The 55,376-nt window shown below is 64.1% G+C and carries 54 protein-coding genes and 1 pseudogene (1 of these 55 running past the window's edge); 28 read left to right on the top strand and 27 right to left on the bottom strand.

Features of this window, described 5'->3' with window-relative positions; all coding sequences use genetic code 11:
• On the top strand, positions 1 to 537 hold the 3' portion of the coding sequence (locus tag ACTJLD_RS29085) for a TetR/AcrR family transcriptional regulator (protein WP_124545615.1). 165 nt of this gene lie to the left of the window's left edge; only the last 537 of its 702 coding nucleotides appear in the window; the start codon falls outside the window, past its left edge; its stop codon occupies positions 535 to 537.
• 58 nt (positions 538 to 595) lie between these two features.
• Here the strand turns inward: ACTJLD_RS29085 and ACTJLD_RS29080 are convergent, their stop codons facing one another.
• Positions 596 to 1,648 carry a PDZ domain-containing protein gene (locus tag ACTJLD_RS29080; RefSeq protein ID WP_440660330.1) on the bottom strand — a complete coding sequence of 351 codons (1,053 nt, stop codon included), beginning with the start codon at positions 1,646 to 1,648 and terminating at the stop codon, positions 596 to 598.
• Positions 1,533 to 2,126 carry a flavin reductase family protein gene (locus ACTJLD_RS29075; protein ID WP_440660233.1) on the bottom strand — a complete coding sequence of 198 codons (594 nt, stop codon included), beginning with the start codon at positions 2,124 to 2,126 and terminating at the stop codon, positions 1,533 to 1,535. Before ACTJLD_RS29075 ends, ACTJLD_RS29080 begins: the two co-directional genes overlap by 116 nt.
• Before the next feature lie 211 nt (positions 2,127 to 2,337).
• Between ACTJLD_RS29075 and ACTJLD_RS29070 the strand changes: the two genes are divergently transcribed.
• A complete protein-coding gene (locus tag ACTJLD_RS29070) occupies positions 2,338 to 2,925 on the top strand; it encodes a DUF6886 family protein (RefSeq protein WP_200058982.1) in 588 nt (195 codons plus the stop codon).
• Between the two features lie 160 nt (positions 2,926 to 3,085).
• Here ACTJLD_RS29070 and ACTJLD_RS29065 read toward each other — a convergent pair whose 3' ends face one another.
• A complete protein-coding gene (locus tag ACTJLD_RS29065; RefSeq protein ID WP_440660231.1) occupies positions 3,086 to 3,415 on the bottom strand; it encodes a VOC family protein in 330 nt (109 codons plus the stop codon).
• Positions 3,416 to 3,597: 182 nt separating this feature from the next.
• The gene (locus ACTJLD_RS29060) at positions 3,598 to 3,861 is read right to left on the bottom strand and encodes a hypothetical protein (RefSeq protein ID WP_440660229.1); all 264 of its coding nucleotides are present in this window, start codon (positions 3,859 to 3,861) and stop codon (positions 3,598 to 3,600) included.
• 153 nt (positions 3,862 to 4,014) lie between these two features.
• Here ACTJLD_RS29060 and ACTJLD_RS29055 point away from each other — a divergent pair, with 153 nt between their 5' ends.
• Complete coding sequence (locus ACTJLD_RS29055) at positions 4,015 to 5,580, top strand: methyl-accepting chemotaxis protein (RefSeq protein WP_060198720.1); 1,566 nt, start codon at positions 4,015 to 4,017, stop codon at positions 5,578 to 5,580.
• A 476-nt stretch (positions 5,581 to 6,056) separates the two neighbouring features.
• Positions 6,057 to 6,587 carry an OsmC family protein gene (locus ACTJLD_RS29050; RefSeq protein WP_021160217.1) on the top strand — a complete coding sequence of 177 codons (531 nt, stop codon included), beginning with the start codon at positions 6,057 to 6,059 and terminating at the stop codon, positions 6,585 to 6,587.
• 222 nt (positions 6,588 to 6,809) lie between these two features.
• Here ACTJLD_RS29050 and ACTJLD_RS29045 read toward each other — a convergent pair whose 3' ends face one another.
• The 3 genes from ACTJLD_RS29045 to ACTJLD_RS29035 are packed head-to-tail and all read right to left on the bottom strand — an operon-like array spanning position 6,810 to position 9,501.
• Positions 6,810 to 7,646, bottom strand: a complete 837-nt coding sequence (locus ACTJLD_RS29045; RefSeq protein ID WP_060170181.1) for an ABC transporter ATP-binding protein — start codon at positions 7,644 to 7,646, stop codon at positions 6,810 to 6,812.
• Positions 7,643 to 8,497: an ABC transporter permease gene (locus ACTJLD_RS29040; RefSeq protein ID WP_060357823.1), complete on the bottom strand. Its 855-nt coding sequence runs from the start codon at positions 8,495 to 8,497 to the stop codon at positions 7,643 to 7,645. Before ACTJLD_RS29040 ends, ACTJLD_RS29045 begins: the two co-directional genes overlap by 4 nt.
• Before the next feature lie 11 nt (positions 8,498 to 8,508).
• The gene (locus ACTJLD_RS29035) at positions 8,509 to 9,501 is read right to left on the bottom strand and encodes an aliphatic sulfonate ABC transporter substrate-binding protein (RefSeq protein WP_440660226.1); all 993 of its coding nucleotides are present in this window, start codon (positions 9,499 to 9,501) and stop codon (positions 8,509 to 8,511) included.
• 347 nt (positions 9,502 to 9,848) lie between these two features.
• Here ACTJLD_RS29035 and ACTJLD_RS29030 point away from each other — a divergent pair, with 347 nt between their 5' ends.
• Positions 9,849 to 11,276 carry an MFS transporter gene (locus ACTJLD_RS29030; protein ID WP_226151968.1) on the top strand — a complete coding sequence of 476 codons (1,428 nt, stop codon included), beginning with the start codon at positions 9,849 to 9,851 and terminating at the stop codon, positions 11,274 to 11,276.
• A gap of 265 nt (positions 11,277 to 11,541) precedes the next feature.
• Here the strand turns inward: ACTJLD_RS29030 and ACTJLD_RS29025 are convergent, their stop codons facing one another.
• Positions 11,542 to 12,945, bottom strand: a complete 1,404-nt coding sequence (locus ACTJLD_RS29025) for an LLM class flavin-dependent oxidoreductase (RefSeq protein WP_440660224.1) — start codon at positions 12,943 to 12,945, stop codon at positions 11,542 to 11,544.
• On the bottom strand, positions 12,942 to 14,207 hold the full coding sequence (locus ACTJLD_RS29020; RefSeq protein WP_440660223.1) for an acyl-CoA dehydrogenase family protein: 1,266 nt from the start codon (positions 14,205 to 14,207) through the stop codon (positions 12,942 to 12,944). Before ACTJLD_RS29020 ends, ACTJLD_RS29025 begins: the two co-directional genes overlap by 4 nt.
• Positions 14,208 to 14,500: 293 nt before the next feature.
• On the opposite strand from ACTJLD_RS29020, the gene ACTJLD_RS29015 reads away from it, so the two are divergent.
• From ACTJLD_RS29015 to ACTJLD_RS29005, 3 genes are all read left to right on the top strand, one after another.
• Positions 14,501 to 15,739 (top strand): SfnB family sulfur acquisition oxidoreductase, encoded by a 1,239-nt coding sequence (locus tag ACTJLD_RS29015; protein ID WP_034196241.1) that lies wholly within the window; start codon positions 14,501 to 14,503, stop codon positions 15,737 to 15,739.
• A gap of 200 nt (positions 15,740 to 15,939) precedes the next feature.
• Positions 15,940 to 16,584: an HD domain-containing protein gene (locus tag ACTJLD_RS29010; protein WP_440660221.1), complete on the top strand. Its 645-nt coding sequence runs from the start codon at positions 15,940 to 15,942 to the stop codon at positions 16,582 to 16,584.
• A complete protein-coding gene (locus ACTJLD_RS29005) occupies positions 16,568 to 16,930 on the top strand; it encodes a glutathione S-transferase family protein (RefSeq protein WP_440660219.1) in 363 nt (120 codons plus the stop codon). Before ACTJLD_RS29010 ends, ACTJLD_RS29005 begins: the two co-directional genes overlap by 17 nt.
• A gap of 24 nt (positions 16,931 to 16,954) precedes the next feature.
• Here ACTJLD_RS29005 and ACTJLD_RS29000 read toward each other — a convergent pair.
• A pseudogene (locus ACTJLD_RS29000) lies at positions 16,955 to 17,299 on the bottom strand (alpha/beta fold hydrolase); the annotation flags it as partial.
• A 145-nt stretch (positions 17,300 to 17,444) separates the two neighbouring features.
• Here ACTJLD_RS29000 and ACTJLD_RS28995 point away from each other — a divergent pair.
• From ACTJLD_RS28995 to ACTJLD_RS28985, 3 genes are all read left to right on the top strand, one after another.
• On the top strand, positions 17,445 to 18,362 hold the full coding sequence (locus ACTJLD_RS28995) for an acetoacetate decarboxylase family protein (protein ID WP_119336670.1): 918 nt from the start codon (positions 17,445 to 17,447) through the stop codon (positions 18,360 to 18,362).
• Between the two features lie 57 nt (positions 18,363 to 18,419).
• Positions 18,420 to 19,664, top strand: coding sequence for a saccharopine dehydrogenase family protein (locus ACTJLD_RS28990; protein WP_440660217.1), 1,245 nt, complete (start codon positions 18,420 to 18,422; stop codon positions 19,662 to 19,664).
• A gap of 127 nt (positions 19,665 to 19,791) precedes the next feature.
• Positions 19,792 to 20,301 carry a MerR family transcriptional regulator gene (locus ACTJLD_RS28985; protein ID WP_371141320.1) on the top strand — a complete coding sequence of 170 codons (510 nt, stop codon included), beginning with the start codon at positions 19,792 to 19,794 and terminating at the stop codon, positions 20,299 to 20,301.
• Between the two features lie 3 nt (positions 20,302 to 20,304).
• Here the strand turns inward: ACTJLD_RS28985 and ACTJLD_RS28980 are convergent, their stop codons facing one another.
• Positions 20,305 to 21,030 (bottom strand): TetR/AcrR family transcriptional regulator, encoded by a 726-nt coding sequence (locus tag ACTJLD_RS28980; protein ID WP_247873522.1) that lies wholly within the window; start codon positions 21,028 to 21,030, stop codon positions 20,305 to 20,307.
• Positions 21,031 to 21,075: 45 nt separating this feature from the next.
• Here ACTJLD_RS28980 and ACTJLD_RS28975 point away from each other — a divergent pair, with 45 nt between their 5' ends.
• A complete protein-coding gene (locus ACTJLD_RS28975; RefSeq protein WP_440660216.1) occupies positions 21,076 to 22,551 on the top strand; it encodes a coniferyl aldehyde dehydrogenase in 1,476 nt (491 codons plus the stop codon).
• 20 nt (positions 22,552 to 22,571) lie between these two features.
• Here the strand turns inward: ACTJLD_RS28975 and ACTJLD_RS28970 are convergent, their stop codons facing one another.
• Positions 22,572 to 23,450, bottom strand: coding sequence for a LysR substrate-binding domain-containing protein (locus tag ACTJLD_RS28970; RefSeq protein ID WP_060311526.1), 879 nt, complete (start codon positions 23,448 to 23,450; stop codon positions 22,572 to 22,574).
• 132 nt (positions 23,451 to 23,582) lie between these two features.
• Here ACTJLD_RS28970 and ACTJLD_RS28965 point away from each other — a divergent pair, with 132 nt between their 5' ends.
• The gene (locus ACTJLD_RS28965) at positions 23,583 to 24,215 is read left to right on the top strand and encodes an FMN-dependent NADH-azoreductase (protein WP_440660214.1); all 633 of its coding nucleotides are present in this window, start codon (positions 23,583 to 23,585) and stop codon (positions 24,213 to 24,215) included.
• Between the two features lie 85 nt (positions 24,216 to 24,300).
• Here ACTJLD_RS28965 and ACTJLD_RS28960 read toward each other — a convergent pair whose 3' ends face one another.
• Positions 24,301 to 24,918 carry a LysE family translocator gene (locus ACTJLD_RS28960; RefSeq protein ID WP_124535862.1) on the bottom strand — a complete coding sequence of 206 codons (618 nt, stop codon included), beginning with the start codon at positions 24,916 to 24,918 and terminating at the stop codon, positions 24,301 to 24,303.
• A 67-nt stretch (positions 24,919 to 24,985) separates the two neighbouring features.
• Here ACTJLD_RS28960 and ACTJLD_RS28955 point away from each other — a divergent pair, with 67 nt between their 5' ends.
• Complete coding sequence (locus ACTJLD_RS28955) at positions 24,986 to 25,909, top strand: LysR family transcriptional regulator (RefSeq protein WP_440660212.1); 924 nt, start codon at positions 24,986 to 24,988, stop codon at positions 25,907 to 25,909.
• Positions 25,910 to 26,030: 121 nt separating this feature from the next.
• Here the strand turns inward: ACTJLD_RS28955 and ACTJLD_RS28950 are convergent, their stop codons facing one another.
• A complete protein-coding gene (locus tag ACTJLD_RS28950; protein WP_440660210.1) occupies positions 26,031 to 27,005 on the bottom strand; it encodes a LysR family transcriptional regulator in 975 nt (324 codons plus the stop codon).
• Between ACTJLD_RS28950 and ACTJLD_RS28945 the strand changes: the two genes are divergently transcribed.
• Positions 27,000 to 28,406 (top strand): MFS transporter, encoded by a 1,407-nt coding sequence (locus ACTJLD_RS28945; RefSeq protein ID WP_440660209.1) that lies wholly within the window; start codon positions 27,000 to 27,002, stop codon positions 28,404 to 28,406. The genes ACTJLD_RS28950 and ACTJLD_RS28945 overlap by 6 nt on opposite strands.
• Here the strand turns inward: ACTJLD_RS28945 and ACTJLD_RS28940 are convergent.
• Entirely contained in the window at positions 28,400 to 29,008 is a 609-nt protein-coding gene (locus ACTJLD_RS28940) for a short chain dehydrogenase (protein ID WP_321842480.1), read from the bottom strand. The genes ACTJLD_RS28945 and ACTJLD_RS28940 overlap by 7 nt on opposite strands.
• 106 nt (positions 29,009 to 29,114) lie before the next feature.
• On the opposite strand from ACTJLD_RS28940, the gene ACTJLD_RS28935 reads away from it, so the two are divergent.
• Positions 29,115 to 29,999 carry a LysR family transcriptional regulator gene (locus ACTJLD_RS28935; RefSeq protein WP_440660207.1) on the top strand — a complete coding sequence of 295 codons (885 nt, stop codon included), beginning with the start codon at positions 29,115 to 29,117 and terminating at the stop codon, positions 29,997 to 29,999.
• A gap of 175 nt (positions 30,000 to 30,174) precedes the next feature.
• Here the strand turns inward: ACTJLD_RS28935 and ACTJLD_RS28930 are convergent, their stop codons facing one another.
• Positions 30,175 to 30,801: an NADPH-dependent F420 reductase gene (locus ACTJLD_RS28930; RefSeq protein ID WP_440660205.1), complete on the bottom strand. Its 627-nt coding sequence runs from the start codon at positions 30,799 to 30,801 to the stop codon at positions 30,175 to 30,177.
• An 81-nt stretch (positions 30,802 to 30,882) separates the two neighbouring features.
• On the opposite strand from ACTJLD_RS28930, the gene ACTJLD_RS28925 reads away from it, so the two are divergent.
• Entirely contained in the window at positions 30,883 to 31,263 is a 381-nt protein-coding gene (locus ACTJLD_RS28925; protein ID WP_034196196.1) for a winged helix-turn-helix transcriptional regulator, read from the top strand.
• Between the two features lie 112 nt (positions 31,264 to 31,375).
• Here ACTJLD_RS28925 and ACTJLD_RS28920 read toward each other — a convergent pair whose 3' ends face one another.
• A complete protein-coding gene (locus ACTJLD_RS28920) occupies positions 31,376 to 33,064 on the bottom strand; it encodes an ABC transporter substrate-binding protein (RefSeq protein ID WP_440660203.1) in 1,689 nt (562 codons plus the stop codon).
• Between the two features lie 268 nt (positions 33,065 to 33,332).
• Between ACTJLD_RS28920 and ACTJLD_RS28915 the strand changes: the two genes are divergently transcribed.
• The gene (locus tag ACTJLD_RS28915) at positions 33,333 to 34,370 is read left to right on the top strand and encodes an MDR family NADP-dependent oxidoreductase (protein ID WP_059693539.1); all 1,038 of its coding nucleotides are present in this window, start codon (positions 33,333 to 33,335) and stop codon (positions 34,368 to 34,370) included.
• 180 nt (positions 34,371 to 34,550) lie between these two features.
• Here the strand turns inward: ACTJLD_RS28915 and ACTJLD_RS28910 are convergent, their stop codons facing one another.
• Positions 34,551 to 35,456, bottom strand: coding sequence for a LysR family transcriptional regulator (locus ACTJLD_RS28910; protein ID WP_440660201.1), 906 nt, complete (start codon positions 35,454 to 35,456; stop codon positions 34,551 to 34,553).
• Between the two features lie 118 nt (positions 35,457 to 35,574).
• On the opposite strand from ACTJLD_RS28910, the gene ACTJLD_RS28905 reads away from it, so the two are divergent.
• The 3 genes from ACTJLD_RS28905 (at position 35,575) to ACTJLD_RS28895 (ending at position 37,689) form a co-directional block, all read left to right on the top strand.
• Positions 35,575 to 36,165, top strand: a complete 591-nt coding sequence (locus ACTJLD_RS28905) for a flavodoxin family protein (protein WP_060311538.1) — start codon at positions 35,575 to 35,577, stop codon at positions 36,163 to 36,165.
• Positions 36,166 to 36,247: 82 nt separating this feature from the next.
• A complete protein-coding gene (locus ACTJLD_RS28900; protein WP_119336681.1) occupies positions 36,248 to 37,303 on the top strand; it encodes an aldo/keto reductase in 1,056 nt (351 codons plus the stop codon).
• Between the two features lie 95 nt (positions 37,304 to 37,398).
• Positions 37,399 to 37,689 (top strand): DUF1330 domain-containing protein, encoded by a 291-nt coding sequence (locus ACTJLD_RS28895; RefSeq protein WP_027792058.1) that lies wholly within the window; start codon positions 37,399 to 37,401, stop codon positions 37,687 to 37,689.
• 96 nt (positions 37,690 to 37,785) lie between these two features.
• Here ACTJLD_RS28895 and ACTJLD_RS28890 read toward each other — a convergent pair whose 3' ends face one another.
• Positions 37,786 to 38,814 (bottom strand): NADPH:quinone reductase, encoded by a 1,029-nt coding sequence (locus ACTJLD_RS28890; RefSeq protein ID WP_440660200.1) that lies wholly within the window; start codon positions 38,812 to 38,814, stop codon positions 37,786 to 37,788.
• A 143-nt stretch (positions 38,815 to 38,957) separates the two neighbouring features.
• Between ACTJLD_RS28890 and ACTJLD_RS28885 the strand changes: the two genes are divergently transcribed.
• Positions 38,958 to 39,311, top strand: a complete 354-nt coding sequence (locus ACTJLD_RS28885; protein ID WP_440660328.1) for a winged helix-turn-helix transcriptional regulator — start codon at positions 38,958 to 38,960, stop codon at positions 39,309 to 39,311.
• A gap of 118 nt (positions 39,312 to 39,429) precedes the next feature.
• The gene (locus ACTJLD_RS28880) at positions 39,430 to 39,852 is read left to right on the top strand and encodes a hypothetical protein (RefSeq protein WP_060170228.1); all 423 of its coding nucleotides are present in this window, start codon (positions 39,430 to 39,432) and stop codon (positions 39,850 to 39,852) included.
• Between the two features lie 242 nt (positions 39,853 to 40,094).
• Here the strand turns inward: ACTJLD_RS28880 and ACTJLD_RS28875 are convergent, their stop codons facing one another.
• A complete protein-coding gene (locus tag ACTJLD_RS28875; protein WP_060349641.1) occupies positions 40,095 to 41,162 on the bottom strand; it encodes a hypothetical protein in 1,068 nt (355 codons plus the stop codon).
• 603 nt (positions 41,163 to 41,765) lie between these two features.
• Positions 41,766 to 42,035, bottom strand: a complete 270-nt coding sequence (locus tag ACTJLD_RS28870; protein WP_440660327.1) for a GNAT family N-acetyltransferase — start codon at positions 42,033 to 42,035, stop codon at positions 41,766 to 41,768.
• Positions 42,036 to 43,406: 1,371 nt separating this feature from the next.
• On the opposite strand from ACTJLD_RS28870, the gene ACTJLD_RS28865 reads away from it, so the two are divergent.
• Together ACTJLD_RS28865 and ACTJLD_RS28860 are read left to right on the top strand one after the other, a co-directional pair.
• Positions 43,407 to 44,573, top strand: coding sequence for a porin (locus tag ACTJLD_RS28865; protein WP_059693529.1), 1,167 nt, complete (start codon positions 43,407 to 43,409; stop codon positions 44,571 to 44,573).
• A gap of 662 nt (positions 44,574 to 45,235) precedes the next feature.
• Positions 45,236 to 47,749 (top strand): EAL domain-containing protein, encoded by a 2,514-nt coding sequence (locus ACTJLD_RS28860; protein WP_226255673.1) that lies wholly within the window; start codon positions 45,236 to 45,238, stop codon positions 47,747 to 47,749.
• Between the two features lie 20 nt (positions 47,750 to 47,769).
• Here ACTJLD_RS28860 and ACTJLD_RS28855 read toward each other — a convergent pair whose 3' ends face one another.
• From ACTJLD_RS28855 to ACTJLD_RS28835, 5 genes are all read right to left on the bottom strand, one after another.
• Entirely contained in the window at positions 47,770 to 48,810 is a 1,041-nt protein-coding gene (locus ACTJLD_RS28855; protein WP_440660197.1) for a YncE family protein, read from the bottom strand.
• A gap of 158 nt (positions 48,811 to 48,968) precedes the next feature.
• Positions 48,969 to 49,586 carry an HAD-IA family hydrolase gene (locus tag ACTJLD_RS28850; RefSeq protein WP_059693523.1) on the bottom strand — a complete coding sequence of 206 codons (618 nt, stop codon included), beginning with the start codon at positions 49,584 to 49,586 and terminating at the stop codon, positions 48,969 to 48,971.
• A gap of 176 nt (positions 49,587 to 49,762) precedes the next feature.
• Positions 49,763 to 50,332, bottom strand: coding sequence for a nucleotidyltransferase family protein (locus tag ACTJLD_RS28845; RefSeq protein WP_081066056.1), 570 nt, complete (start codon positions 50,330 to 50,332; stop codon positions 49,763 to 49,765).
• A 114-nt stretch (positions 50,333 to 50,446) separates the two neighbouring features.
• Positions 50,447 to 51,073: a tyrosine-type recombinase/integrase gene (locus tag ACTJLD_RS28840; RefSeq protein ID WP_301824952.1), complete on the bottom strand. Its 627-nt coding sequence runs from the start codon at positions 51,071 to 51,073 to the stop codon at positions 50,447 to 50,449.
• Between the two features lie 150 nt (positions 51,074 to 51,223).
• Positions 51,224 to 52,132 (bottom strand): LysR family transcriptional regulator, encoded by a 909-nt coding sequence (locus ACTJLD_RS28835; protein ID WP_119336692.1) that lies wholly within the window; start codon positions 52,130 to 52,132, stop codon positions 51,224 to 51,226.
• Positions 52,133 to 52,279: 147 nt separating this feature from the next.
• Here ACTJLD_RS28835 and ACTJLD_RS28830 point away from each other — a divergent pair, with 147 nt between their 5' ends.
• The 3 genes from ACTJLD_RS28830 (at position 52,280) to ACTJLD_RS28820 (ending at position 55,138) form a co-directional block, all read left to right on the top strand.
• Positions 52,280 to 53,734, top strand: a complete 1,455-nt coding sequence (locus ACTJLD_RS28830) for an amidase (RefSeq protein WP_060349607.1) — start codon at positions 52,280 to 52,282, stop codon at positions 53,732 to 53,734.
• 87 nt (positions 53,735 to 53,821) lie between these two features.
• Positions 53,822 to 53,989, top strand: coding sequence for a hypothetical protein (locus ACTJLD_RS28825; protein ID WP_185625810.1), 168 nt, complete (start codon positions 53,822 to 53,824; stop codon positions 53,987 to 53,989).
• Between the two features lie 198 nt (positions 53,990 to 54,187).
• On the top strand, positions 54,188 to 55,138 hold the full coding sequence (locus ACTJLD_RS28820) for a universal stress protein (protein WP_440660195.1): 951 nt from the start codon (positions 54,188 to 54,190) through the stop codon (positions 55,136 to 55,138).
• Positions 55,139 to 55,150: 12 nt separating this feature from the next.
• Here the strand turns inward: ACTJLD_RS28820 and ACTJLD_RS28815 are convergent.
• Positions 55,151 to 55,376: hemerythrin domain-containing protein (locus ACTJLD_RS28815; protein WP_440660194.1), on the bottom strand; the 226-nt coding region annotated here is incomplete at its 5' end.

Here is a 55,376-nt window from a genome sequence, read left to right as displayed (position 1 = left end):
GCTGCATCGGAAATCGCGACACATCACGGCGTGGCCGCATTGACGCTCGATGCGGTGGCCGAGCGCGCCGGCGTGACGAAGGGCGCGTTGCAGTATCACTTCGCGAACAAGCAGGGGCTGCTGGATGCGCTGTTCGGTCAGGCGACCGAGCGGTTCGCCGCGCAGATGGCCGAGCGGGTGGCGGCGGATGCCGGCGGCGCCGGTGCGGCGGCGCGGGCCTACATGCACGCGGTGCTCGACGAGTCGCAGCCGGTCGCGAGTACGGATGTGCTGCGCGTGCTCGTCGCGTCGATGATTACCGACCAGGACACGCGCGAACGATGGTCGGTGCCGATGCGGGAATGGACGCGCCCCGACCCGGTGCCGCTCGAGCAGGCCGCGACGCTGATGATCTGCCGGCTCGCCGCCGACGGGCTATGGATTTCGCAGTTGCTCGACAGCGTCGAGATCTCCGCCGAATTGCGCGCGGAGATCGAGCGGCAACTCGACGCGATGAGCCATGGCGCGTTTCCGAAGGGGCGCGACGGGGCCGCGTGACGCGTGACGCGTGCGCCGCGGCGTCAGGCCGCGTTCGCGCGCCGGCCCGGCGGCGCGCTCAGAATTGCGCCTGCAGCGTGACCGCCCTGGCATCGCGCCAGACGGTCAGCGGCACCACCGTGCCCTTGGCGGTCGCATGCACGGCGTCGGCCAGATCGGCCATCGTCTTGAGCGGGCGATCGCCGAACCGGATCAGCACATCGTAGTTCTTCAGGCCGGCGCGATCGGCGACGGTGCCGGGCAGCACACCGAGGATCTGCATCGCGCCGCCGGGGAGCTTCATGCCCGCCTGCACCCGCTCGTCGAGGTCGACGAAATGCACGCCGAAGCCCATCGGGCGGCCTCTCAGCTCTTCCGGCACCAGACGGCGGTCGTTCGGAATGCTGGCGAGAAAGCGCGACAGGTACGCGGCCGGAATCCGGATCCTGAAGACCTTGTCGGTCGCGTCGTAGTCCGAGAGGCTGAGCACGAGGTCGGTCCCGCTGATCTCGTAGGTCTTCAGGTTGAGGCGGTCCAGCAGGATGAAGATGCCGCCGTTGACGGGCCAGGTCTTGCCGCCATCGGCTGCCGTGTTCCAGTATCCGGTGTCGTTGTAGCCACCGCCGTTCAGCGTCGGAATCACGACGGGGAGGTCCGGCTGCCGGTAGCGGGTGCCGAATTTCCCGTAGTCGCGCACGGTATTGAAATTCCACTTCTGCTTCGTATGGAAGGCGACGGCCAGCCCCAGTACGGAATCGACGCCTTGCGGAGACTGGACCAGCGTCAGTTGCGCGTCGACGATGCCCTGGTCGGCCGATAAACCCGAATCGCTGATGGTCAATACCGGGGAATCGTAGCGGGTGTAATCCGGGAAACGCTCGGACAGCCACGTATAAACAGGCGGCGCGGCCTTTTCCTGCGCCCGTGCCGCCTGCGCGGCGAACAACGACATTGCCAGCAGGCCGGCAAATACAAAACCACGTTTCATTTCGGAATGCCCTCTTTTTGGTTTTCTGTTATCTGTTATCTGAATGGAGATGGCGTGGAGCCGCCACGGAATTCCATATCTGTTTTCCGGCAAGGGTATCAGTTTTAAGCGTGCGGGTTGAAGTATGCCGCTTCCATTCGGAATGGACATGGATGCGCAGCGCCTTCACCTCGACGGCGATCAAGGCATCTGCTTCCTTGCCGATCTGATGGGTGCGAACCACGCCTGCTTCGATCTGGATCGGGCATTCAGCGGCTCGCATTGGAGCAACGCATTCACTCGCTTTCGCCGTAAGGCCGGCGCACTTGAACTTGTCACGTTCGAACCTGTAGCCCATCGTCCTCTTCGCATCGGGCATGGCTTCCGCCCCGGACGTTGCTGCGATGGCCTCGACGTTCGTCCACAACGACGCATCCGGCAAATTGAGTACCAACTCCTTGCATCGTTGCAGATTGCGACTGCATTGACCCGTTTCGCTCAGGCCGATCAGTAACGTATCGGACAGTGCCCAATAGGATGAGATAGGGCTAAGATTCGTGGTTCCGTCCTGACTCAGGCTGGAAACGAGCGCAACAGGTGTGCCGAAGTACAAAACAGGAAGGCCGATGCTGCGGGTTTCCATGATATTCGGAGAGGAATTTCGACACGCCATTTTCACTGTGATCGGGACCACGTCGTTTCAGTGCTGCATGAAACGTCAATGACCGGCAGGCATCTTCCAGGGACGCAGCGCCTGGTAGTCGTCGGGTTCCTGATGGGGGCAGCGGCGGCCAACTCGCTGGCCCTGATGGTCAGCAAGATCGTGACGTTCGAGCAGCTCGGGGGCATGCGACATGACAATCCGTCTTTTTCATTTCAGCGACGATTCGACGATCGTGAAATTTCATCCGAGGCCCGTGCGTGTTGCGGTTGAGCGCCCGGCCGGACAGGAATGGTTGAATGGGCCATTGGTATGGTCGACGGATGAGGCGCACGAACTGCTGTACCTGTTTCCCAGGGAGTGTCCGCGCATTGTCGTCTGGCCGACACCGTCCACGAGCATCGAGGATCGGGCTGCATGGTTCGGTGGAACGTCGTTTCGCGCGATCGCGCATATCGAGCATGCGTGGCTCGACCGTTTCAAGACAGCCCGCATCTATCGCTACCATCTGCCTGTGGAACCGTTCGAGGATATCGGCGATGTCGGGATGCATGTTTCGCGTACGCCAGTCGTTCCCACCCGGGTTGATGCGCTGGATGATCTGGTGGGCGAACTGGCGTCGAGAGGTATTGCGTTACGGGTCGTGGACAGGCTCACGCCATTGAAAGGCGTCTGGCAAACGACGCTGCATGCCAGCGGCATCAGATTGCGAAATGCGCAGGACTGGGGGAAACCGGAGGGGACCCACTCGCAGCCAGGGCGGACGGTTACCGTTACGTAGCGGCGGCAACGGTCGACCGTGGAGCCCGGTGCGGTTCGCGTGGCACGTGCATCGACGGGGGCGAGAGAGCGCACGGCGCTTCTCGAACCCCTTTTCGCTCATGCGGTGACGTAAGGCGCCACGCTTCGGATGCCTATCCGGCAGGCAATCCCGGCGGTGCCTAGGCGTGACACATGCATAGCTCGAACTCGTGTCCGTCGGGGCTGCTCAGGACGATGCTTTTCATCGATTCAATCTTCAATCCGTCCATGACCACGGAAGCACCGTTTTCCAATGCCCGCTGCACGAACTCGTGAAGAGCCTCTTCCTCGAATTCGAAGACCGGAACCGAACCGCTGCCGTTGAATTCGTCGCCAAAGTCGTTTAGCAGAAGACCTAGCCGGTTTTCACCGATCATGAATTCCGTCCACTTTCCGGACTGCTTGTGCGGCTCGTGTCCGAGTAATCGTCGCCAAAACGAGATGGATGTCTCCATGTCGATGACTTTCAAATATACCGTCCGAAGCTTCATGGCGAACCTTTGAAATTGATCAGGGCCGAATGTATCGGGGACGCCGACAGGTTTCTCATCGTAGCACCTGGCAACAATCTTTTGAGGGCTTCGGTCAGCCGCCGGAACGCGCCCCGATATACATTCGCGTGGCTCAACTTCCATTCCCATAGAGGACACAGTCAGATTCGCCAGCGTGCACTTTCGGCGTGGTTATTCAGATTTGCCGCGAGTAAGCGGATTGAAATACGCCGGTCATTCCAGAGTGCGGAATAGCGCGCTTTTCTCCATTGTTGCCCGCTATCCGGACACGCGATCGCGCGGCCGGCAACCCAGAACATCGGCGTCGTTTCCGTGGCCAGGGCGCGGACGCGCTGGCCGCCGTCCGCCGCGTGGCGCGTGACTGAAGCCGGCGTGGCGAGACCGACACCTGTCGCAATCGTCAAGATTCGCGTCGCGTGCGGATAAAACCTCCCCGCTCCACCCGCCGTTAACCCGTTCGCAGCCCATGCGCCGCGTGTTGCGACACGGCGCGCGTCTTTCGTGATCCGGAATCCACATCCGCCGCTGGCCGCGCCCGGCCGGCGCAAGGGAACGTCATGCGAAAACAACTCACTATCCGTGGTGGTCTCGTCGCGACCATCGCGGGCTATACCGTGCTGCTCGTGCTGGTGGTCGGCGCATGCATCGCGGCCCTCTATATGGGCAACGGTTCGCTCGAGGCGATGTACCGCGACGACACCGCGTCGCTGCTGCACCTGAAGACCAGCTCCGAGCGCATGCTCGTGCTGCGCGAGCGGATGAGCGACGTCGCGCAGGTCATCAGCGCCGGTCGGTCGGCGAAGGAAGAGGTCGCGAAAGTCCACGCGCTCCTCAAGCAGAGCAACGACGAACTGGAGGCCTACGCGCGCCTGCACGCGCGCAGCGCCGACGAACAGTCGCTGTTCGACACGCTGCAGAATCGCCGTCGTGCCCTGCTCGACGGCGTGTTCCTGAAGGCGCTCGCGCAACTCGACGGCGACGACGCGTTCGGCTTCCTCGACACGCAACGCACCGCGCCGCCCGCCCTGTTCACCGCGTACCAGGAGGCGATCGATGCGCTCGAATCGTTCCAGGTCGCGCGTGAAAAGGCGCGCTACGAGGCGGCCGGTGTCCTTTTCCACAGGATCGTGTGGGGGATGGTCGCGGTCGCGGTGCTCGCGCTCGTCGTCGGCTTCGTGGCGCAGCGCGTGCTCGCGAAGGCGATCATCGAGCCGATCAGGCTCGCGGTCGGCCAGTTCGAAAAGATCTCGAAGGGCGACCTGACCGGCACGGTCGTCGTGCCCGGCGAGAACGAGATGGCGTATCTGCTGCATGCGCTGAAGCGGATGCAGGACGGCCTCGTCGACACCGTGAACCAGGTGCGCACGAGTACGGAAACGATCGTCGGCGACGTCCGCACGATCGCGAGCGGCAACGTCGACTTGTCGGCGCGGACCGAGCAGCAGGCCGTTTCGCTGCAGCAGGCGGCGGCGAGCGTCGAGCAGCTGACGGCGGCCGTGCGCCAGAACGCGGACAACGCGCGCGATGCCCGCACCTACGTCGAGGGCGCGGCGGGCATCGCGTCGCGCGGCGGCGACGCGATGCAGCGCGTCGTCGAGACGATGTCGGCGATTTCGCACAGTTCCGCGAAGATCTCCGGGATCGTCGGCGTGATCGAGAGCATCGCGTTCCAGACCAACATCCTCGCATTGAACGCTGCCGTCGAAGCCGCGCGCGCGGGCGAGCAAGGGCGCGGCTTCGCGGTCGTCGCGACCGAGGTGCGCGGGCTCGCGCAGCGCTGCGCGTCGGCGGCGAAGGAAATCCGCGAGCTGATCGGCCATTCCGCGCAGCGCGTCGAGGACGGCAGCGGTCTCGTCGCCCTGGCCGGCTCGGCGATGGCCGAGCTCGTCGCCGCGGTCGAGCGCGTCAACACGATCATGAGCGACACCAGCCACGCGTTCGAAGAGCAATCGTCGGGCATCGAGCAGGTGAACGCCGCGGTCATCCAGATGGAGCAGGCGATGCAGCGCAATGCCGCGCTGGTCGAGGAGGCCGCGGCCGCGGCGCTGTCGCTCGACGAACAAGGCGCGCGGCTGAGCGCGGCGGTCGCGCAGTTCCGTCTGCGTGACGACGCGCTTGCGTGATGCATCGAGGCGGGCACCGGATCGCCGTGCCGCGCTCGCGGCACGACACGGTGTGGACGTCGTCGGAGCAGCGCACTTCTGGTGCGGACATCCTGACCGCCGATATTGACGCAACCGATGCGTCGGCACGATGAGGAACCGGATCCGGGCGAGCGTCGAAACCGATGCGACGCCGTTCGCGTTCAGTGCCCGCGACGCGGCGACGGCGGCGCGGCGACGCCTGTCGGCAAGGGCGGCAGCGCGATTGCCGCCAGGTTCTCCACAGGGTTATGCACGGAAATTGTGGATAAGTCGGAGGGCGGTGCATAACTGCCGACGCGTTCCTGAACGCGGAGGTTGCAATGTGACATCGCGCGGCGCGAATTGCTTTGCTGGAAAGATCGTTTAGTGGCCGAGGCGGATCGGAATAGCATGACGACTCCCCTCAACCGGCCGTCGCATGCGAGGCCGATGATTGCGACCGTACCGGCCCGACCATGACGACACTGAACGACTATCTCGAACAGAAGCGCGACGCCTGGCTCGCGAAAAAGGATGCCGCGCGCAACGATCCGGAATTCAAGGCGACGCCGCTGAAAGCGACCGTGCGTGCACTGGGCCGCAGCGGCGTGCGCGAGATCCGCATTCGCGATTTCCAGGTGATCAGCGACAGTCCGCCCGATTTTGCCGGCTACAACCTCGGGCCGGCGTCGCCGGAGCTGCAGCTCGGCGTGCTGGGCAGCTGCCTGACGCACATCACGCTGATCCAGGCCGCGGAGCGCGGCCTGAAGATCGACTCGATCGAAGTCGAGGTGACCGGCGACCAGCATCCGCTCGCGCAGCAGCCGGGCTTCGAGCATGTGCCGGTGTTTCCGCACAACCTCCGCTACACGCTCGATATCGTGTCGCCCGAACCGCCGGAGACGATTCGTGCACTGCATCAGGCAGTCGAGGCCGTGTGCCCGATCTTCAACCTGTTGACGCTGCCGCAGACCATCGACGGCGAATTGCGGCATACGCACGGTTGAGCACGGTTGATGTGCGTCGGTGCACCGGCGCGTCGCGGCATTGCATGGGGCTGCGACGTGAGCGGGCACGCTCGATCTCCCGCGCACCCTGTTGGGGCGCCGATACGACGATGATTCTCGCCGCACACGCGTGACACTCCGGATGCGTCGCCTGGCGTTGAACGTGTGCCGGATCGGGGTCGGGAGATGCCGGCGACGAATCGGTGATGAATCAGTCCGGAATCAGCCCGCGCGAATTCCGGATTCCTCACGCGGGTTGCCGTGCGTCAAACGCTTCGCTCCGCCGGCACGATCCTGAAGATGCTGGAATGCGTCCAGCAGCCGCGCGCGCAGTACGGCCAGCGACGGGTCGCGGCGGTCGCGCGGTCGTGCGGCCTCGACGTGGATCTCGTCGTCGATGCGGCCCGGGTCGGGCGCGAGCATCAGCACGCGATCACCCAGGTACAGCGCTTCGTCGAGATCGTGCGTGACGACGATCGCGGCCATCCGGTGCCGCGCGACGACATCGAGCAGCAGCGTCTGCAACCGCATCCGGGTCATCGCGTCGACCGCGCTGAACGGTTCGTCGAGCAGCAGCAGATCCGGTTCGCCGAACAGCCCGCGCGCGATCGCGGCGCGCTGGGCCATCCCGCCCGACAACGTGGCCGGCAGTTGCCGGGCGACGCCGGCAAGGCCGACTTCGTCGAGCAGCCGGGCGACGGCCGGCGCGCGCCCGCCTCGCGGGCCGGCCGCAAAGCCGACGTTGTCCGCGATCGATAACCACGGCAGCAGTCGCGGCTCCTGGAAGATCACGCCGACGCGCGGGGAGGGGCCGTCGAGCGCGACGCCTCCCAGCTTCACGCTGCCGCGGAAATCCGTGTCGAGGCCGGCGACGATCCGCAGCAGCGTGCTCTTGCCGCATCCGCTCGGGCCGACCACGCAGACGATCTCGCCGCGCGTGACCTGCAGCGGGACGTCGGCGAGGATCGTGCGGTCGCCGTAATACTTGCGGGTGATGCGCAGGTCGAGCAGCGGTGTTGCCGCGTCCGCTGCCGTGTGTGCGGAAGCGCGCGTGCTCATGTCGACACCTTGCGTTTCGCGTGATCGAATGCGTCGCGCCAGCCGAGCCAGTGCGACTCGATGCGTGCCATCGCGCCGTCGGTCAGCTTGCCGAGCAACGCCAGCAGCAGGATCGCGCCGAACACGAGATCGGGCCGCCCGGTCTCGCGGCCGTCGCTCAGCAGGAAGCCGAGGCCGCGCGTGGCCGCGATCAGCTCCGCGGCGACCATGAACATCCACGCGAGGCTGAGGCCGGTACGCAGGCCGGTGACGATCTGCGGCAGCGCGGCTGGCAGCAGGATTCGCCGGAACAGCGCGAGCGGGCCGAGCCGGTACACGGCGCCAAGCTCGACGAGCTTGCGGTCGACGTCGCGAATGCCGGCGACCACCGCGAGATGGACGGGGAAGAATGCGCCGATGGCGATCAGCGTGATTTTCGGCGCTTCATCGATGCCGAGCCACAGCAACAGCACCGGCACCCACGCGAGCGACGGAATCGCGCGCAGCGCCTGGAACGTCGGTTCGAGCAGCGCGTCGATCCGTCGGCTCAGGCCCATCGCCGCGCCGACGGCGAGCGCGAGTACGGCGCCGGCCGCGAAACCCGCCGCGACCCGCAGCGTACTCGCGCCGACGTGGCGCGCCACGCGCGTGATGCCCATGCCGGCGAGCGTGGCGAGAATCTCGCTCGGCGCCGGAACGAGATGGGCCGGCAGCCAGCCCTGGCGCACGACGACCTCCAGCAACGCGAGCACCGCGAACGGCAGCGCGAGGCCCGCGAGCCGCCACCGGCGAAGCGGATCGCGCCGGCCGGCGCGCGGCGACGCGGGGCGGCGAGGCGCGAGCGTGTCGTCGCGGGCAGCGCTGTTCGTCATGGGCGGCAGGCTCAGCGCGAAGCGGCGACGAGCGGGCGCACGAACGCCGGATCGATCAGCGTATCGACGATCTTCGCGGGATCGACACCGGGTTTGGTCAACTGCTCGGCCGTCAGCACCGGCGCGGCCGCCTTCAGTGCCGCGCGCTGCGTTTCGCCGGGTACGGGGTCGCTGAAGTCGTTGCGCTGAAGCTGCAGTTTCGCCACCGGCAGCGACACCTTCGATTCGTCGGCGACGATCTGCGCGGTGTCGGCCGGATGCGCGACGATCCACTGCCGCGCGCGATCGTAGACCTTCAGTACGCGCGTGACCGCTTGCGGGTACTGGCTGGCGAACGCGTCGCGGACGTTCAGGAAACCGTAGGTGTTGAACGCGACATTGCGGTAGAGCAGGCGGGCGCCGTCGTCGAGCTGCGCCGCGGCCATGTGCGGATCGAGCCCGGCCCACGCATCGACCTGGCCGTTCGCGAGCGCGGTGCGCCCGTCGGGATGCTGCAGGTTGACGATCTCGACGTCGTCGCGGGTCAGGCCGACCGTGTGCAGCGCGCGCAGCGTGAACAGGAACGGATCGGTGCCGCGCGTCGCGGCGATTTTCTTGCCCTTCAGGTCCGCGAGCGAGCGGATCGGCGAATCCTTGCGGACCACGAGCGCGGTCCACTCGGGGCGCGAGAACACGTAGACGGTATGAATCGGGTTGCCGTTCGCGCGTGCGAGCACCGACGCGAGACCCGCGGCGGAACCGAAGTCGACCGCGCCGCTGTTCAGGTATTCGAGGGCGCGATTGCTGCCCAGGCTCAGCACCCAGCGAATCGACGTGCGGTCGGCCTTGAATTCGTCCTCGAGCCAGCCGAAGTGGCGGATCACCAGGCTCTCCGGCGAGTAGTACGCGTAGTCGACGCGGATTTCCGCGGGCGTCGCCGCGCGTGCGTGCACCGAGACGAGGCCGGCGAACGCGGCAATGACGAGGGCCGCGGATTGCCATGCGCGGGACCAGGACAGCTTCATCGGGGATTCTCCGGAAGAACGGCAACGAGCCGGGGACAGGCAGGGTGACCGGCTAATGTAGCGAAGCCGCGGGGTTTCGGTAACGAAGAAATCCGCGATTGAACATGCGCGTTGCTGCTAAGCGCGGGCGGCGGGCAACTTTATGACGCGGGTCGATTAATTTATCGGTTTATATCGCTTGGGAGAACCGGATCGGAAGAACAGAATGCCTGCTGCTGGAGCTCGACGGCGTCGCGTGTCGAGAGGCGTGCAGTTGCGAAGGGTCGTTACCGGCCGCGATTGAACACGCACGACTTCCGGCTTCATGCAGACATCGCCGGCCCGTCGGCGGAAAACAAAGGAGTGCGATGAGTTCGATCGACCTGAATGCCGTCACCCCGGCTTCCTCCCCCATTCGCTCGGCAAGCGACGTCGCGCGCCTGATCAACACGGTGGACAGCTCCGTCAGCCATGCCCGGATGATCGTGCTGCTGGCGCTCGGCGGCGTCTTTCTCGATGCATACGACCTGACGACGCTGTCCTACGGGATCGACGACGTGGCGCGCGAATTCGGCCTGACGCCCGCGCTGACCGGGCTGGTCGGGTCGGCGATCATGATCGGGACGATCTTCGGCAGCCTGATCGGCGGATGGCTGACCGACAGGATCGGCCGTTATCAGGTGTTCATGGCCGACATGCTGTTTTTCGTGGTCGCGGCGATCGCGGCCGGTCTTGCGCCCAATGTATGGGTGCTGATCGCCGCGCGCTTCGTGATGGGGCTCGGTGTCGGCATCGACCTGCCCGTCGCGATGGCGTTTCTCGCGGAATTCTCGAAGTTCAACGGTCGCGGCAACAAGGCGTCGCGGCTCGCCGCGTGGTGCCCGATGTGGTACGTGGCGTCGTCGGCGTGCTTCCTGTTGATCTTCGGGCTGTATTTCCTGCTGCCTGCCGAGCACGCGGGATGGCTCTGGCGCGCATCGCTGATCTTCGGCGCGGTGCCGGCCCTCGTCATCATCCTGTTCAGGAACCGCTTCATGAACGAGTCGCCGCTGTGGGCCGCGAACCAGGGCGACCTGGCCAACGCCGCGAGGATCCTGCGCGAGTCGTACGGGATTCACGCACACGAGGCGGAGGACGCACGGCGCGCGCCGTGCCAGCCGCCCGTGCGCATTCGCGTGCTGTTCCAGCGCCCGTACCTGGGGCGCACGATCGTCGCCAGCGTGATGAACCTGTGCATCCCGTTCGAATACACGGCGATCGCATTCTTCCTGCCGTCGATCCTGTCGCAGTTTCTCGGTGCGGGCGTGTTCGAAACGATCGCGGCGTCGCTGGCGCTGAACGTGCTGTTTGCGTTCACCGGCGGTTTGCTGGGCATGCGCCTGGCCCATCGCCATGCGTCGCGCCATGTCGCGATCGCCGGTTTCGCGCTCCAGTTCGTCGCGCTCGTGGCGCTCGCGCTGGCCGGGCATCCGCATGGCGCACTCGCGATCGGCTTCGTGCTGCTGATGCTCGGCACCTGGCTGTTCGCCGAAGGTTTCGGGCCCGGCGCGCAGATGATGATCTACCCGACGCTGTCGTATCCGGCGTCGATCCGCGGCACCGGTGTCGGCTTCGGGCGGTCGCTGTGCGGCATCGGCCAGGCGCTGGCGCTGTTCGTGCTGCCGATCCTGCAGGCGCGTCTCGGCACGGACATGTTCTGGGTCGTCGCGATCAGCGCCGCGACGCCGATCGTGTTCCTGCTGATCGTGCGTTATGAGCCGACGGCGCGGGACATCGACGACGACGGCGCAGAGTGAAGGCGGTCGGGATCGTTCGTCGGCTGGAAAACGCGCGCGCTTTCATCAGTGCGCGCGTCGTCGTTACCGCGATATCTGCATTGCTGTCGATGCGCGAGTGCGCAGGCAGAACGCGCAGCGGTGCTGCACCGGGCTTCTTAGAGTGAGGGGGGGAGAGCAGCGATCGGGCGAGGTGTCGGGCGAGCGGCCCGACGCACCGATTGCTGCCTGTCGCGAAGCCGGCCGGCCCGCACACGGGCCGACCGGCCGCCGCGATGCCGTCCGCTCAGGCCGCTACCCGCTCGGCATCGCGCTTGACCTGCTCGATGTCGCGGAACTGCGCGGCCGGATGTTCGTCCGGCAGCCGCGCCGATCCGCCGAACAGTTTCTCGCGCAGCGTGCCCGGCGCATAGCCGGTCGGATACACGCCGCGCCGCTGCAGTTCGGGGACGAGATGACGCACGACGTCCTCGAAGGTTTCGTGCGCGACCGCATACGCGAGGTTGAAGCCGTCCACGTCCGTGGCGGCGACCCATTCCTGCAGGATGTTTGCGACGGTCGCCGCCGAGCCGACGAACACCGGGCCCAGGCCGCCGATGCCGCCCCAGGCCGCCAGTTCCTCGATCGTCCAGGTGGTGTCGCCGCCCGACAGGTGCTCGACCGCCGATACGATCGCATTCGTCTCGACGCGCCGGACGGGATCGTTCGGCGCGTACTGGCCGAAGTCGATGCCGGTCCAGCCGGACATGAATACCAGCGAGCCGTCATACGACACGTACTTGCGATATTCGTCGAACTTGGCCTGCGCCTTCTCGTCGGTTTCGTCGACGATCACGGTGACGAGGTTGTAGATCAATACCTTGCTCGCATCGCGCCCCGCGGCGGTGGCCTGCGCGCGCACGTCGGCCACGTAGCGCGCGAGCTGCGCGCGGGTCGGCGCGGCGACGAACACGCATTCGGCATGCTGCGCGGCGAACGCCTTGCCGGGGCCGGACGCGCCGGCCTGGAACAGCACCGGCGTGCGTTGCGGCGACGGTTCGCACAGGTGGTAGCCGGGCACGTCGAAGAACCGGCCCTTGTGGCCGATCTCGTGCACCTTCTCCGGATGCGTGAACACGCGGCCGTCGCGGTCGCGCACTACCGCGCCGTCTTCCCAGCTCCCTTCGAACAGCTTGTACAGCACCTCGACGTATTCGGCCGCGACCGCATAACGGTCGTCGTGCGTGCGCAGGCCGTGGTCACCGATGTTCTTCGCGCCGCTTTCGAGGTAGGACGTGACGATGTTCCACGCGAGCCGGCCCTTCGTGTGATGATCGGCGGTCGACAGCCGGCGCGCGAACGTGTACGGGTGTTCGAACGTCGTCGACGCGGTGATGCCGATGCCGAGATGCTCGGTCGCCATCGCGATCGGCGCGGCGAGCTGCAGCGGATCGTTGACTGGGATCTGCGCGGCCTGGTGCAGCGCGTGGTAGTTGCTGCCCTTGTAGACGTCGTAGTAGCCGATCACGTCCGCGATGAAGATCGCGTCGAAGATGCCGCGCTCGAGCACGCGGGCGAGGTCGGTCCAGTAGTCGAGATCCTTGTACTGCCACGACCGGTCGCGCGGATGGGCCCACAGCCCGGGCGACTGGTGGCCGACGCAGTTCATCTCGAACGCGTTGAAGCGGATGGTCTTGCCGGTCTTGCTCATTGGGCGGCTCCGGTTTCTGCTTGCGTGCCCGCGCCCGTGCCGTTGCCGACCTGCCAGACGAACGGCGGCGTGCGCCCGTTGATGACCCAGTCGCCGACGATCCGCGCCTTGTAGACGAGCGGATTGTGCGACGACACGGTGCGCGCGTTGCGCCAGTGGCGGTCGAGCGCCGTCGTGCTGCGGGTGGCGGACGCCCCGAGTGCGTCGAACAGGTGCGTCGCCGCACGCAATACGAGTTCCGACACGACGAGCTGGCTCTGCGCGGATTCGATCTCGGCCGCGACGTTCGCATCGTGCTCGGCCGCCGCGTCGCCGCCGAAGTGCGCTTCGTAGGCCCGTTGCAGCGGCTGCGCGGCGCGCTGCGCGAGCGCGTCGGCCGCGTAGGCCCACGACGCGATCTCGCCGACCACCTGCTGCAGCTGCGCGTCGTCGCCCGCACGCGGCGCGTTGCCGTGGCTGTACACGCGGGTGCGGTGGCGCACCAGCTCGCCGGCGTCGCGCACGATCGCGTGGCCGATGCCGGCCAGCGTCGCGACGTGGAAGAGCTGGTAGAACGCGGTCTGGTACTTGAAGCGTCGCGCGAAGTCGATCACGTCCCGTGCGTCGACCGTCGCGTCCTCGAAGCGCGTGGTGCCGCTGCCGGTCGTCGTCTGGCCGAAGCCGTCCCAGTCGTCTTCGCGGATCACGCCGGGCTGCGCGGTCGCGACGGCGACGATCACGTCGCTGCCGTCGCTCGCGCGTTGCGCGAACACGTCGATCCAGTCGGCAAACAGGCTGCCGGTGCTGTAGAACTTCCGGCCGTTCAGCACGAGCCGGCCGTTCTTTTCCGACACCTTCGTGATGGTCTGGCCGAGCGACACGTCGCCGGTCTCGGTCCATGCATTGCCGACGAGCTGGCCGCTCGCGAAGCGGTCGAACCACGTCTGGCGATCGGCGCCGGGCGGCGCGTTCAGCCAGTCCTCGACGAACGCGAAGTGCCCGCGCAAGGCCTGCGGCAGGTTGGAATCGGCGGCAGCGAGCTCGGTCAGCAGCCGGAACAGCTGCGGCAGCGATGCGCCGGCGCCGCCGTCGCGCACGGGCAGCCGGACGGCGCCGAAGCCGGCGGCCTTCAGCCAGCCGATCGCCTCGTGCGGCAGTTCGCGGCGGCGTTCGCGTTCCGCGGTGCCGGCCGCGATGCGTTCGAAGATCGGCCTGAAGCGGCTGGCAAGCGCGTCATAGTCGGTGCCGGTGGAAAGTTCGGTTGCGGCGGGAGATGAAGTCATGCGGTGATCCTTGAAAGGCGGGGGCCGTCGATGCCGGCAGGCCAGTATAGGAAGCACGATGCGGACGATCCAATAACGGATTCGTACATCCTTATCGCTGCCGGGCATTACGCGGGCGACGCGCCGTGGCATCGATGCCGGGGTGTCGATATCGCTGCTGACGCGCGGTTTTTTGCGCGCGGCGTGCCGCATCGTTTGCCGTTCGAAGGAATATCGTTGTGCGAATCGCTCGGTTTGCCGGCGCTCGGGGCGCTGCTAGATTGAACGTTTCCGTCAACCAGCAGGAGAGCCCGATGTCAGAGACGAGCGCCACGATCCAGGAACGACCGGCCGATACGCAACCGCAGGCGGCCAGCGTGATCGCCGACGACGCACAGGCCATCGCGGCCGCGCATGCGCTTGCGCAACGGCTCGCGCAAGGCGCGGCCGAGCGCGACCGGGAGCGCCGGTTACCGCGCGACGAGATCGAATGGTTCTCGCAGTCGGGGCTGTGGGCCATCACGGTGCCGAAGGCTTATGGCGGTGCGGGCGTCTCGCATGTGACGCTGACGGAGGTGGTGAAGATCGTCGCGGCGGCCGATCCGTCGCTCGGGCAGTTGCCGCAGAATCATTTCGGGCTGGTCGACGTGATCGCGCTGACCGGCACCGACGCGCAGAAGCGCCTCTTCTTCTCGGAAGTGCTGAGCGGCAAGCGGTTCGGCAACGGCTTTTCGGAGAAGGGCACGAAACACGTGCTCGACCTGAAGACGCGCGTGCGCCGGGACGGCGACGATTACGTCGTCGACGGCACCAAGTTCTATTCGACCGGGGCGCTGTTCGCGCATTACGTGCCGGTGCTCGGCCTCGACGACGAGCGCCGCGCGTGGCTCGCCTACATCCGCCAGCCGGCGCCGGGGCTGACCGTGATCGACGACTGGTCGGGATTCGGGCAGCGGACCACCGCGAGCGGCACGGTCGTGCTCGACAACGTGCGCGTGCCAGCGTCGCACGTGCTGCCGGCGCAACGCGTGTCGGACCTGCCGACGCTGAACGGCCCGCTGTCGCAGATCATCCAGGCCGCGATCGACGCGGGCATCGCCAGGGCCGCGCTCGACGATACGCTGGCGTTCGTGCGCACACGCACGCGGCCGTGGGTCGACAGCGGCGTCGAGCGCGCGGCGGACGATCCGTTGACGATCCGCGAGATCGGCCATCTGCACATTCAGCTGCATGCGGCGGAGGCGTTGCTCGAGCGCGCGGCGCGCACGCTCGACGAGATCGCGGCGCGCGGCGACGTGACCGAGGACGACGTCGCGCGCGCGTCGGTGGCGGTGGGCGAGGCGAAGGTGCTGACGACGGAGATCGCGCTGCTCGCGGGCGAGAAGCTGTTCGAGCTGGCCGGCACGCAGGCGACGCTTTCCGAGCACAACCTCGACCGGCACTGGCGCAATGCACGCACGCATACGCTGCACGATCCGGTGCGCTGGAAATATCACCTCGTCGGCAACTACTACCTGAACGGTGTGCGCCCGGCGCGCCATGCGTGGAATTGAATCCGTTACGATCGTGGCTGCTTCGCCCGGCGATGACTGAGCGAGCCGCCGCGGTCTGATGCATCCATACGATCGTGTGGCGAACCCGGCACTGCGTTCGACGCGCAGGCGCCGGGATCAACGGCGGATCGGGTTGTCGATCGTGTGCCGTGCGGCACTTGCGGCGATAATCGGCATCCCGACCTCGACTGCCGCCCCTCATGACCCTCCCTGCGTTCGCACCCTTTCAGGATCTGGCCAAGGCCCTGCTGGCTCACTGGAGCGGCGCCGACGGCGACGGTTCCCACGACACTTCGCATCTGCAACGCGTGTGGAAGAACGCGGCCGCGATCCACGCGAAGGAAGGCGGCGATGCCGAGGTGCTGTTCGCGGCGACATTGCTGCACGACTGCGTGGCGGTGGAGAAAGATTCTCCGCTTCGCGCGCAGGCATCGCGGCTGTCGGCGCAAAAGGCCCGGCAGGTGCTGAAGTCGCTGGATTGGCCGGACGCGAAGATCGACGCCGTTGCTCACGCGGTCGAGGCGCACAGCTTCTCGGCCTGTGTCGTGCCGACGACGCTCGAAGCAAAGGTGTTGCAGGACGCCGACCGGCTCGATGCGATCGGCATGGTGGGCGTCGCGCGGTGCTTTTATGTCGCGGGCCGGATGGGCAGCGCGCTGTACGACCCGGCCGATCCGCACGCATCGGAACGGGAACTCGACGACACGCGTTTCGCGATCGATCACTTCCGCACGAAACTGCTGAGGCTTTCAACCGGTTTCCAGACCGCCACCGGTACCCGGATGGCGATCGTTCGTCGCGACCGGTTGCAGCGTTTTCTCGACGAATTTGCAGACGAGATATGATCCGGCCGCGCGTGACGAAGCGGCCCGGTACTATCGGCGCATGGAGCGCGAACTGGCGGATCGCGAGTTTCTGGCCGGCGCGTATTCGTACGCCGACATCGCGTTCTACATGGCGCAGTTGTTCGGTGCGCGCAAGGGCGCACCGATGACGGATGAAACGCCGCGCCTGCTCGCCTGGCGTGAGCGGATGACCGCACGTCCCGCCGTGCGCAAGGTCGCCGGCGCGATGGCCGCGTATTTCGCCTCGATCGGAGAGGCGGTTCCCGATTTTCTTCGCGGACTCGACTCGCTGCTGTCGGGAGCGGAAAGACACGGGACGACGGCCTTCGGCGACGATTGCCGCTGAAGGCCGCGTTGGCGCTTTCCGTGTTCAGCCGCGGATGAACGCGAGCAGGTCGGCGTTGATCGTGTCGGCGTTGGACGTGGGCATGCCGTGCGGGAAGCCCTTGTACGTCTTCAGCATGCTGTTCCTCGCCAGCTTCGCCGACAGGAGACCGGAATCGGCATCCGGGACGATCTGGTCGTCGTCGCCATGCGTCACGGGAACGGGAATCGTGGTGCTTTTCAGGTCTTCGGTGAAGTCGGTCTGCGAGAACGCGACGATGCCGTCGTAGTGGGCCTTCGCGCTGCTCATCATGCCCTGCCGCCACCCGTTCCGGATGACGCCTTGCGACGGTCCGGCACCGTCGCGGTTGTAGCCGTAGAACGGGGCGGCCGTCCCGACGCGATCCGACGCGCCCCTCTATTCCGGTCCTTGACCTTAAAGTTGACTTCAATCCTAGAGTGCTTGCTGACGGCGGTGAGTCAGCGGGCTTCGGGTGTTGCCTGCCACGGTCGATCATCGACGAGAGGCGACGAACATGGACAGGCGGTTTACACAGGTCGAATTCGGGCCGCACACGGTCGACGTGCCCGAAGGCGGGTACTACGACCGGTTCCGGATGAATCCCGACCTCGACGAGGTGGCGCGCGATCCCGCCGCGGGGAACATCGATTTTTTCCGTCGGATTCCGAAGCGTCAGGTCGCTTCGCGGGTCGGCCCGACCTGGGCACCGAATTTCTACTACCGTTCCAGCAGCATCCAGCTGCTGTTCCTTGCGCCGCTCGAACGCCTGCGGACCACGCTGCCGGTGCCGCTCGAACCGCTGCGTGCGCTGCCCGGGTACGGGCTGGTCGCGCTGACCTTCTTCTCGTATTCGGTGTGCGACAACGATCCGTATGACGAAGTGTCCGTCGCGGTGGTTATCCGCCGGCCCGGCGCGACAGGGTCGCACGCGCGCGAGCTGATCGATTCGATGCGGCGCCGGAGCTTCTTCGCGCATGTGCTGGCGCTGCCGGTCACCACGGAAATCGCGCGAGTGCGCGGCGTGCACGGTTATCAGTTGCCCAAGTGGCTCGCCGACATCGACGTGCACCTCGGCACCACCGCCCGCGCCCGCATCGCCGGCCCGGGCGGCCGGCCGGACCTGAGCCTGAGCGTGCCGCTGCCGGCACTGACCCACGTCGCATCGCAGTCGCACATGGGCTCGACGACGATGATCAATCGCATCGACGGCGAATGGCACCAGACATCGGTGCAGACGAATGCGCTATCGTTCGCCCAGCGCCTGTTGCCGCGCAACGTCGAGCTCGTGCGGCACGGCGGTCCGTTGAGCCAGTTGCTCGACGGGCTGGGCGCGTCCACCATCCTGCGTCTCGACGTGGTGAAGGACGCGCAACTGGTCCTGAACCTGCCGACCCCGTTGAAGGCCTTCGATGCACCCGGAAAGCAACGCTGACGCCACATCCGTTCGCGGCACCCCCGCGCCGAAGGAATCGCCCATGAGGAACCGCCCATGACCCGGCCGACCCACGATCTCGTCGTATTTGGCGCCACCAGTTTCGTCGGGCAGATCCTGGCCCGTTACCTGTCCGAGTACCTGTCGGGCTCCGGCGAGACGCTGCGCTGGGCCATCGCCGGCCGCTCCGAAGCGAAGCTCGGGCAGGTCAGGGATACGCTGGGTGCGGCCGGGCAGTCGGTGCCGATCATCGTTGCCGATGCGGCCGACGAAGCGCAGCTTCGAGCACTTTGCGCGCAGACGCGCGTGGTCGTGTCCACCGTCGGCCCCTATGCGCTTTACGGGGAGCCGCTGGTCAAGGTCTGCGCGGAAACCGGTACCGACTACTGCGACCTCACCGGCGAAACACAGTGGATCAAACGGATGATCGACAGGTACGAACCGGCGGCGCGGCAATCCGGCGCGCGCATCGTCCATTGCTGCGGCTTCGATTCGGTGCCGTCGGACATGGGCGTGTTCTTCCTGCAGCAGCAGGCGCGGCAGCGGTGGGGCGTGCCGGCCGCGCAGGTGAAGATGCGCGTCAGGACGCTGAAGGGCGGCGCGTCGGGCGGCACGGTGGCGAGCGTGATCAACGTCGTCCGCGAAGCGGCCGCCGATCCCGCGTTGCGCAGGGAGCTGCTCGATCCTTATTCACTGTGCCCGAAGGGGCACGGCTTCACGGTACGCCAGCATGCGGTGCGATCCGCGGCGTTCGATCGCGACTTCGACGCGTGGATCGCGCCATTCGTGATGGCGGCGATCAACGAGCGTGTCGTGCACCGCTCCAATGCGCTGGCCGGCAACGCGTACGGCAGCCGCTTCACGTATGACGAAGCGGTGATGACGGGCACGGGCCTCAAGGGCCGCCTGACGGCGCTGACGATGGTGGCCGGCCTCGGCGCGTTCATGGTCGGTGTCCTCATCAATCCGGTGCGCAGCCTGATGGAGCGTTTCCTGCTGCCGAAGCCCGGCGAGGGGCCGAGCGCGGCCGCCCAGCTGGCCGGCCGCTACGATTTGCGTTTCTTCGGTCGTGCCGACGACGGGCGGACTTTGCGCGTGAAAGTCACCGGCGACCGCGATCCGGGCTATGGCTCCACCGGCAAGATGCTCGGCCAGGCCGCGATCGGTCTCGCACTGGATTACAGCGGAGACGGCGTCAAGACCGGCCGCGGCGGCGGCTTCTGGACGCCCGCGACGATGTTCGACGAGCGCTACATCGAGCGCCTGGTTCGCCACGCGGGGCTGCGTTTCGACGTGATTTGAGTGCGCGCGCCGTCGGCCCTGCGACAGGAAGCCGATAAATCTCGGATAACGAATCAATTTCAGGAGACAACCTGCAGTCACGACGGGACGGATGGCCGGATGCGATCCGGCGAAGGAGTATCGGAACATGAAGATCGGGGAACTGGCGGCACGCACCGGCCTTACTCCTTCGCGCATCCGCTTCTACGAGCGCATCGGTCTGTTGACGCTCGTCGCGCGCGAAGCGAACGGCTACCGCTCCTATCCGCAGGAAGCGGAGACGGTGCTCGATCTGATCACGGCCGCGCAGAAGGCGGATTTCAGCCTCGACGAGATTCGCACGCTGATTCCGGCCGGCCTCGCGCAGTGGCCGTGCGATTCGTTGCTGGAGGCGCTGCACCGCAAGGTGCGGGACATCGAGGCACTGGAGGCGCGGCTGGCGCGCAGCAAGGCGCAGGTCATGTCGCTGATCGCCGAAATCGCGGCGAAACCGGCGTCGGTCGATTGTGCAACCCATGCGAAACGATTGCTGTCGCGGGTCCCGCCGGGGAATGCGGCGGAGGGCGGCGAGGCCGCCGCCGGATTGTCGGATGGCAGTACACATATCCATGGCCTCGATACGCTGCCGAGGCGAACCATAACCTTCAAGCAAAGTTGAAGGTCAAGACCCTTTCGTTTTCGCCTTTGTTTTCGTCTTCGCTGCCTGCCCAAGGCTGGCGGGCAGTATGAGTCCGTCCAGCAAGGTTGTCAGCGCATCTTCGATCGCGTGATCGCCGACCTTCTCGCGCACCAGCCGCCTGTCGATCGCCAGCATCGTCAGGCCGTGCAGATGCGCCCAGCAGGCGGTTGCCTGGCCGAGCGCCGGGCGCGGGCGGATCGTGCCGGCGCGCTGGCCGTGTTCCAGGATGTCGACGACCAGCAGGAAAGGCGCCTGCACGCGCGGATCGAGATGGATGTCCGAGGGCTCCCCGGCATCCGCGGCAAACATCAGTCGATAGAGATCCGGGTTGCGCTGCCCGAATGCGAGATGGGCATACGCGAGCGCCAGCAGCACGTCCGGTGCGCTCGCAGAGGGATCGATGGACGCGGCGAGCTCGTCGCGCAGGCGGTCGAAGCCGATCAGTGCGAGCTCGTGCAGCAACGCGGCCTTGTCCGGGAAATGCCGGTACGGCGCCGAGTGGCTGACGTTCGCGCGCCGCGCGATTTCGCGCAGCGTGAACTGCCAGCCCTGCTGCTCCTGCAGCGTGTCGAGCGCCGTTTCGATGATCGCGCGACGCAGATCCCCGTGGTGATAAGCCTTTTGCCCGGCGTCCGCATCCTCATCCGACGACATCGTGTTGCTCCTATGTTGACAGGGGACACATTGTGGCCCTATGATCCGCCGCATGCAAGTTGACAGTGTCTACATCGACGCAACCTCGTGAGGTGCACCATGGCCGTTTCCGCAGAACCCATCTCGAGCTTCGACCCGGCGGTGCTGCTGGCCCGCCAGCGCAACGCGTTCATCAGCGAGGGGCCGCCGACCTTGCCGCAGCGCAAGGCCCGGCTCGCGCGGCTGCGCGCCGTGGTGCTGGCGTATCGCCGCGAAGTGGAGGAGGCGATCAGCGCCGATTTCGGGAATCGCTCGCGGCACGAGACCGCGATCATGGAACTGGTCGGCGTGATCCAGGCGATCGACTACCTGACGCGCAACCTGCGCCGCTTCACGAAGCCGCAGCGCCGGCACGTCGGGATTTTCTATCGGGCCGGGCAGGCTCACGTGGAGTACCAGCCGTTGGGTGTGATCGGCGTGATGGCGCCGTGGAATTACCCGTTCTCGCTCACCTTCATTCCGCTGGCGACCGCGCTGGCCGCGGGCAATCGCGCGATGCTCAAGCCGTCGGAACTGACGCCGCGCACCAGCGAGGTGATGCGCCGGATGCTCGCGGAGACCTTCCCGAGCGAAGAAGTCGCGGTCGTGCTCGGCGGCCCGGAAGTCGGCGCGGCCTTCAGCGGCCTGCCGTTCGACCATCTGCTGTTTACCGGCAGCACGCAGGTGGGCCGCAAGGTCATGAAGGCGGCCAGCGAGAACCTGGTGCCGGTGACGCTCGAACTCGGCGGCAAGAGCCCGGCGATCGTCGCGCGGGGGCATGTCGACGGCCGGACGATGTCGAGCATCGTGTTCGGCAAGCTGTCGAACGGCGGACAGACCTGCGTGGCGCCCGACTATGCGCTGGTGCATGAAGACGACCTGGACGCGTTCGTCGAGCAATACCATGCGGCCGTCTCGCGCTTCTATCCGGACGGGCCGACGAGCCCGGATTACACGTCGATCGTCAGCGACCGGCATTACGACCGCCTGAAGGGGCTCGTCGACGAAGCGCGCAGCAAGGGCGCGCGCGTGATCGAGGCGGGCGTGAGCCCGCAGCAGGCGGCGACCCGCAAGCGGACGCTCGCCCCCACGCTGATCGTCGGCGCCGGCGACGATACGGCCGTCATGCAGGAAGAAATCTTCGGGCCGATCCTGGCGGTGCGCACGTATCGCACGATCGACGAAGTCGTCGACTATGTGAATGCGCGTCCGCGTCCGCTCGTGCTGTATTACTTCGGTGCGCAGGACGGCGACTGCGAGTCGCTGCTCAAGCGCACCACGTCGGGCAATGTCGGCATCAACAACACGCTCCTGCATGTCGCGCAGGAAGACTTGCCGTTCGGCGGCGTCGGTCCGAGCGGGATGGGTGCGTATCACGGCATCGAGGGATTCCGCGCGATGAGCCACGCGAAGGGCGTGTTCGTGCAGGGGCGCTGGAACCTGCCGAGCCTGCTGCGCGCGCCGTTCGGCAAGCTCGCGGATCTCTCGCTGGCGGCGCTGCTCGGGCGGAGCCGGGAGCCGGTGGGCGTGCGCGCGGGATTGAGCGCCAAGCGCTGAACGCGGCCGCACGATGCCTGCTAGGGCGTAGTGCGCTTGCCCGCTCCCGTGCGAACGGCGGCTTCGTCGAAGATCGTCGCGGCGAATTCGACCGCGGCCGGCATCCGCGCGTCGTGCATCAGCACGAATTCGACTTCCGGCAGTTCCGGCAAGCCGTCGGCCACGCCGAGTTCCCGGAGCGTGCCGTCGATCGCGCTGCGCGGTACCGGCGCGATGGCGATGCCGGCGCGCACGCATGTCCGGATGCCGGCGACGCTCGGGCTTTCGCATGCGATCCGGTAGCGCAGGTCGGCCAGCGCGAGCGCCTTGAGGGCGGCGCCCCGGTACGGGCAAGGATCGGGGAAGCACGCGAGCGGCACCTCGCCTTCCGGCAACCGCTCGTGGCGCGCAAATGCCCAGACGAGCGGCTCTTGCCACAACGTCGCGCCTTGATCCGTGTGCGCGCACCGGCTGCCGATCACGAGATCGAATTCGCCGTCGGCATGCCGCCGAAACAGGCTGTCGCCGATGTCGACCGTCAGATCCAGCCGCAAGCCGCGCCGCGTGGCCGAGTGGCGACGCATCGCGTCCGGCAGCCAGCCTTCCGCGAAATCCTCCGATGCGCCGATGCGCAGCCGGGTATCGGCTGCGTCGCCGGCTCCCAGCCGCGCCCTCGCTTCCCCGCTCAGATTGAGCATCGCGCGCGCGTAACCGAGCAGCGTCAGGCCATGCGCGGTGAGCGTGACGCTGCGCGTATTGCGCACGAGCAGCGCCTGGCCGACCTGTTCTTCGAGACGAACGATCTGGGCGCTGACCGCGGACTGGCTGAGATTCAGCCTGCGACCGGCGCCGGTGAAACTCCGCACGTCGGCGACCGCGACGAACGTCTGAAGCAGCGCCGTGTCGAGAGGATTCTCCATTGATCACAAATCCGGGTTAATTCAATCAATTAATATCGTTTCCAAATTATAAGCGGGCTCGATACGCTGCGAACCGTAGTGGGCGACCGCGCATCCGGCGCGTCGCCGTCACTCCTGGCAAGGACCGGCTCCATGACGTGCGTGCTCTATATCGAAGGCTCACCCAACAAGGCATATTCCGCATCCATCGAAGTGTGCAATGCGTTTCTCGACGCGTACCGGCACGCGCATCCCGATCATGAAATACGGAAGCTCGACGTGTGGGATCTGGCGATGCCCGAATTCGACGAAGACGCGCTGGCCGCGAAATATGCGGGGCTGAGCGGCACCGCGTTGACACCGTCGCAGGCAGCGGCATGGCAGCGGATCGAGCAGCTCGCAGCGCCGTTCCACGCAGCGGACAAGCTCCTGTTCGGCGTGCCGCTGTGGAATTTCAGCATTCCGTACAAGCTCAAGCACCTGATCGATGCGATCTCGCAGAAGGACGTGCTGTTCACGTTCGACGACACGGGCTTCGCCGGCAAGCTGGCCGGGAAAAAGGCGGCCGTGGTCTACGCGCGCGGGCTCGGTTATCAGTCGCCGGGTTCGTTTACGCCGGCCGCAGAGTTCGATCTTCAGCGCCCGTACATGGAAACCTGGCTCAGGTTCGTGGGCGTGACGGACGTCACCGGCATCGTCGTCGAGCGTACGTTGTTCGGTGCCGACGGAAAGGTCGATCGCAGCCGCGCGATCGACGAAGCCCGATCGATCGCGCGTGGGTTCTGACGCTGCCGCGCAGCGTATCCGGTGCGCCGGCGCGTCGACGGTGTGCTCCCGGCGCTTGTGTCGGCGTGCGGCGCGGATGCCCGGATCAGCGCCCGCCGCGCGCGATGGCGAGCGCGACGCCGAAGCCGACGAGCAGGCATCCGAAAGTGCGGTCGATCCAGTGCCGCAGCGACAGCAGGCGATCGCGGACGGCCGTCGCGGAGAAGCACACGGCCACCAGACTGAACCAGCCGGCGTGCGCCAGCGCGATGAATGCACCGTAGCCGATCTGCACGATCAACGGTGTGTCGGGCCGCACGGCCTGCATGAACAGGCTGACGATGAACACCGTGGTCTTGGGGTTCAGCGCATTGGTCAGGAAGCCGGTGCGCAGCGCGGCCAGGTCCGACAGCGGTGCGGCCGGAGCGTCGGCCTGCCCGTTGCCGGCCTTCGTCATGAGCATCTTCACGCCGAGGTAGACGAGGTAGATCGCGCCGATCAGCTTGACGGCATTGAAGAGCCACAGCGATTGCCGGATCAGCAGGCCGACGCCCAGCAGCGTGTAGCTCACGTGAATCGTCACACCCAGCCCGATACCCAGCGCGGTGAGCACGCCCGAGCGGCGCGACAGCATCAGGCTGTTGCGCGTGACCATCGCGAAGTCCGGGCCCGGGCTGATCACGGCCAGCAGCGTGATGGTGACTACGACTATCAATTCGGTCATCGTCCTGTCCTTGCGATTGATGGTTCGATGGCGCAATCTTATGGGTCATGTTTCAGCCGGAAAAGCGATGATTTCTGACCAGAATGGTGAGATGGATTCACAATCGATGCGCGCGAACCTGCCTTCGCTGATGGCCCTGCGTTGCTTCGAGGCGGCGGCGCGTCACGAGAATTTCAGTCGCGCCGCCGACGAGCTGTGCCTGACCCACGGCGCGGTCAGCCGCGCGGTGCGGCTGCTCGAGGACGACCTGGGCGTGGCACTGTTCCAGCGGCGCAGCCGGCGCGTGTTCCTGACCGACGCGGGCCGCAAGCTGGCGCAGGCGGTCCACGACGGGCTGGGGCTGATGCGTCACGCCGCGCAGGAATTGCGCACCGAGGCCGCTCGGGCGCGGCGCTGGGTCCTGTCGTGCGAGCCGACGCTTCTGATGCGCTGGCTGATTCCGCGCTGGCCGGATTTTCAGGCGCGACATGCGGGCGTCGACGTTCACCTGGCGGCCGCGGGTGGCCCGTTTTCATTCGACAGCGGCATCGACATGGCGATTCGACGCAACGACTTTGCGTGGCCGGCGGGTTACCACGCAGAGCGTCTGTTCGCGGAGCGGGTGGGGCCGGTTTGCCGGCCGGACAAGGTCGATGCGTGGTTTTCCGCTCGTCGCGGTAGTCGCTCGTTGAAGACGGGCGTTCCGCAGTTGCATACGCGGACACGGCCGGACGCTTGGAAGGAATGGGCGGTTGCCGCGCATCAGCCGGCCGTGAGCGGGCGCGGGCAGGTGTTCGACCATTTCTACTTCAGCCTGCAGGCGGCGGTTGCGGGGCTGGGTGTCGCCATCGGCCCGTGGCATCTCGTTCGCGACGATATCGAAAGCGGCGTGCTGGTCGCGCCGATGGGGTTCGTCGAGGATGGTTCGCATTACTGTCTATTGACGCCGGAGCCGGTGGTGGCGGGCCGTGCGCAGGCGGATGTGCTTGAGTGGTTGAGGGCGGTGGCCTGATCGGCGCGCGGATGCCGGGGACGGGCGGTCGACGATGAGCGAGACCGGCTGCTTCCGACGTTGAAGCGGCGCGCTGACAGCCGGCTCGGCCAGCGCGATCGGGCGACCGTGGTCGCCGTCGCTACGGTCGGGCGTCCGGCGCGAACGTCCTGCCCGTCACGTCCACGATGAAGTCGATTGCCGCGCGAATCGTCGGCGCATGTCTGAGGTCGGTATGCACGACCAGCCAGAGATCCCGGGCGTACGGTTCCCCGTCGAACGACAGGCGCTGCAACTTGGGATCGCCGTCGCCCATGAACACCGGCAGCCCGGCCACGCCGATGCCTGTACGTGCCGCCACCTGCTGTGTCGTGATGTCGCTCACCTCGCACGCGATACGGCGGCCTCGCGCGATCGACTCGAGCCATTTCTGATGCGGCATTTCCGCGAATTGCGCGTCGTAGCAGATGAAGGCCCAATCGTCGGGCGACGACGCGTGCGCATAGTCGCGGCTCGCATAGAGCCCGAACGCCATCTCGCCCAGCTTGCGCGTCACGTTTTGCGGTTCCTCGGGGCGGAACAGGCGCACGGCGATATCGGCTTCACGACGGGCGAGCGACACGCGTTGCGCCTGACTGGCCATCGACAGCCGAATGCCCGGATGCAATTGCGCGAATTCATGTAGATGATTCGCGAAGAAGTTGTTTGCGAGTACGGGCGGCACGCTGATCGTCACGGTGCCGTGCATCGGCAGGTGTTCCGTAAGCGCGAGGCGCTCGATCGCAAACGCGTGCGCCTCTATTTTCTCGGCGAGCTCGAGTATCTGCCGGCCGGCGGCGGTCGGCCGGCACGCGCGCGGCAACCGGTCGATCACGCGGATTTTCAGTTCCGCTTCGAGTGCGCCCAAGCGGCGGCTGACGGTTGCGTGGTCGACATTCAAGCGCCTGGCGGCTGCCGAAAGACTCCCCGTTTGTGCGACGGCAACGAAGTAGCGCAGGTTTTCCCAGTCGAACATCGGTGCATTTTCTCCAGGTTGCTGTGCTGTTTTGCGGAATATTCGCACAGAAGGCGATCCTCTACGCTGCAATCCTCCCCATGCGAAGGATTGCCGATGCACCCCTCATCCAGACATCACCCGCGGCTGGTTCAAACGGCCGCGTGCCTCGGTTTTGCTGTCGTCCTGATCGACGTCAGCGTCGTCAACGTTGCGCTCGATGCATTGCGGACGGCCTTTGGCGCAGCGGTCACGGATCTGCAATGGGTCGTCAATGCGTATGCGCTCGTGTTCGCGGCGACCCTGCTGATGGCCGGCGCCCTCGGCGACCGGCTGGGCGCAAAGCGTGTGTTCATTGCCGGCTACGCGATATTCACGCTCTCGTCGATCGGCTGCGGCATCGCGCATTCGATGGAAGCGTTGATCGCGTGGCGGCTCGTTCAGGGGATCGGCGCGTCGCTGCTGGTGCCGAACTCGCTGGCCGTGCTGCGCGTCGCATTCGACGACGCGGCGGCGCGCAGCCGGGCGATCGGCTGGTGGGGCGCCGGCGGCGGCATCGCGCTGGCCGCGGGGCCGTTGGCCGGCGGGTTGCTCATCGCTGCCGTGGGTTGGCGCAGCATTTTCTTGGTCAACGTGCCGGTCGGCCTGGCCGGTATCTGGATGACATGGCGGTTTGCGCCGAACACGAAAGCGCAGCGCGGAAGGCGCCTGGATCTTCCCGGACAACTGACCGGTGCGTTGGCGCTGGCGGCGCTCACGTTCGCGTCGACCGAGATCAGTGCACTGGGATGGCGCAACCCGGTCATCGTGGGCGCGTTCGCGTTGTGCGTCGGGCTGGGCATCGCGTTCGTCCGGCTGGAAGCGCGTAATCCGGACGCAATGCTGCCATCTGCGTTGTGGCAGGACCGGATCGTCCGCAGTTCGATCGTGATCGGCGCGATCGCGAATCTGGTCTTCTACGGGATCGTGTTTACGTTGAGCCTGCTTTTTCAGTCGGTGTGGCATATGACGCCCGTCCGTACGGGTGTCGCGTTTCTGCCGATGATGGGTGTGCTGATGGCCATGAGCATCGCTTCCGGCAGACTCACCGGCAGGCTCGGTGCGCGCACGTTGGCGACGGCCGGCCTGTCGATATCCGCGGTCGGGTATCTCGCGATGTGGCCGGCGATTGCCGTGCACTCCAACGCGCTGCTCGCGATACCGATGCTGCTGGCAGGCAGCGGCATCGCGCTGACGATACCGACGATCACGGACGCGGCGCTCGCGGCGGTGAGCGCCGCGCAGTCAGGGGTGGCGTCCGGGTTGTTGAATACGGCCCGGCAGGTGGGCGGCGTGTTGGGTGTCGCGTTGTTTGGTTTCTTCGTTCGGGCGGCAGACAGCGCGACGTTCGTTCACGGGATGGCGCGGGCATTGATCGTTTCCGTTCTGTTGCTGGTGGCCGGTGCGGTGATGGCGTGGCGGAATCTGGGGCAGGCAGGGGAGCGAGGAATTCGGGCTCGCGGGGCGAGCCCTCAACGTCAATGACCGACCCGATAGACGCGACCGCTATGCACGCCTTCCACGCTGCGTCGATAGGCCATAGCCACACGTGACGCCGGCACGCTCTCGCAGCCGGGAAAGAACGGACCGAACCGATCCATGGATTCCGTCAGCACCGTCGGGCTCACGACGTTGATCCGGATGCCGCGCGGAAAATCGCACGCGGCTGCGCGCACGAATCCTTCAATCCCGGCATTCGATGCGGCGGCATGGGCGCCTTGCGCAATCGGATCATCGACCGCGATGCCCGAGGTCAGCGTGATCGACCCGCCGTCGACCAGATAGTGCTGGCCCACCAGTGCGACGCGCACCTGGCTCAGCAGCTTGTCCTGCAATCCCTTGTGGAAATCGGCCGCCGTCATCTTCTCGATCGGGGCAAGGATGACATTGCCCGCGGCGGCGACGATTGCGTCGACTTGCCCGATCTTCTCGAACAGCGCACTCACGCTCTCGTCACGGGTGATGTCGACCTGATGGTCACCGGAGGTGCGACCCACGCGAACGACTTCGTGTCTTCCGTCACGCGCAAGCTCATCTGCCACGGCACGTCCGACGTCTCCGCCGGCGCCGATTACAACGATCTTCATGGAACCACTCCTTTTCGATTTCAGGTTGGAGCAGCCATTGTTCTCCGAACCAATATTGAGATAAATGTGCTCTAATTTCCGACACTACTAATCGCCGGTTCGCAATATGGACAAGCTGCGTTCAATGGAAACCTTCGTTGCCGTCGTGGAAGGGGGCAACTTCACCGAGGCGGCGCAGCGGCTTGGCATGTCGGCGGTCATGGTCGGCAAGTACGTGCGCGAACTTGAAGAGCGACTCGGCGCGCGCATGCTGGAGCGCACCACGCGACGGCAGAGCCTGACGGATGCGGGGCGCGTGTTCTACGAAGATGCCAAGCGCGCGCTTGAACAGGTGCGGATCGCCGAGACGTCGGTCGAGCGATTGCGCGCGTCGCCGTCCGGCACGTTGCGGATCAGCGCGCCGATTACCTTCGGCGCATGCGTCGTCGCGCCGCTGGCCGCGACGTTCCAGCAGATGCATCCGCTCGTGCGCATCGAGCTGGCGTTGAGCAATCGCGTCGTCGACCTGGTGGACGAGGGTTTCGATCTCGCCGTTCGAATTGGTGAACTGGGTGACGTCGATCTGATCGCAAAGCCGTTGACCATGTATCGCATGGTGATTTGCGCATCGCCCGGTTACCTCGCGCGGCATGGACGTCCGGAGACGCCGCAGGATCTGGGCGTGCATCACTGCCTGTCTCACTCGGTGTGGAACGGCCGTAACGGGTGGAAGCTCGGCGGGTGGGACGGGCCGCAGGTTTCGCAGGATTCGGTCTTCACATGCGACGACGGGAACGGGCTGCGCATGGCCGCCATCGCGGGCGCGGGATTGTTGCTGCAGCCCGAAGTTCTGGTGGCGCACGACCTGGCGAGTGGCGCGCTGGTGCCGGTGTTGCAAGCGTACTTGCCGGCGCCGCACCCGGTTCATATCGTGTATCGGCACGATCGGCGGCCATTGCCGAAGCTGACTCGTTTCGTCGCGCATTTGATCGAGCATGGTGCGGGGCGTTGAAGTCGAACGCAGGTAGCGATCGGGGATTCGTGGCGAATCGAATGTCGACAGGAAGCGACGCGTCGCGGGTGCGTGGCACTTGAGAGCCGAAGCGATCGCCGGCCGCTGGCGCCGCGCCATTTCTGCGCGGCCGGGATTCCATTGGCGACCGCGTCGAGGTTGAACACCCGGCTTTCTAAGCGAGCGCGCGGTGGTACACGAAGCCGGCATTCGTTCCGCCGCCCCGACCTACGGCGATCTGAATATTGAGGTGTGCCATCGCCTCGAGATAACGGGCGTTGTTCAAGGGGCCGGTCACGACGGGCGCGAACCCCGCGCTTTCCGCGATCTCGGCGACCGTCGTGTTGGCCTGGACGTCGTTGCCCGCGATGAATGCCGTAACGGCATGGCCACCGCGATCGATGCGATCCGCCGTCATGATGTCGGCGAACACCGTGTTGAAGCACTTCACCAGACGCGCGCCCGGCAGCAGGTGGCCGATCGCCTCGGCTGCCGATCCGTCGGCCCCCAGCGGAAGTGGCGACCAGTCGTCCTTGAGCGCATTCGTTGCATCAACAACGATCTTGCCGGCCAGCCGATGCGCAAGGGAGGGAAGTACCTCGGCGCACGCCTGATAGAGGACGGCGATGATGACAACATCACCATGCGTCGCGGCCTCTTCCAGCGACGCGATTCGGTACCGGGCGCCCGGGCGCGCCCTCGCGGGATTGCGCAAGCCGACTACCACATCATGTCCCGCCGCGACCAGCAATTCGGCCAGATTCCCGCCAAAGTTTCCACCGCCCAGGAATGCGATCTTCATGGCATGTACCTCACGATTGATTGGGTGGCATCATTCTTTCAATTCCGGTTTCTGCAATCAATTAGGTACCCGAGGGTAACCATGACGAAGAAGATCGAGTTGCCGCCCGATGCGTTCCTGAAAGTCTGTCCGTCACGCGCGGTGCTTGCGCGTATCGGGCAGAAGTGGACCGTGCTGGCCATGGTCGCGATGAAGGATGGGCCGATGCGTTTTGGCGACATCAAGCGCCGCCTGGAAGGTGTCTCGCAGAAGATGCTGACCCAGACGCTGCGAGCGATGGAGCGCGACGGACTGGTGGTGCGCAATGTCTACGACGAACTGCCGCTGCGTGTCGAGTACGCGCTGAGTTCTCTGGCCGGTACGCTGCTTCCGCTCGTCATCGATCTCAAGGCGTGGGCGGAGAATGCGCTCGCGACGATCGAGGCGAGTAATCGTGCGTTCGATCGTGAGCATGCGGAGTAGAGGGAGGAGATTCGGGTTTGGGTCAAGCCTTTCATGCGCTGGCGTGCTCGTTGTTCGCGCGGTCACTCGAGACGGGCGACGCACGCGTGTCTTCCGACGCGTGGGGAGGCCGTCACCGCACCCAGAGATTTGCGAACGGCACGAAGCCCAGGGGGGCGGCCTCTACACCGGCAACATGCGACTCCAGCTCGATATGCTGATGCTCGTGCGAGATCGGGATCAGCCAGCCCGCTTCGACCAGTTGCCGGCCGATCTCCTCGTAGCCCGTCATGCGCACGCGCGCATCGGCTTGCGCCTGCAGCCCCTGCAACACGCGATCCAGCTCAAGCACCGCATCGGCCGGCATCCACTGCCGAAAAATGCTGTCGGCGGCAAACCATTCGTAGCATCCGAAATCCTCGTCGTCATGCAGTATCTCGCTGCCCAGCACCAGGTCGGCCGCATCCAGCCAGTCGCGCCGGATCAACTCGGCATAAGGCAGCGCCATCACCTGCAGCCGGATATCCGCCTCGCGCAGCCGGGCTTCGATGATGCGCGCCAGCGCGAGTTCGTCATGGGTTTCCCCCGTCACCAGGGTGAGTTCTGTTTGAGCGGGCAAGGAGGGCACGGGGCCCGATGCCGCGACGCGATGCTGCCAGGCCGGTAACAGGCCGGCCGCGGGCCGTCGCGCGGGATCGTCGGCCCCGAACAGGCGGCCGGGCGCAAGCCAGTCCGCCAGCGCGAGCCGCTGTTCGCGCTGGCGAAAACCGTCGCGCGTGGCGTTGCAGACCACGTAGGTGCAGCCCGCCTGCACCCGCACGATGCCCTTATTGGCTTGCGTGCGGGAAACGGAGTGGCCGAAGCGGAGGTCGAAGCCGTCCGCCAGGCCGGTCGAGGGAAGAAACCAGAGATCCAGTTCGTCGAGCAGGGCCCGCTCGCGGTAATGATGGCCGAAGGCCGACAGGGTAATGCGGTATTCGCTGTGACGCGTCAGCCTGAACGGCCCCGTTCCGATCGGCATGCGTGCGAAGTCGGGCTTCCGGTGCCGCGGCACGATCGAGGCATTGGCCGCCGCGAGGCGCTGCGGCCACAGATGATCGACGTCGCTCAGACGGCACACGATTCGCCGGCCGTCGCCGATTTCCACGTCGAGCAGATGACGGTATAGCCGCTGGAAATAGCTCGGCTCGTCACGCATGCGCAGCAGCGTGTACCGCACGTCTTCCGGTTCCAGCGGCGTGCCGTCGTGGAAGACGATGTTCGGCCGGAGCCAGAAGTGCCAAACCCGTCCGTCCTCTTCCGATTCCCAGTGATGCGCCAGTGCCGGCACGACGCGCTGCGTGTGCCGGTCGAACTCGGTCAGTCGCGAAAAGATCTGCCGCACCAGATGCGCTTCCAGCCGGCTGATCACCCGATAGGGATCGAGTTCGTCCACCGCCCGATAAAGGGGAATGCGCAGACGGTGGCTGTGCGAACCCTCCGTATCGATGCCCAGGAAATCTGGCAGCCGTTTCAGCAACTGTCGGCGCTGCTCGTCTGCCAGGCTGGCAAACGCCTGCTCCAGTTCCCCTTCCGCCAGCAAGGCCGACAGGCGGTCGAGCACCGCGTGCTGCGGCGGCACCAGGATAGTCAGGCGCGAAAAGTGGCCACGGCCGCGCGCCGACTCCCAGCGCAGCCAGCCTTGCGCTTCCATCTTGCGCAGCAGGCCCCGCACGTTGCGTTCGGTGCAGTTCAGGGCGCGCGCCAGCGCCGGCAGGCCGGGCTGATTCCCCTGCTCTTCGAGAAACTCGCCAAGTCGATGAAACCGGTCGATCAGTCGCATAAAAGAGGAAACAAAAAAATCGAAATTTGCCGTTTTTATTGTGCTTGCCGTTGTGCAGAATGTACACGCGTATAAAACAAGTCGATTCAAACTAGCCTTGCCAGAAGCGGGTATGCATCGTTTTGTTGATTTGTGTGGATTTGTAAAAAAATAGCTGAATCGAACGTCAATTTCCATTCCCGGGATTATTGATTCGATCGCCATTGCGTAAATATCGCTGCTTCAATACGGCAACGCCCCGGCCTTTATCAATCATCGTGGATAGTTAATGAGCGAATTGGATTTTGAATATCTTCCATCCCGCAATACGCTGGTTCATCAGGTCGAACGTCCGCACGGCGAACCGCGGCGGGAGCATTTCCGTTTCGTCCGGCAGCCGCTGGCGCCATTGGCGCCCGGCGAAGCTCTGGTGAGAAACATGCATTTTTCAGTCGACCCCTACATGCGCGAATGCATGGACGGCGACTGGGCACTGCATGCGCCGCTCGAAGGCCGGACCATCGGCCGGGTACTGCGCTCCACGGACACCGCGCTGCGGCCCGGCGACTGGGTATTCCATCGACAGGGATGGCGTACCTACGCCCAGGTACCGGTGCAGGCGCTGCGGGTGATCCGGCCCGCGGAGGGTGTGCCGATCACCGCGTGGCTGAGCATCCTCGGCGGCACCGGGTTGACTGCCTGGGTCGCCCTGACCCGCATCGTCCGCCTGCAGCCCGGCGAATCCGTTTATGTGTCCGCCGCGGCCGGCGGCGTTGGCACTGCGGCCGGCCAGTTCGCGAAATTGCTCGGCGCGGGCCGGATCGTCGGGAGCACCAGCAACGAAAGCAAGGCACGGCAACTGATGCACGGCCTCGGCTATTCCGACGCATTCGTCTACCGGCCCGGGCAAGTCGCTGCGCAATTGCGCGAAAGGGTTCCCGAAGGCATCGACGTCTACCTGGACAACGTCGGCGGCGAACAGCTCGAGGCAGCCATCGCCGTCCTGAAAGACCACGGGCGCGCGGCGCTGATCGGCGCGGTCGCGCAGTACAGCGCGCTGCAGCCTCCCGCCGCGCCGCGCAATCTGTTCGACGCGGTGGGCAAGAGCCTGACGCTGCAGGGCTTTCTCGTGAAGAACTACGCCAGCCTGCAGCAGGAACTAGAGGCATTCGCGATCCCGCACCTCCAGCGCCGCGACCTCGTTGCGCCCGAAACCGTCACGACGGGCTTCGACAACATCGTCGACGCGTTTCTCGCGATGCTCTCGGGCGGCAATCTCGGCAAGGCCATTGTCAGCGTCGATAGCGACGACGAAGGTGCGTCCTGATTCTCGCCCGCGGGATGCGGACGGTAAGCCATTGCGATCTGTCACGACCATTCGACTTGCGTTCCAGTAAGCGACCTTCGACGAACACACAAGCGCCAGCGCGATTCAAGACCAGATCGACGAAGGTGTCGCCGAACGACCGAACGACCCGCGCCGGACATAAACCACCACCCCCGCCGCTCAATCAAGATAAGGCTCCAACACCCCCTCGATCCAGTCCATGAAGGCCCGGACGCGGGGCGACAGATTGCGCCGATGAGCCACGACAAGCGACGCGGCGAGCGGCTCGGGACGCAAGTTGGGCAACACCTCCACCAGCGCGCCGCTTTCAATGTAATGCGCAAGCGTCGGATATCCCGCCTGGATCAACCCAAGGCCTGCCAGCCCGGCTGCATGATAGGTCTGCACACTGTTGACCTGCATCGCGCTCGGCAACGGAAGCGACGCATAGCCGTCGCCGTCCGGGTATTCCCATCCGGCATGCCTGGCACCGAGTGTCAGCGTGTAGTGGATCATCCGGTGTCCCTGCGTGCGCAGATCATCGAGCGTGTGCGGTGTGCCGTACCGCGCCAGATAGCTCGGGCTCGCCGCATTGGTCATCCGCAGTTTTCCCAGCGGCCGGGCAATCAGCGTCTCGTCGACGATCGGCCCGAGCCGGATCACGCAGTCGAATCCTTCCTGGACGAGATCGACACGCCGATCGGTGCTCGAAAGTTCCAGTTCCAGTTCCGGATGCGCCGCCATCAGTTGCGGGAGTGCGGGAATCACGACGCTGCGTGCCAGCTCGGTGGGCATGTCGACGCGCAGCCTTCCCCGCAACGGTGTGCCGTTGCCGGAGAACATCGATTGCAACTCCTGTACTTCGGCCAGCAGGTCGCGCGCGCGTGAATAAAAGGCGCGCCCGTCTTCGGTCAGCTGAACGCGCCTCGTGGTCCGGTGCAGGAGTGCAACGCCCACATCCCGCTCCAGCTCACGGATCACCATCGACACACGTCCCTTCTGAATACCGAGGCTTTCGGCCGCGCGCGTGAAGCTCGTCATTTCGGCGACACGGGCAAAGATCAAAAGCGCGTCGAGGTTTTGCATTGTTCACCCAGGGAGTAACAGAACGTTCAATTTGTCATCGTTTATAACTCAGTTGTGGCTCGGTAGAGTGGCTTTCCATGTCGTCCACGGCGGACAACGCGAACGAAAGGAAGCACCCATGACACCACACGCCTCTCCGGTCAACACAGTCGTCGTATTCCATTCCGGCTACGGGCATACCGAGCGCATGGCTAGCGCTGTCGCCGAAGGCGCCCGCGCCGTGCTCGTCGCGATCGACAGCGAGGGAAACATTCCAGCGGATGCCTGGGAAACGCTCGCCGGCGCGGACGCGATCCTGTTCGGCTCGCCGACCTACATGGGCGGCCCGAGCTGGCAGTTCAAGAAGTTTGCCGACGCATCCTCGAAGGTCTGGTTCGAAGGCGGATGGCGGAACAAGATCTTTGGCGGCTTCACCAACAGCGCAAGCATCAACGGCGACAAGCTCAACACGCTCGAATACTTCTTCCTGCTCGCCGGGCAGCACGGCGGCATCTGGGTCAGCATGGACATCAAGCCGGCGAACGTGAAAGCCTCGATGCGTGACGACCTGAATCGCATGGGCGCCTATATCGGGCCGATGGCGCAAACGCCTGCCGATGCGTCGCCCGAGGAAATGTCGCCGGGCGACCTCGAGACGGCACGCCGCCATGGCATGCGCGTCGCGACGATCGCCGGACAGTTTCGGTCCGGAACACCTCGAGGCAACTGAAATCCCGGCATGCGCGACGGGACGTGACGCAACGCAACGGACGCCGCCGCATGCCATCCAGCCACGTTTGAAGGGAAGGGTGATGAAATACAAGCAACTTGGCCGCACCGGCCTGTACGTTTCCGAGTTGTGCCTCGGCACGATGACGCTGGGCGGCAACGCCGATGCCGGCATGTGGAAGGCGATCGGCGCCGTCGAACAGGACGAGGCGAACCAGCTGATCGCCCGCGCGCTTGCCGACGGAATCAATTTCATCGATACCGCCGACATTTACTCCTTTGGCCAGTCCGAACGCATCGTCGGGCAGGCCCTCCGGGACATCGGCGTGCCGCGCAGCGAGATCGTGCTCGCGACCAAGACGGCCGGCGTGATGGGCCGGAAGCCCAACGAACAGGGGGCGTCGCGCGGCCACATCATGGATTCCGTGCAGAGAAGCCTGGAACGGCTTCAGGTCGACCATATCGATCTGTACCAGATTCACGCCAACGATCCCGTCACGCCGATCGAAGAGACGCTGCGCGCCCTCGACGATCTCACGCGGCAGGGGCTGGTCCGATATGTCGGCGTGTCAAATTGGCGCGCGGGCAGGATCGGCAAGGCGCTCGGGCTGAGTGCGGCGCTTCGCGCCACGCGCTTCGAGACGCTCCAGGCCTACTATTCGATCGCCGGACGTGACGTCGAGCGCGAGCTGGTGCCACTCGTCGTCGAGGAGCAGATGGGGCTGCTCGTCTGGTCGCCTCTCGCCGGCGGGTTGCTGTCGGGGAAGTTCGGTCCCGGTACGTCGAACGACAGCGGTTCGCGGCGCAATCATTTCGATTTTCCGCCGGTCGATCTTGATCGAGCCTGGCCGTGCGTTGCAGAGATGCGCACCATCGCCGATGCGCACGATGTCTCGGTCGCCCGGATCGCGCTCGCGTGGCTACTTGCGAGGCCGCATGTCACGAGCGTGATTGTCGGCGCCAAACGGATCGAACAGCTCGAAGACAATCTCGGCGCGGTCGACGTCGTCCTGACCGAGACCGAGCTTGCGCGTCTCGATGCCGTGAGTGCTTTGCCGGCCAGCTATCCCGGCTGGATGATCGAGCGTCAGGAGGCGGGCAGGCGCCCTCAACCTTTCCGGCGTGTCGCGTCGGAATAGAACCGGCGATCGCACCTCAATCCAGTCGACGCAAGTCGTTGAAGATCGCCGCCCCGCGTTGAATCGCGTGTTCCCGTTACCAAAGAGAGATCGACATGCCGAAGGGTTATCTAGTCGCACACGTCAGCGTTTCGGACCCGGCCGCCTATGCTGCTTATGCAGAAGCCGCGGGTGATGCAATCAAGGCTTTCGGCCCCAAGGTCATTGCGGCCTGGGGGCAGTATGAAAACCTCGAAGGCGAGGCCCATGAGCGGCATGTGGTTCTCGAGTTCGATTCGTTCGCCGAGGCCAGGCGTTTTTATGAGAGCCCCGAATACCAGACAGCCAAGGCACTCCGCGCCGGGGCAGCAACCGGGACCTTCGTCATTCTCGAGGGGGCTTCATGACGCTGACCACGACACGTTCGAACATGAGCGTCGTCGGTTCGATCTCGTGGCTTGCGAATGCGGGGACGCTGGCTTGCCGACACGTCCTTGCGGTGATCAATCATTTGGCTGAACGTCCGCCGGCTCATGCGACCGGACGAGCGATGGCCTGACGATGATCTTGCCGATAACCTGGCCAGATTCCTGAGCCTGGTGGGCTTCAACGATGGCGTCGAGCGCGAATTGCATGCCTATGGTCGGCACGTAGGCGCCGTCCTCGAGGCATCGGCAGATCGCCGAAACGGCTGCGGACTTGGCGGCCGCCGGGACGGTGTAAATGTAGACGAACCGGAATGTGCAGCCTGCGATCATGGCGTCGAGCAGGGGAAGCGGTACCTGATCGGCAGCGGATCCTACGGCGTACGAACTGATGATGCCGCCGTTGGCGAGGCAGCGCATATCGATGTCGAGGTTGTCTTGCAGACTGACTTCCACGATACGATCGACTCCCCGCTGCCGTGTTGCCGACTTCACGATCGCGACCACATCCTGCAGCCGTCGATTGATCACGAGGTCTGCACCCGCACGCCGTGCGGCGTCTGCCTGCGCGGGCGTTGAAACGGTGGTCGCGACCCACGCGCCGGCCCATTTTGCAAGCAGGATTGCTGCGGTTCCGACCGCTCCCGCGCCGCCCTGGACGAGTATCGCGCGACCCTTGATGTCGCCGTCCGAGAAGAGACATCGATGGGCCGTGAGTGCCGGAATGCCCAGGCAGGCGCCGACCTCGAACGAAACGTTGTCGGGCAAAGGAACGGCCTGTGCTTCCGGAACGACCGCATATTCCGCGGCCGTGCCGAAGGGGCGGCGAGATTGCGCTTCGAACAGCCACACCCGTTCGCCTGTCCGTGTCGGCGCAACGCCGACACCGACCGCGTCGATCACGCCTGCACCGTCTTGATGCGGAATGACCATCGGAAATGCGGAAGGGCCGGAGAAGCCGGTACGCGCCTTGATATCGCTGGGATTCAGGCCCGATGCGTGGATGCGCACCCGGACTTCGCCCGGACCCGGTTGCGGAACCGGAAAATCTCCGAGCCTCAACACTTCCGAAGCGTTGCCCTGACGTTCGTAATAAGCGGCCTTCATCGATCTGATCCCTTGAATGAGTCCGGTCGCCGGTTATCGGCGGCCGATGTAACGATGCCGGGACTATCGGCGGTCGGCCGCTTTTGCACAAGAAGGCACGTCTTTGATATATAGGGAAAGAAATTATCCTATTGGGAGCCGGCATGACATCTTCGGTTAGCACGTATCCGTGCTCGGTCGCCGCGACGGTCGATGTCGCGGGAGGGAAATGGAAGCCGCTGATCGTGCACTATCTGCTGGGCGGTACCAAAAGGTTCGGCGAGTTGCGCGGCTTGATCGGAGCGGTGACCCAGCGCTCGTTGACGTTGCAGCTTCGCGAGCTCGAATCGGACGGCATCGTGACCCGTACGGTTTTCGCCGAGGTCCCGCCCCGCGTCGAATACACGTTGACCGAATTCGGCAGAACGCTCGCCCCGGTGCTCGACGCGATGAAGCAATCGGGCGATGCTTACCTCGCGCGACTGGAGCAATCCGCCGAGCGCCGGCCGTGTTCGTGAGGTTCCCGTTGCGTCGCGGGGGATGTCCGGACACCCTTGCCCGGCGAGTCGTTGAAAACGCGCACGTGCCATAATTCGCCGGTTCCTGGGCTACCCGACGCATCGTGTCCTTCACGAAATGATTTTGATCAGATCTCTTGCCGCCGCCTGCCTGTTGCTGGCGGGATGTATTGCCGCGGCGCACGCCGAGACGTATCCGCCGGAAGTGTCGAGAAACATCGACAAGCTCCAGTCCCGATGTGCCGGCAAATCCAACGACCCCAAGGCGGCCGCCTGCATCGAATACAAGGCCACGCTGGCCCGCACCGTTCCACCTGCTGTCCAGGAGTTGATGCGTCAGGAAGAGGTGGTCGATGGCCAATGCAGGAACGGCGCGGCACCGAAACTATTGCCTGACGGGCAATATGCTCCGGGCAGTGCGTGTGCACAACGCGAGCTGATGATGAAAACCATTCGCCAGCACGGCTGGTGCTGGGGGCACACGGACATGGATAGCTATCATCCGGGTTGGGTGGTCTGTCATCCCGGCGAATGGCAGTGAAGCCGGGCGAAGCTGTCGCTGAAACGCTCGCGTGACGGCATCGGCGGCGTTCGCGGATGGTTGCGGATTCGACGCGCGGGGGCGACGGGCCGAGGATTGTGAACGATCGAGCGGCTCGTGCCGAACGACCTTTTGAATCCGCCGCCGAGCCCGGTCGCTGCCTGGTTCGACAATCCGCGACTGACCTGACCCGATCCGCTGAAGGCTATCGACACTGGTGCGTGTTGAAAACACGCCGACTGTCAATCGGACGACGCCGGCACCTCATTTCCCTGAGCCGCACCGCATTGATGGCAATGCGGGAAGAAGAAAAAATTCCGGCCGCCGCATTCGCAGACATTGAAGAGTCGTAATCCGCAATGCACGCAGAACGTGGAGTCGTCGCCGCCGAGATTCCATTGTTTGTCGCATGACGGGCAGCGCTTTTTTTCGAGCGAACGAACGGCTTTTTCGTAGCCGATCGTGCGCGCGCGTTCTCCCTGATCCTGCTGCAATTCGAGCCGTTTGCGTTCGGCATAGCGCTGAAAGGCCTTCATCATGTAAAGGCCGGCGAACACCGTGAGCGCAATGCCCACCAGGACTCGGACGTAACCGCCGAAATTCGGCAAGTACGGGACCAGTTCGATGAAGAACGCGCTCAGTGCAAACAGGCCAAAACCGTACACGAAAGGCCAGTAGCGTATCTTGCGGTAGCGTATGAACAACCAGATCGCAACCAGCAGTATCGGCAGCGTCAGCGCAAGCCGCAGTCCGAACACTTGCAACTCGTAGTGCCGTGTCGCTTCGTCGAAGCGCCGTTCGGCTGCTGCGTCCGCTTCTGCGATTTGCGTGTCTACTTGAGTCAGCTGCGATGCCAGCGCCCGTTGCTGATCGTTGATCGCATCGATCTGATGCTGCCAGTTGACCACCACGGCCTGGAGCGAATCCAGCTTGCGAGTTCTCGCCAGAATGTCGGGGTCCCTCGCACTGTCGCCGGTCACCGAGCGCGTTGCCAGCCAGTTGCGGAAGCTTTCCTTCTCGGCCGCATACTCCTTTGCGGCGCGGCCGCGCGCGACCTCCATGGTGTCGGCCTTGTCGGCAAGCGCGTTGTGCTGCGCCTGCAGATTGCGCCGCGCTGCGTCCAGCCGCGCTTTCGTCGGCGCATCGGCGAATTGCTCGATGACGGGCGGGCCGCCCGTCGGGGCAAACGCCATGTCGCGGATCACGAGACTGCCGAGCATGTTCAGAAAGACGGCGAAGATGATCGCGATTACCCATGAGGCGAGTCGCAGGAGCCGCGCGGGACTGGTCAGGCCGTCGCCGGAAGTCATCATTGTTTTGCCTTGGTTGGAATGGTTCGCAGTGTTATCAATCTTGACACAATGGTCGACTGCCTCTGTTTGGCCGGCTGCCGCCCGATGCGGTCATCGCGGCGAATCCAGGCCGAGTTGCTCCACTAGCTCAGGGAAGCCAAGCGACGTTGCCATCCTGGCAAAGGCATCCTGCTCTGTTGTCGATGCAACTGCAAGTGCCGCTGCGATCTCCTCAAGTGCGTTGACGTCGTCGTCCTCGGTGTGGAAGTTACTCCGCTGATCGATGTGCCTCACGGCCAGTACAAGTGCCTTGACTATTCCGTCCGTGTCGCTCTCAAAAGATCAAATGTGATGTGAACCATGTGCACCGGGAAGGCCGCTGCTTTGAAAAATTTCCAACGTCCGCAGTCGCGAGCCGTCGATTCTGTCTTATACCGTCTCTTTTAGGGAAGATTATTCAATGAGTAAAGCTTGCAAATGAAAATTGCATCCTAGAATGCGGGGTAAGTACGAGTAAATTCATTGCGTGCAGAATCAATATCAATCGACTGTTGAATTATTTGATATTTCATCGTAAGCACGGATGCTACGTGATTGGCGGTTACAAAGTCACCAAGAGGTTCACATCTTCACGCTGTGGAGATTGACTTCTTCCTTGTGGATTTCGAAGGTGCATCGATCACCTATCGTGGCTATCAGGCGAAACCCGCATTTTTCGGCGACGCGAAGAGAGGCTCGATTCTCGATAGCGCATGACGCCGTCATGCTCGTCATCCTGCCCGAGCCGAACGCGAGAACGAGCAGCGCACGAATCGCATGAGCCGCGTAGCCCTTTCCCCAAAAGGCCGGCAACAAAAACCAGCCACAATCAGCCGAAACCGGGTCGCGGATCGTTGCTGTGCGATCGCGTCTGCCAACGCATGTTCACATTGCTCTCTCGTGCGTGGGAGCCACGACACATGGCGGCCACTTGCGAGCTCATCTGCAATTCGCAAAATCGCTCGATGTCGGACGGCACGTGCTCACGGAGTCGAACGGGGCATGAATTCATTCAGGTACCGGAAGCAGCCGGGCGCATTTCTGGAAAGGAGTCGTACGCGGTCACTGAATCATCAAGGCCAGGGCAGCGGATGCGGAAGCGACGGAAACCTCGATGGCAGCGAGCACTTCGAGAGAACGGCGTGCAGCGTCTGTCTCGGCGGGCTGGTGCCCTGCGATGCGAGCCAGGATACCTCGCTTACCGCTGCCATTTTGGCCCCGGCCCGACGTCGGATAGGGAGCGTCTGCCGTCAGCGCGTAAGCGCTCCCGTTCGACACCGGGTTTTCGTCTGATCGTGGATCAGCGTCACGGCGCGGATCTTGCTGACGCGGTGTCCTCGGGCCAGTTCCTATAAGGGTAAGTCCGGCATGGCGCAACGTTATCAAACCAGATTAACTTATATCAAACAATTTTTGACGCAAAATTATGTTCCTGATATGGTCTTTCGCACTCGCTAAGCGCGATCCGGCCACGTTGGTGCTCGGCGATTAGGTTCGCGTACTTCGCCAGCGGTTGAACCGGACGCTCAAGCAGCCTGTAATGGCGGCCGGTACGTCCAGACGGTCTTTTGTAGCAGGTGGAGCGTGGTCCGGTTTCGTCATCGCCGACCTTGCTCGCGGGCATTGCACGGGCGCTGAACGTGACGACGCCGGGCTGCTCCGAAATGCCATCGGGGAAAGTTCGGCTGAGCGCGGTGATCCGCTCGAGTTGTCCGGCTTCGCGGATTCGGCACATCGGTTCGCCGAATCGTGAATACGGCGGGAGGACGTCAGTTCGAATGAATCCTCTAGTGCGCGCTCGTGGCCAAGGCGCGCCCGGAAATCACCGCGCAGGGGGCAAGTTTCTTCGCGTGATCGACGGTGAAGTTTCGCCGGAGCTGGAAGGCAAGGTATTGATGCAGCAAACAGGCGACTCGGCACATTCTCGATCCACGGTGCCGTAGGGCTGGAGCGACAACGGAAGCAAGGAAGCGGCTTTGATCCAGGTGGGGACGCCGCGATTGTTCTGATCGAAAGAGTGCCGGACAGGTCGAGATGCGCGATGCTTCTCCGCATGCAATTTTGAGGATGACGAAATGATTGATTTGATTATGCCGATTTGGCGAATATGACGCTGGCCGTTGCGGCCGAGACGACGCGCAGGCCGTGCGCCGTCATCTGCATTCGAATACGACACAACCCGTTTCAAACAATCCCAAAACCACTCCTGACAGTGAAATACAGATGAAAAACAAAAACATCAACGTCAGCGTTATCGCTGTTGCCGCATTCGCCGCATCTTCGGCAGCAATGGCGCAGTCGTCGGTCACCCTGTACGGCATGCTCGATTCGGGTATCGGCTACACCTCGAACATCAATGGCCACAAGCGGTTCGGCCTCGACGGGGGCGCCGTAGGTTCGAACAAGTGGGGCCTCAAGGGGGACGAAGACCTCGGCGGCGGCCTCAAGGCGGTATTCAAGATCGAAAACGGTTTCAATATCGGTACGGGCGGCATAAACGGCCAGGGGCCGATTGGTGCCACGCGTTCGTTGTTCAACCGCCAGGCATACGTCGGCATTGCTTCCGATCGGTACGGTACGCTGCGCATGGGGCGCCAGCTCGATGCCGTAACGGAAATGGTGCAGGGCCTGACGGGCGACGCCATTTCAGCGTCGACATTCTCGACCCCGGGCGACGTCGACAACAACGACAACACGACGAACCAGAACAGCGCCGTGAAGTACATTTCGCCGGTCATCAACGGCTTCCAGGCTGAAGGCGCGTACTCGTTCGGCGGTGTTGCCGGTGCGATGGGTTCGGGGCAATCGTGGTCGGTGGCGGCGAACTACGCTCAAGGCGGCCTGACCGTCGCCGGCGGTTATTTCCGTGCGGCCAACCAGGGTGAGAACGGGTGGCAGAACGCAACGGCACAACCGGGTTTCGGTACCGCGCTGGGCTATCCGAGCTCGGGTTATAACGGTGGCAATGCGTTCAAGAGCGCGGGCATCGCCCAGATCGCAACTCAATACCAGATCGGTCCGTACACGGCGGGCTTGCGGTACTCGAATGCGCAGTACCAAGGCAACAACGGCCAGCCGTCGATCCACTTCAACGTGCTGGGTGCGCTCCTGCAGTACCAGGTCACCCCGGCGTTGTCGCTGGCCACCGGGTACACGTATGTCTACGGTTCCGCAGCCACGCCCAGCCAGGCTGCCGAAGGCCGCACGATGGCTTCGATCAACCAGGCGTCGCTCGGTGCCATGTACGCGTTGTCGAAGCGCACGTCGGTTTACGCCGTGGGTGCCTACGTCCATGCCCAGGGCGCTCAGGCTTCGGCTGCCGACTTTGGCAACACCTCATCGGGCGGTAACCAGGTTCAGGTCAACATCGGCATGCACCATAGCTTCTGATCTTCAAATTGCAGGCCCGGAAGCCCGGAGTAGTGGACGCACTACGCCGGGCTGGCAGCATTCCGGTGGTTCCACATGACCATGAGCGCTCGGATCGTCAACCATTCGAGCGCTCGTGTCAGACGGCCGCAAGCGGCCGGGGCGCAGCTGGCCGCCCGATCTCGAGTCTCGTCCGCGAATCGCCCGGACTTCACGGCGGCCGTGGACGGCTTCCATCCCGCCATGAGCGCCGCCGCCGGTCCATGCGACGCCTTGTCACCCGCGTGTAACAAAAAGCCCTGCTGAAGCCGGGGGGTGTCTCGGCCGCATTGACGGTTCACCCGTCCCGCAGCCGCTCGACTTGCCGGCGCGCAGCACGAATGTCGTCACGGCACTCAACTCTTCCAAGAATCTGTCGTTAACTCAGGGCGGCTGCCTCCGAGTGGGCGGCGCTCCGGCGTCTGAACCCGCTGGACAAGGGATCGTCAAATGCGACGTCGCGGCTCATGTGCCACGCTCGCCGCCGCGACGCCTCACACGATGGGTCAATGCCCCGTCTGCGAGTTCGATGAGTACGCAACCATTCGAGGCAAGCGAGATCGCGCCGCGCCTGTCGCCGCGGGCGAGCCTGAAGGTTGCCGGATCGAAGCGCGCCGGCGCGGGCTTTTCGTCTTGGTTAGAGAATGTATCCGAGCAGCTACGATGTTCCGATTGCGCGCCTCGTCGCGCGTCAGATTCTGTCCTGCACGCCCGCCACGCCGGTGCGGGAGGTCGCGCGACGCATGTTCATCGAGCGTTGCAGCTCAATCGTCGTGATGGAGGATGAACAGGTCGTCGGGATCTGGACCGAGCGCGATGCACTGTCGGCCGGCGATGATCCGCACGGGCTCGATCGGCCGGTCAGCGAGGTAATGAGCCATCCGGTGCTGACGCTCGAGGCCAACACGCCGCTGGGTGAGGCCGCGATGAAGTTCAAGCAGTCGGGCGTCCGGCACTTCGTGGTGGTCCGCGATAACGCCGCGATCGGCGTGCTGACGCAGACCGACGTCGTCGTGAACCAGGGGCCGGAGTTCTTCCTGCACCTGAAGCCGATCGAATCGATCCGCGTCCATCCGCCCGTCGTGGTGTCCGAGCAGGTCGCGCTGCACGACGTTGTCACGCGGATGCGCACGCAACGACTCGATGCGATCCTGGTCGGCTACGACGACGGCGAGCACGGCATCCTGACCGAGCGGGACATCGTCCGGCTCCTGGCGGAAGGCGCGTCCCAGGGCGCGGTCGGGGCCTACGCGAGCAAGCCGCTGCAGATGCTGAGCGCGAAGCAGAGTTTGTATACAGCACAGCGCTTCATGACCGAGCACAATATGCGGCACGTCGGCATTCGGGACGAGGCGGGCAGGCTGACCGGGCTGCTCTGTTTCGCGGACGTGCTGCAGAGCATCGAGCATGAATACGCGAACGAGTTGCGCAGCGCCGTGCGCGAGCGCGACGAAGCGCTGGGTCTCGCGCGCTTCAACCTGCGCATGGCGGATCGGGTGTTCGAATCGGCGCTCGAAGGCATCATGGTCACCGATCGGCACGCGAGGATCGAGCGCGTCAACCAGGCGTTCACGCGCCTGACCGGGTACACCGCGGACGAAGTGATCGGGCGCAACCCGGGCCTGCTGAGTTCCGGGCGCCAGACACCGGATTTCTACAAGCAGCTGTGGCATTCGCTGACGACCGATGGCCACTGGCAAGGCGAAATCTGGAATCGCCGCAAGACCGGCGAGCTGTTTCTGGAATACCTGACGATCACCAGCATTCGCGACAACGACGACGAGATCTCGCACTATGCGGCGATCTTCTCCGACATCACGCAGCGGCGCCAGGCGGAGGAGCGGCTGGGCTATCTCGCCACGCACGACGTGCTCACCGATCTCGCGAACCGGGCGCTGTTCGAGGAGCGGCTCGCGCACGCGATCGCTCACGCGAAGCGGCTCGGTCGCAAGGTCGCGGTGATGTACCTCGATCTCGACCGCTTCAAGCTGGTCAACGACACGCTCGGCCACAACGCCGGCGACGAGGTGCTGAAGCAGGTCGCGGAGCGCATCGTCACGTCGGTGCGCGCGAACGACACGGTGGCGCGCATGGGCGGTGACGAATTCGCGCTCGTGCTCGAGGAATTCGACGATGTTCGCGACGTCGGGCGCGTTGCACGCAAGCTGCTGGACGAAGTGGCGCGGGCGATCGATGTCGGCGGTCGCGAGATCTTCGTGACGCCGAGCATCGGCATCAGCATCTATCCGGACGACGGCACCGAGGCGGAGCACCTGATCCTGCTCGCGGACCAGGCGATGTACGGCGCGAAGAGCCGCGGCAGGAACGTGTTCCAGTTCTTCGAGAGCAAGATGACGTCGTCGGCGATGGAGCAGCTGGAGACGCTCGGCGAGCTGCACCGCGCGCTCGAGCAGAACGAATTCCGGCTGTTCTACCAGCCGCAATACGATCTGGCCAGCGGCCGGATCGTCGGCGTGGAGGCGCTGCTGCGCTGGCTGCATCCACGCAAGGGCCTGGTGCCGCCGGGCGATTTCATCGGTCTGGCGGAGCGGTCGGCGCTGATCGTCCCGATCGGCCGGTGGGTGCTGCGCGAAGCCTGCCGACAGGCGCGCCGCTGGCTCGACGAGGGTTTCGAGTTCGGGCGGGTGTCGGTGAACGTGTCGGCGCGGCAATGCTTTACCGACCATTTTCTCAGCGACCTGACGACCATCCTCAGCGAAACCGCGTTGCCGGCCGAATGCCTGCAGCTCGAGTTGCTCGAAAGCATGGCGATGAACACCCGCGAGGAAATCGGCATCCTGCTGCGCGAACTGGCGACACGGGGGATCAGCCTGGCGATCGACGATTTCGGTACGGGCTATTCGTCGCTGGTATACCTGAAGGATCTGCCCGTCGATACGCTGAAGATCGATCGGTCGTTCCTGACGGACTGCGGTTCGGGCAGCACGGATGATGCAATCGTGCGCGCGATCGTTGCGATGGGGCGCGCGCTGGGGCTCGATGTCGTGATGGAGGGCGTCGAGACGGAGAAGCAGCTCGCGTTCCTGCAGGAAATCGGCTGCCACCAGGTGCAGGGGTTTCTGTTCGCGCGACCGCAGCCTGCTGAACAGCTGGCCGGGATCTCGTTGCGTCGCGGTGCTGAGTTGCTGACCGAGTGAGTCGGTGGGGTGTCAATATGTCAGCAGCCGAGGTTCCCCGCGATCGCGCTGCTGCCGTTTTTGAACGACAGCATGTCCGTCACCTTGCCGGTATAAAAATCGACGATTTCACCGCCATGCGTCAGCAGCCGGTCGCCGAACCAATCTGCTGCCAGTCGCGCGGGCGGCCCACGGTGACGTTGAATGGCATGTTCGACCGCACCGGTATGTGCGTCGATCACCAGATCCTCGCCCCAATTGCAGCGTGCCGTTTCCAGCAAGGGTAAGCACAAATGGCTGCCACTCTCGTTAAACAGGATGTTGGCCGAGCGAACCTCGCCAAATTCGCCAATATCGCGCGACCATACTACCGAGCCATCCCGGTCACAACACAGCAATTGATTGGTATCGCTCGCGACGAACATGACTGACCCATCGCGCGCAAAGCGCAGGCGCTTGACCTTGCCGCCCGCCGGGAGATTGACCTTATTGATCTCGCCGCTGCGGCAATTCACGATCAGCACCGAATTCCTGGTTCGTTCGTCTGGAGCCCAAAGGAGTCCGTCGACCGGATCCACGTCGCCGAAACGTGCATCGAAATCACGCGCGACAGGATCGCCATGCTCGCCGGTGTCCAGATCGATCACCACCGGACGGCCTTTGTCATTGCTCTTGAAGGCGCTTACCAGCGCATAGCGCCCGGAAGGATCCAGGCGTGTCCAGAACGACAGAAACTTGTCGGTCTGATGCAGGACGGCGCCATCGGCAACTACGGTCAAGCGGCTGCGGTTGGTATTACGTGCGACTATCCACGACGCCGATGCCAATGCAAGGCGACGGCCGTCGCGCGATACATCACATACCGTATCGTCCGTCTGCGCGCCGGCGATCGATGTAATCGTTTTCGAATCACGGTCGTATTGCACTAACGCCGGCTCGGGAAGGAAAGCGTCAGTTTGGTCGAAGAACACGAGACCGCGGGGTACATCGATGTACACAAGTAACTCCGGCAAGAAATGCGCAAAAGACGTGTCGATCGCGATTGTTTGGGTTAGAAGTGACGCCTTGCGTCGGCGGATCATGTCCTGATTATCAACAGACTGGCACGTGGCGTCGAGCGATTGGTCGTGGGCGGCTGGTCGGAGCTGGTTGACCGTGGTCGACCCTCAACGGACGCTCGCTTCCCTCCGAAGCGGTCGTTTCACTCGCCTCGCGGCGCAATGATTCGTTCAACCTTCAATTAATCCAACAGCACTCGGTATCGTCCGGCTAACGTTGCGGTCAATCTTCCGACATCGTTCAGTTCATCGTCGTGCAGATAAGTGTGCATTCCAAGCTGCTGCGCCACGACCAGATTCGCAGGCGTGTTGTCCACGAAAACGGCTTCCTCTGGGCCGATATGTAGTTCACGCAATGCTCTCTCAAAGATCGTTGGGCTCTGTTTTCCCACACCATGCTCGGCCGACACGATTACTGGATCGAACAATTCATCGAGTTGTTGAGATTTTCTCAGGCAATCGAGCCTGTCTTTTTTATTGTCCGTGATGATCCCAACGGCATAGCGCTTTCTGAGGTCACGCGCCAAAGCAAACATGGCATCGTTCGTGGGCGTGCTCAGGAATGCCTGTTCGAGTAGTGAGAAATCGAGCTCATGCTCAATTAACTTGCATACATAAGACCAGATAGCCTTATGTGTCGTTCTCCCGAGGATCAAGTCGGCGTTGTAGTATGAGAAAGCTTTCTGGATCAGTTCGTAATCTACGCCCGAAGCATGGCTTAGATATTTGTTGGTCGTGAGTGAACCAGTCTTATCTGTCGTGAGAACTCCGTCGTAATCAAAGAAAATCGCTTTTATCACGCTCGCTCCATTTGATGTTGCCGGCAGAACATGGTGGGTGTCTGCTTAGGTTCGTCGCCGTCGATGTAGCTTCGCGCGTCTCTTTGTGGAGGGCCACCCGACTATGCAAGAAGCATATCGCGACACAATCATGGCAGTCCCACTGTTCCACAGAGGTTGATCAATCCGTGCACCGGTCAGCTTGGCACGATTATTACGCCAGGCCAACGTTTTTGATATTGCTTCTGTTCAATTCGCTTTCGATAGGTGTAGACGTTTACACGCGCCGGGTTGCGCCGAACCACCATTGCAAAAAGATCGTCAAGCCCATACGGTGCAATGACGTTAATCGAGTCGTCTTCTAGTAGCGTTAGTCCGACCGATGTCGCGAACTCAGGCCACGACGCGACAGCGTGTTCCAACGATACAAACGGCGAAACCGGATGGCCAAAAGCTGCTTCGAACCATGTGTGCACGGCGGCCTGATTGGTGACCTCCCAAGGATATTCAGGATATTGCGCCGTGAGGCTGTGCTGGATTTCGGCATCGCGAATCGACGACAAATCGGACGGGTCGAAGTAGGCTAAATCGACGTCGGCTAGGCATGTCGGAGTCGCATATCCGTGGAGCGAGTCCCAGACCAAATTGCGAATGGCCCCTGCGCCAATGCACCAGGATTTCAGGCCCATTGCACGTGACGCCGAGAGAGCCGACATACACCAAGATGACTGCCGGGCTATTTCGACTAATCTTTCATTGAGACTCATCGCGGATCTACGTGGCCTAAACGAGCAGCTCGGATCAGATTGTCTCCAAATCCAGCAGCACTGTCGAGTGACAGAAACTGGCCGGCAAGCGACCGCTTGCCGGCCGTGATGCCATCAAACCTCCGTCTGCTCCGCCATCTCAAGGGCATCGTCGACCTCGATGCCGAGATAGCGAACCGTACTTTCCAGCTTCGTGTGTCCGAGCAGCAACTGCACCGCCCGAAGGTTCTTCGTCCGCCGGTAGATCAGCGAAGCTTTTGTGCGGCGCATCGTATGGGTTCCGTATGCAGTATCGTCAAGGCCAATCGATGCAATCCAACGATGTACCAGCCGGGCATATTGCCGCGTCGACAGATGCGGTGACGTGTGCGACCGACTCGGGAACAGAAAATCCGCTGCCTTCAGTCCTCGCGCTTCGATCCAAGCTTCGAGGCTCTCACGAGGCCGTTCCGTGATCTCGAATTGCACCGGCCGCTGGGTCTTCTGCTGCATGATTGTCGCTCTGGACGCCACGTGGCTTCCGTGGCGGACATCTTGAACCAGCAACCGCGTAAGATCGCACGCTCGGAGCTTGCTATCAATTGCGAGATTAAACATCGCGAGCTCCCGAAGGTTCGGCGCCATTTGAAGTCGCGTCCGAATCGCCCAGATTTCTCGGAGTTTTAACGGCGGCTTCTGCCCGGTGAGCTTGCCCTTGTTCCATGGCGCACGGTCACGAACGACGACATTCTCGGATTCCATGACAATCTCCTTTCAAGCAAAGCGAGATTGAGTGCGCGCTTATCCGGCGGGCGCTATCGACCCGGAGCAGCCGCTCAACGAAATACACTTCCGAGGTCCGCTCCTGGCGCACAGGAGCCATTCGTCGAACCTGAACGCCTTCAATGTCTGTCACGTCATATCGCCGAAACGCAATTGCGTTTTGAGGTAGTTCAGAAAAGCTTGCAGCTTGGGCGAGGGAACCAGCTCTCGCGGAAACAGTGCGTTCAAATCCTGCGGTGGACCTATCCATTCGGGCAGCACTCTCAGTAAGCGCCCTGCCTCGACTTCGGGAGCCATGCTGGCATCCATAGCCAGCAACAAGCCTTTTCCGGCGCGCGCGGCGTCAAGCATAAGTGCGGGGTCGCTGGCGACGATCGCCGGTTCCAGCGCATAGTGAGTCGCCTTCCGTCCCGGCTTGCGCAGGGGCCAGGTATAGCCGCTGTCGCTACGAGCCTGATGAAGTGCGAGCGCAGGATGGAGCCGGAGTTCATCGGGAACGGCCGGCGCACCGTGCCGTTCGACATAGGCGGGACTCGCATAGACCGACGTCGAAAAAGTCCCGAGTCGCCGCGCCACGAGACTGGAATCGGGAAGGACGCCAAGACGCAGAGCGACGTCCACTTCGTCATCGAAAAGATCCAATGGCACGTGCGTCGCCAGAATATCGAGCCGCACATCGGGATAGCGAGAGGAGAATCCGGCGATCAATGGCGCGATCCACGTGACGCCGAACGAATACGGAAGCGTCACGCGCAGCCAGCCTGCGGGCGTGCCGCGAATACGCTGCACGGCATTCTCTGCCTCGTCGAGCTGTGTGCAGATAGTGCGGCAGTGCTCGAAGTAAGCCGTACCGGCCTCGGTCAGACGCAGTTTGCGCGTGGTCCGGTGCAACAGGCGCGAACCGAGGTGCGCCTCGAGTTCCCGCACTCGCCGGCTGACCGTCGTCTTGGGAATCTGCAACGCGATCGCTGCCGCAGTAAAGCTGCCTGATTGCACGACGCGAATAAACACAAGCGTGTCGTTGAGATCCCTGGTCATCGACGGCAATATCCGGACTGAGCATTTGTTGATGGCTTGAGCCTAGCATAGAGATTGTGCCGCTGATGGCTCAATCTTTGCTGTAAGAACGGGCTAATCACCAGCCCGCGCCTGCAATATCTTGTCGCCTTCAACCTGGAGGCGCACATGAATCTCAGCGAATACGCAAGTCACGATGCAATTGGGCTTGCAAAACGCGTGTCGGATCGCGAAGTCACGCCTGCCGAGCTTGCCGAACTCGCCCGTTCGGCGATCGAGGCCGTCAATCCCGCGATCAATGCGGTTATCGAGCACTGGCCGGCCAGCGATAGCGGAGGCAACCCGGAACACTGCACTGGTCCGCTTGCTGGCGTCCCGTTTCTGATCAAGGATCTTGCGGTTGCCATGAGCGGTAAGCGGCTGGAACTCGGGAGCCGGCTCTCCGGTGACGTTGTCGCCCCGGCCGATTCGTGGCTCATGTCGCGGTTCCGCGCCGCTGGACTCGTTACGATTGGCCGCACGACTACGCCCGAAATGGCGTTCAGCACGACCACGGAATCCACGCTCCAGGGTGCGACGCGCAATCCCTGGCAGCCGGATTCGAGCGCCGGCGGTTCGAGCGGTGGTGCCGCCGCCGCCGTCGCAGCCGGCGTCGTCCCACTCGCGCATGCTACCGATGCCGCCGGCTCGATACGGGTGCCGGCAAGCTACAACGGCTTGTTCGGACTCAAGCCGACGCGCGGGCGCAGCTCGAACGGGCCAGCCCTCGACGAAGTCTTCGCAGGATTTGGTGTGCAACTTGGCGTGAGCTGGAGCGTGCGGGACAGCGCCGCGCTACTCGATGCGATCCAGGGACAGGCGATCGGCGAGCCTTACCTGACCGCTGCGCCGGAGTACAGCTTCCTGTCGCAGGTCGAGCGCGAACCTGGCAACCTCAGGATCGGCATGATGACCGATCCGTGGAGCGCGGATCGAACCGACCCGGCAATCGCGACAGCGGTGGAATCGACGGCACGTTTCCTGGAAGAACTCGGTCACACGGTATTCGAAGTACGGCCGTCACTGGGTGTCTCGTGGGACGCGTTTGTGCAGATGAATGCGACGATCTGGACGGCGACGCTGGTCGGCTGGATCGAAGGCCTTGCTGCCGCAACGGGACGCCCGATCGATGAGACGACGCTGGAGCCCGCCACATTGGCCTGTTATCGCTATGGCAAGGAAGAAAAGGCGTCCGCATTCGCCGCCGCTCTGGCGATGCGCAACGTTGTGACACGGGCTGTCGGGCATTGGTTCGAAGACTTCGATGTGCTGCTAACGCCGACGCTGCCGCAAATGCCACCGCGCATTGGAGAGTACGGCGAGGGCGCGGAATCGATGAACGGCCTCGAATGGACTCAGCGAGTATTCCGGCATTCGCCTCTTACCCCGCCGTTCAATGTCGCCGGTGTTCCCGCGATGTCGGTGCCGCTAGCAAGTCATCCCGAAACGGGTCTGCCGATCGGGATGCAGTTCGCGGGAGCATTCGCGCGAGAAGATAAATTGCTGCGACTCGCAGGGCAGCTCGAACGCGCACGGCCGTGGATCGATCGGCGGCCCGTAGTTTGGGCGGGACGTCAGGAGTAACCGCGACAACGAGTGCGTTTCATGCGGGCGGCTCGGTCCGCCCGTCTTTGCCTGCGCTCTCACGCAAAGGTAACCTGCCGCCGAACCGTGAACATCTACGCGTTCATGGATGTCGACGATCTTGCTGCTGATATCGAACGTCCCTTCCTGCGGCGGCAGCCGCTTGCTCTCCCCAGCATCTGGCCAAAGATTGTTGAACGTCTCTATAACCCTTCTTGCGCGAACGTGACCGATTCGCTTGCAATCGGCGTTTAACCCGGAATTCATCACCAGACGAATTCGTGCGATAGCAGGTCACCAAACGCATTCAGAACGTGTGCTCGTAATTCAGTCGAACGTGAACCGTGTCGGCACTGCTATGGCGAATGTGCTTGACGAAGGTCAACCAGGTAAAAGCTGACCGCGCGAAAAATTGCCGTGTACGAGATCGTCGGTTGTCACTGGGGGACATTCATGAGCACCACCACTTCACCCGTCCAGGCCGTCCCCGCTCTGCGGCGGGTGCTGGTCGCCGTCGACGGTTCGACCGCATCCGTGCATGCACTCGCGTATGCCAAAGCGTTCCTCCCATCGAATGCGGCGGTGCACATCATCAGCGTTGCGGATAATCCGAGAACGCTCGTCCCGCTCGGGTCGAAAACCATGGCGTTCCTCGAATCCGCGCGCGTCGAGTTGCTCAGGGATGCATCTGATGCGGTGTCGCGCGCCAAAGCCGCAATGGATCGCGACGATCTCGTCATCGACACGGAAGTCATCGACCTCGCCACACGAGGCGGGGATGTCGTGAATGCACTGGCCGACAGCGCGCAAACCTGGCAGGCCGAACTCCTGATCGTCGGCGCACGTCAGCATCATGGCTTGCTCGGATGGGTCGAAGGGACGGTTTCCGGCCCGCTCGGCAAACTCATCGGATGCCCGCTGCTCATCGTTCCGGAAGGTTTCGCGTCGGTTGCCGAGCATCTGCCACGGCGGATGCTGTTCGCGGTTGACGGAAGCGCGATCGCACTCGACGCATTGCGGACAGGGTTGACATTCTCGCGGGTCGACACCGAATTCCGTGCGATATACGTGGTTGATCGCCCCCCAATGCTGGGCGACTTCGTCCTTGGCGGGGCACTGGAAGAAGCATTGATCGGCGAAGGAAATCATGTGCTCCAGGGTGCCACGGCCATAATCGAAGGCACGGCCAGACATGCGCAGTCGCAACTTGTTCACGCAGATCGAGCCGGCGCGGACGTTTCCCATCTGATCGTGCGCGACGCGCTCGAATGGAATGCGGACATGATCGTCATGGGCACTCACGGGCGGCGAGGCGTGACGGGCTGGCTCGTCGGCACCGTGGCCGGGCGCGTGGCGCGCATCACGAAAACTCCGGTTCTGCTCGTCCATGCGTCGCGTGCGTGACGCGCTTCGTCGTCACGCATCCGCACCCACGGCGTGGAACAGTTCCTCCTCCTGAGCGCAATGCAGGCGCACGATCGCTTCCAGCCCGTACAACAAGCGCTGTATCGCCTGCACCTGCGTGGTGTTCGTGCCGTCGCGCGGCAGGTCCGCGACCATTTGTCTGAGCGATCGGACCATCTTGAAGATCTCCCGGTGCGCGCCGCTCATCACAGCCAGCGGGTCCTCTCCGCCGAGAAGC

It is taken from the genome of Burkholderia sp. 22088 (genome assembly GCF_052045915.1).
Lineage (GTDB): Bacteria > Pseudomonadota > Gammaproteobacteria > Burkholderiales > Burkholderiaceae > Burkholderia > Burkholderia cepacia.
Note: the sequence above shows the minus strand (reverse complement) of the source record. Positions and strands in the feature narration are given on the sequence as shown.

Bases quoted from the DNA above. Each gene is read 5' to 3' on its own strand.
- ACTJLD_RS28830 (WP_060349607.1), top strand. From the start codon at position 52,280: ATGAATCTCAGCGAATACGCAAGTCACGATGCAATTGGGCTTGCAAAA.
- ACTJLD_RS28965 (WP_440660214.1), top strand. From the start codon at position 23,583: ATGACGTGCGTGCTCTATATCGAAGGCTCACCCAACAAGGCATATTCC.
- ACTJLD_RS29030 (WP_226151968.1), top strand. From the start codon at position 9,849: ATGAGTTCGATCGACCTGAATGCCGTCACCCCGGCTTCCTCCCCCATT.
- ACTJLD_RS28855 (WP_440660197.1), bottom strand. From the start codon at position 48,810: ATGATCCGCCGACGCAAGGCGTCACTTCTAACCCAAACAATCGCGATC.
- ACTJLD_RS28975 (WP_440660216.1), top strand. From the start codon at position 21,076: ATGGCCGTTTCCGCAGAACCCATCTCGAGCTTCGACCCGGCGGTGCTG.
- ACTJLD_RS28985 (WP_371141320.1), top strand. From the start codon at position 19,792: ATGAAGATCGGGGAACTGGCGGCACGCACCGGCCTTACTCCTTCGCGC.
- ACTJLD_RS28880 (WP_060170228.1), top strand. From the start codon at position 39,430: ATGATTTTGATCAGATCTCTTGCCGCCGCCTGCCTGTTGCTGGCGGGA.
- ACTJLD_RS28935 (WP_440660207.1), top strand. From the start codon at position 29,115: ATGGACAAGCTGCGTTCAATGGAAACCTTCGTTGCCGTCGTGGAAGGG.
- ACTJLD_RS28905 (WP_060311538.1), top strand. From the start codon at position 35,575: ATGACACCACACGCCTCTCCGGTCAACACAGTCGTCGTATTCCATTCC.
- ACTJLD_RS29045 (WP_060170181.1), bottom strand. From the start codon at position 7,646: ATGAGCACGCGCGCTTCCGCACACACGGCAGCGGACGCGGCAACACCG.
- ACTJLD_RS28865 (WP_059693529.1), top strand. From the start codon at position 43,407: ATGAAAAACAAAAACATCAACGTCAGCGTTATCGCTGTTGCCGCATTC.
- ACTJLD_RS28990 (WP_440660217.1), top strand. From the start codon at position 18,420: ATGACCCGGCCGACCCACGATCTCGTCGTATTTGGCGCCACCAGTTTC.
- ACTJLD_RS29035 (WP_440660226.1), bottom strand. From the start codon at position 9,501: ATGAAGCTGTCCTGGTCCCGCGCATGGCAATCCGCGGCCCTCGTCATT.
- ACTJLD_RS28925 (WP_034196196.1), top strand. From the start codon at position 30,883: ATGACGAAGAAGATCGAGTTGCCGCCCGATGCGTTCCTGAAAGTCTGT.
- ACTJLD_RS28920 (WP_440660203.1), bottom strand. From the start codon at position 33,064: ATGCGACTGATCGACCGGTTTCATCGACTTGGCGAGTTTCTCGAAGAG.
- ACTJLD_RS29025 (WP_440660224.1), bottom strand. From the start codon at position 12,945: ATGAGCAAGACCGGCAAGACCATCCGCTTCAACGCGTTCGAGATGAAC.
- ACTJLD_RS28900 (WP_119336681.1), top strand. From the start codon at position 36,248: ATGAAATACAAGCAACTTGGCCGCACCGGCCTGTACGTTTCCGAGTTG.
- ACTJLD_RS28890 (WP_440660200.1), bottom strand. From the start codon at position 38,814: ATGAAGGCCGCTTATTACGAACGTCAGGGCAACGCTTCGGAAGTGTTG.
- ACTJLD_RS28875 (WP_060349641.1), bottom strand. From the start codon at position 41,162: ATGACTTCCGGCGACGGCCTGACCAGTCCCGCGCGGCTCCTGCGACTC.
- ACTJLD_RS29010 (WP_440660221.1), top strand. From the start codon at position 15,940: ATGACCCTCCCTGCGTTCGCACCCTTTCAGGATCTGGCCAAGGCCCTG.
- ACTJLD_RS28835 (WP_119336692.1), bottom strand. From the start codon at position 52,132: ATGACCAGGGATCTCAACGACACGCTTGTGTTTATTCGCGTCGTGCAA.
- ACTJLD_RS28910 (WP_440660201.1), bottom strand. From the start codon at position 35,456: ATGCAAAACCTCGACGCGCTTTTGATCTTTGCCCGTGTCGCCGAAATG.
- ACTJLD_RS28895 (WP_027792058.1), top strand. From the start codon at position 37,399: ATGCCGAAGGGTTATCTAGTCGCACACGTCAGCGTTTCGGACCCGGCC.
- ACTJLD_RS28995 (WP_119336670.1), top strand. From the start codon at position 17,445: ATGGACAGGCGGTTTACACAGGTCGAATTCGGGCCGCACACGGTCGAC.
- ACTJLD_RS29070 (WP_200058982.1), top strand. From the start codon at position 2,338: ATGACAATCCGTCTTTTTCATTTCAGCGACGATTCGACGATCGTGAAA.
- ACTJLD_RS29050 (WP_021160217.1), top strand. From the start codon at position 6,057: ATGACGACACTGAACGACTATCTCGAACAGAAGCGCGACGCCTGGCTC.
- ACTJLD_RS29020 (WP_440660223.1), bottom strand. From the start codon at position 14,207: ATGACTTCATCTCCCGCCGCAACCGAACTTTCCACCGGCACCGACTAT.
- ACTJLD_RS28885 (WP_440660328.1), top strand. From the start codon at position 38,958: ATGACATCTTCGGTTAGCACGTATCCGTGCTCGGTCGCCGCGACGGTC.
- ACTJLD_RS29015 (WP_034196241.1), top strand. From the start codon at position 14,501: ATGTCAGAGACGAGCGCCACGATCCAGGAACGACCGGCCGATACGCAA.
- ACTJLD_RS28945 (WP_440660209.1), top strand. From the start codon at position 27,000: ATGCACCCCTCATCCAGACATCACCCGCGGCTGGTTCAAACGGCCGCG.
- ACTJLD_RS28820 (WP_440660195.1), top strand. From the start codon at position 54,188: ATGAGCACCACCACTTCACCCGTCCAGGCCGTCCCCGCTCTGCGGCGG.
- ACTJLD_RS28930 (WP_440660205.1), bottom strand. From the start codon at position 30,801: ATGAAGATCGCATTCCTGGGCGGTGGAAACTTTGGCGGGAATCTGGCC.
- ACTJLD_RS29040 (WP_060357823.1), bottom strand. From the start codon at position 8,497: ATGACGAACAGCGCTGCCCGCGACGACACGCTCGCGCCTCGCCGCCCC.
- ACTJLD_RS28860 (WP_226255673.1), top strand. From the start codon at position 45,236: ATGTATCCGAGCAGCTACGATGTTCCGATTGCGCGCCTCGTCGCGCGT.
- ACTJLD_RS29075 (WP_440660233.1), bottom strand. From the start codon at position 2,126: ATGGAAACCCGCAGCATCGGCCTTCCTGTTTTGTACTTCGGCACACCT.
- ACTJLD_RS29055 (WP_060198720.1), top strand. From the start codon at position 4,015: ATGCGAAAACAACTCACTATCCGTGGTGGTCTCGTCGCGACCATCGCG.
- ACTJLD_RS28980 (WP_247873522.1), bottom strand. From the start codon at position 21,030: ATGCGGCGGATCATAGGGCCACAATGTGTCCCCTGTCAACATAGGAGC.
- ACTJLD_RS28955 (WP_440660212.1), top strand. From the start codon at position 24,986: ATGATTTCTGACCAGAATGGTGAGATGGATTCACAATCGATGCGCGCG.
- ACTJLD_RS28940 (WP_321842480.1), bottom strand. From the start codon at position 29,008: ATGAAGATCGTTGTAATCGGCGCCGGCGGAGACGTCGGACGTGCCGTG.
- ACTJLD_RS28960 (WP_124535862.1), bottom strand. From the start codon at position 24,918: ATGACCGAATTGATAGTCGTAGTCACCATCACGCTGCTGGCCGTGATC.
- ACTJLD_RS28840 (WP_301824952.1), bottom strand. From the start codon at position 51,073: ATGGAATCCGAGAATGTCGTCGTTCGTGACCGTGCGCCATGGAACAAG.
- ACTJLD_RS28970 (WP_060311526.1), bottom strand. From the start codon at position 23,450: ATGGAGAATCCTCTCGACACGGCGCTGCTTCAGACGTTCGTCGCGGTC.
- ACTJLD_RS28915 (WP_059693539.1), top strand. From the start codon at position 33,333: ATGAGCGAATTGGATTTTGAATATCTTCCATCCCGCAATACGCTGGTT.
- ACTJLD_RS28845 (WP_081066056.1), bottom strand. From the start codon at position 50,332: ATGAGTCTCAATGAAAGATTAGTCGAAATAGCCCGGCAGTCATCTTGG.